This is a genomic window from Rhodopirellula sp. UBA1907 (assembly GCF_002337565.1).
GTDB lineage: Bacteria > Planctomycetota > Planctomycetia > Pirellulales > Pirellulaceae > Rhodopirellula > Rhodopirellula europaea.
This window is the reverse complement of sequence record NZ_DDGH01000089.1, coordinates 177,488-229,261: the sequence shown is the minus strand read 5'-3', so window position 1 is coordinate 229,261 and position 51,774 is coordinate 177,488. Positions and strand designations below refer to the sequence as shown.

Annotated in this window: 36 protein-coding genes; 24 read left to right on the top strand and 12 right to left on the bottom strand. The window is 55.2% G+C overall.

Annotated features, from left to right (window positions below):
* The first annotated feature begins 256 nt into the window (after positions 1–256).
* Positions 257–1,732 carry an arylsulfatase gene (locus B2R17_RS20210; protein ID WP_286765389.1) on the top strand — a complete coding sequence of 492 codons (1,476 nt, stop codon included), beginning with the start codon at positions 257–259 and terminating at the stop codon, positions 1,730–1,732.
* Between the two features lie 161 nt (positions 1,733–1,893).
* On the opposite strand, the gene B2R17_RS20205 is transcribed toward B2R17_RS20210, so the two are convergent.
* Complete coding sequence (locus tag B2R17_RS20205) at positions 1,894–2,355, bottom strand: DUF1569 domain-containing protein (RefSeq protein WP_286765388.1); 462 nt, start codon at positions 2,353–2,355, stop codon at positions 1,894–1,896.
* A gap of 295 nt (positions 2,356–2,650) precedes the next feature.
* On the opposite strand from B2R17_RS20205, the gene B2R17_RS20200 reads away from it, so the two are divergent.
* Together B2R17_RS20200 and B2R17_RS20195 are read left to right on the top strand one after the other, a co-directional pair.
* On the top strand, positions 2,651–3,841 hold the full coding sequence (locus tag B2R17_RS20200; RefSeq protein ID WP_286765387.1) for a C40 family peptidase: 1,191 nt from the start codon (positions 2,651–2,653) through the stop codon (positions 3,839–3,841).
* A complete protein-coding gene (locus B2R17_RS20195) occupies positions 3,838–4,995 on the top strand; it encodes a dipeptide epimerase (RefSeq protein WP_286765386.1) in 1,158 nt (385 codons plus the stop codon). Before B2R17_RS20200 ends, B2R17_RS20195 begins: the two co-directional genes overlap by 4 nt.
* Before the next feature lie 97 nt (positions 4,996–5,092).
* On the opposite strand, the gene B2R17_RS20190 is transcribed toward B2R17_RS20195, so the two are convergent.
* A complete protein-coding gene (locus tag B2R17_RS20190; protein ID WP_286765385.1) occupies positions 5,093–6,667 on the bottom strand; it encodes an arylsulfatase in 1,575 nt (524 codons plus the stop codon).
* Between the two features lie 598 nt (positions 6,668–7,265).
* Between B2R17_RS20190 and B2R17_RS20185 the strand changes: the two genes are divergently transcribed.
* Complete coding sequence (locus tag B2R17_RS20185) at positions 7,266–7,604, top strand: tRNA-binding protein (protein ID WP_286765384.1); 339 nt, start codon at positions 7,266–7,268, stop codon at positions 7,602–7,604.
* Positions 7,605–7,723: 119 nt separating this feature from the next.
* Here B2R17_RS20185 and B2R17_RS20180 read toward each other — a convergent pair whose 3' ends face one another.
* Complete coding sequence (locus tag B2R17_RS20180) at positions 7,724–8,401, bottom strand: DUF4142 domain-containing protein (RefSeq protein WP_286765383.1); 678 nt, start codon at positions 8,399–8,401, stop codon at positions 7,724–7,726.
* A 382-nt stretch (positions 8,402–8,783) separates the two neighbouring features.
* On the opposite strand from B2R17_RS20180, the gene B2R17_RS20175 reads away from it, so the two are divergent.
* A complete protein-coding gene (locus tag B2R17_RS20175) occupies positions 8,784–9,644 on the top strand; it encodes an endonuclease/exonuclease/phosphatase family protein (RefSeq protein ID WP_339886596.1) in 861 nt (286 codons plus the stop codon).
* Between the two features lie 26 nt (positions 9,645–9,670).
* Here the strand turns inward: B2R17_RS20175 and B2R17_RS20170 are convergent, their stop codons facing one another.
* Both B2R17_RS20170 and B2R17_RS20165 read right to left on the bottom strand, forming a co-directional pair.
* Positions 9,671–10,021 (bottom strand): hypothetical protein, encoded by a 351-nt coding sequence (locus B2R17_RS20170; protein WP_286765381.1) that lies wholly within the window; start codon positions 10,019–10,021, stop codon positions 9,671–9,673.
* On the bottom strand, positions 10,021–11,163 hold the full coding sequence (locus B2R17_RS20165; RefSeq protein ID WP_286765380.1) for a DUF1559 domain-containing protein: 1,143 nt from the start codon (positions 11,161–11,163) through the stop codon (positions 10,021–10,023). Before B2R17_RS20165 ends, B2R17_RS20170 begins: the two co-directional genes overlap by 1 nt.
* Positions 11,164–11,423: 260 nt before the next feature.
* On the opposite strand from B2R17_RS20165, the gene mntR reads away from it, so the two are divergent.
* On the top strand, positions 11,424–11,837 hold the full coding sequence (mntR, locus tag B2R17_RS20160) for a manganese-binding transcriptional regulator MntR (protein ID WP_007327586.1): 414 nt from the start codon (positions 11,424–11,426) through the stop codon (positions 11,835–11,837).
* 29 nt (positions 11,838–11,866) lie between these two features.
* Here the strand turns inward: mntR and B2R17_RS20155 are convergent, their stop codons facing one another.
* The gene (locus B2R17_RS20155; RefSeq protein WP_286765379.1) at positions 11,867–13,069 is read right to left on the bottom strand and encodes a threonine/serine exporter family protein; all 1,203 of its coding nucleotides are present in this window, start codon (positions 13,067–13,069) and stop codon (positions 11,867–11,869) included.
* A gap of 356 nt (positions 13,070–13,425) precedes the next feature.
* Between B2R17_RS20155 and B2R17_RS20150 the strand changes: the two genes are divergently transcribed.
* From B2R17_RS20150 to B2R17_RS20140, 3 genes are read left to right on the top strand one after another with little or no spacing between them, the layout of a single operon-like run.
* On the top strand, positions 13,426–14,082 hold the full coding sequence (locus B2R17_RS20150; protein WP_236616158.1) for a RedB: 657 nt from the start codon (positions 13,426–13,428) through the stop codon (positions 14,080–14,082).
* Between the two features lie 18 nt (positions 14,083–14,100).
* Complete coding sequence (locus B2R17_RS20145) at positions 14,101–16,410, top strand: PAS domain-containing sensor histidine kinase (RefSeq protein WP_286765378.1); 2,310 nt, start codon at positions 14,101–14,103, stop codon at positions 16,408–16,410.
* Between the two features lie 47 nt (positions 16,411–16,457).
* Positions 16,458–17,594, top strand: a complete 1,137-nt coding sequence (locus B2R17_RS20140; RefSeq protein WP_008671863.1) for a response regulator — start codon at positions 16,458–16,460, stop codon at positions 17,592–17,594.
* Between the two features lie 116 nt (positions 17,595–17,710).
* Here the strand turns inward: B2R17_RS20140 and B2R17_RS20135 are convergent, their stop codons facing one another.
* The 3 genes from B2R17_RS20135 to B2R17_RS20125 form a co-directional block, all read right to left on the bottom strand.
* A complete protein-coding gene (locus B2R17_RS20135; RefSeq protein ID WP_008671865.1) occupies positions 17,711–19,558 on the bottom strand; it encodes a CRTAC1 family protein in 1,848 nt (615 codons plus the stop codon).
* On the bottom strand, positions 19,548–22,442 hold the full coding sequence (locus B2R17_RS20130) for a multiheme c-type cytochrome (RefSeq protein ID WP_286765377.1): 2,895 nt from the start codon (positions 22,440–22,442) through the stop codon (positions 19,548–19,550). The genes B2R17_RS20135 and B2R17_RS20130 overlap by 11 nt, the downstream gene beginning before the upstream one ends.
* 290 nt (positions 22,443–22,732) lie before the next feature.
* Complete coding sequence (locus B2R17_RS20125) at positions 22,733–23,197, bottom strand: hypothetical protein (RefSeq protein ID WP_008671868.1); 465 nt, start codon at positions 23,195–23,197, stop codon at positions 22,733–22,735.
* A 298-nt stretch (positions 23,198–23,495) separates the two neighbouring features.
* Between B2R17_RS20125 and B2R17_RS20120 the strand changes: the two genes are divergently transcribed.
* The 11 genes from B2R17_RS20120 to ppk2 all read left to right on the top strand — a co-directional run bounded on the left by B2R17_RS20120 (position 23,496) and on the right by ppk2 (position 40,258).
* Entirely contained in the window at positions 23,496–23,921 is a 426-nt protein-coding gene (locus tag B2R17_RS20120; protein ID WP_008655396.1) for an RrF2 family transcriptional regulator, read from the top strand.
* Positions 23,922–24,128: 207 nt separating this feature from the next.
* Positions 24,129–24,602 (top strand): MarR family winged helix-turn-helix transcriptional regulator, encoded by a 474-nt coding sequence (locus tag B2R17_RS20115; RefSeq protein ID WP_286765376.1) that lies wholly within the window; start codon positions 24,129–24,131, stop codon positions 24,600–24,602.
* Positions 24,603–24,718: 116 nt separating this feature from the next.
* Positions 24,719–26,122: an efflux RND transporter periplasmic adaptor subunit gene (locus B2R17_RS20110; protein ID WP_286765375.1), complete on the top strand. Its 1,404-nt coding sequence runs from the start codon at positions 24,719–24,721 to the stop codon at positions 26,120–26,122.
* Positions 26,119–29,277 (top strand): efflux RND transporter permease subunit, encoded by a 3,159-nt coding sequence (locus B2R17_RS20105; protein ID WP_286765374.1) that lies wholly within the window; start codon positions 26,119–26,121, stop codon positions 29,275–29,277. The genes B2R17_RS20110 and B2R17_RS20105 overlap by 4 nt, the downstream gene beginning before the upstream one ends.
* A 236-nt stretch (positions 29,278–29,513) precedes the next feature.
* Entirely contained in the window at positions 29,514–31,283 is a 1,770-nt protein-coding gene (locus B2R17_RS20100; protein ID WP_286765373.1) for a potassium/proton antiporter, read from the top strand.
* 757 nt (positions 31,284–32,040) lie between these two features.
* Entirely contained in the window at positions 32,041–34,347 is a 2,307-nt protein-coding gene (locus tag B2R17_RS20095; RefSeq protein WP_286765372.1) for a SulP family inorganic anion transporter, read from the top strand.
* A 96-nt stretch (positions 34,348–34,443) separates the two neighbouring features.
* The gene (locus B2R17_RS20090; protein ID WP_286765371.1) at positions 34,444–35,088 is read left to right on the top strand and encodes a DUF3124 domain-containing protein; all 645 of its coding nucleotides are present in this window, start codon (positions 34,444–34,446) and stop codon (positions 35,086–35,088) included.
* Positions 35,089–35,352: 264 nt separating this feature from the next.
* The gene (locus tag B2R17_RS20085; RefSeq protein WP_286765370.1) at positions 35,353–37,554 is read left to right on the top strand and encodes an exo-alpha-sialidase; all 2,202 of its coding nucleotides are present in this window, start codon (positions 35,353–35,355) and stop codon (positions 37,552–37,554) included.
* A 392-nt stretch (positions 37,555–37,946) separates the two neighbouring features.
* Entirely contained in the window at positions 37,947–39,107 is a 1,161-nt protein-coding gene (locus B2R17_RS20080; RefSeq protein WP_339886620.1) for a Na/Pi symporter, read from the top strand.
* A 12-nt stretch (positions 39,108–39,119) separates the two neighbouring features.
* Positions 39,120–39,344: a hypothetical protein gene (locus tag B2R17_RS20075; RefSeq protein ID WP_008655086.1), complete on the top strand. Its 225-nt coding sequence runs from the start codon at positions 39,120–39,122 to the stop codon at positions 39,342–39,344.
* The gene (ppk2, locus tag B2R17_RS20070) at positions 39,341–40,258 is read left to right on the top strand and encodes a polyphosphate kinase 2 (protein WP_286765368.1); all 918 of its coding nucleotides are present in this window, start codon (positions 39,341–39,343) and stop codon (positions 40,256–40,258) included. The genes B2R17_RS20075 and ppk2 overlap by 4 nt, the downstream gene beginning before the upstream one ends.
* Before the next feature lie 185 nt (positions 40,259–40,443).
* Here ppk2 and B2R17_RS20065 read toward each other — a convergent pair whose 3' ends face one another.
* Together B2R17_RS20065 and B2R17_RS20060 are read right to left on the bottom strand one after the other, a co-directional pair.
* Positions 40,444–41,319 carry an EF-hand domain-containing protein gene (locus B2R17_RS20065; RefSeq protein ID WP_286765367.1) on the bottom strand — a complete coding sequence of 292 codons (876 nt, stop codon included), beginning with the start codon at positions 41,317–41,319 and terminating at the stop codon, positions 40,444–40,446.
* A 236-nt stretch (positions 41,320–41,555) separates the two neighbouring features.
* Positions 41,556–42,575: a DUF1559 domain-containing protein gene (locus B2R17_RS20060; RefSeq protein ID WP_286765366.1), complete on the bottom strand. Its 1,020-nt coding sequence runs from the start codon at positions 42,573–42,575 to the stop codon at positions 41,556–41,558.
* Between the two features lie 225 nt (positions 42,576–42,800).
* On the opposite strand from B2R17_RS20060, the gene B2R17_RS20055 reads away from it, so the two are divergent.
* Together B2R17_RS20055 and B2R17_RS20050 are read left to right on the top strand one after the other, a co-directional pair.
* Entirely contained in the window at positions 42,801–44,195 is a 1,395-nt protein-coding gene (locus tag B2R17_RS20055; protein ID WP_286765365.1) for a sensor histidine kinase, read from the top strand.
* 35 nt (positions 44,196–44,230) lie between these two features.
* Positions 44,231–45,643 carry a sigma-54-dependent transcriptional regulator gene (locus tag B2R17_RS20050; RefSeq protein WP_037254163.1) on the top strand — a complete coding sequence of 471 codons (1,413 nt, stop codon included), beginning with the start codon at positions 44,231–44,233 and terminating at the stop codon, positions 45,641–45,643.
* A gap of 44 nt (positions 45,644–45,687) precedes the next feature.
* Here the strand turns inward: B2R17_RS20050 and B2R17_RS20045 are convergent, their stop codons facing one another.
* The gene (locus tag B2R17_RS20045; protein WP_286765364.1) at positions 45,688–48,600 is read right to left on the bottom strand and encodes an ABC transporter permease; all 2,913 of its coding nucleotides are present in this window, start codon (positions 48,598–48,600) and stop codon (positions 45,688–45,690) included.
* 278 nt (positions 48,601–48,878) lie between these two features.
* On the opposite strand from B2R17_RS20045, the gene B2R17_RS20040 reads away from it, so the two are divergent.
* Positions 48,879–49,634 (top strand): ABC transporter ATP-binding protein, encoded by a 756-nt coding sequence (locus B2R17_RS20040; RefSeq protein WP_286765363.1) that lies wholly within the window; start codon positions 48,879–48,881, stop codon positions 49,632–49,634.
* Positions 49,631–51,774: ABC transporter permease (locus B2R17_RS20035; protein ID WP_286765362.1), on the top strand; the 2,144-nt coding region annotated here is incomplete at its 3' end. The genes B2R17_RS20040 and B2R17_RS20035, both read left to right, overlap by 4 nt.

The window sequence follows — 51,774 nt, the reverse complement described above, 5'->3', positions numbered from 1 at the left end:
AGGTCGAGCGACGCCGTTCAGGCGTAGGTGAGGGAGGGGGCCGAGCATGGGAAGCGGCGCGGATTGCTCTCCCCGGAAATCTTACTGAACGCTCGCTTTCCGACCCCTCCCGCTGCTCGGGCGGGGTTCTCAAGGCGTTACTTGAAAAGCACTAAAAAACTGCACGACCTCCGAGGTTGGCCGGGCGATTAAAATGCCGCCGGCCGATCTTCATGATCGCCGCTCCCACCATCCCCACCTCTCCCGAGAAACCTTCATGCGATTGGCTTCTGTCTTCCCATCTTGCTTCGCACTCCTGACGTCACTCTTCCTGATTGGATTCGCAACATCACCATCCAGTTCTGCAGCGGATGCTAAACGACCCAACATCGTGTTCATTCTGGCCGATGACCTCGGCTACGGTGACCTGGGTTGCTATGGACAAGAACTGATTCAAACGCCTCGCCTGGATCAGATGGCAGCCGAGGGCATGCGGTTCACGGACTTCTATGCCGGCAACACCGTGTGTGCTCCATCACGTAGCGTGCTGATGACCGGAATGCACATGGGACACACCCACGTTCGCGGCAACGCGGGCGGACCGGACATGTCCAAGCAATCGCTCCGCGACGAAGACGTGACCGTGGCCGAGGTGCTGCAGTCCGCAGGATACGCGACCGCTCTGTGTGGTAAGTGGGGACTGGGCGACGACGCGATGGGAGGACGGGAAGGCCTTCCCCGCAAACAAGGTTTCGATCACTTCTACGGCTACCTCAACCAGGTCCACGCACACAACTACTACCCCGAATTTCTATGGCGAAACGAAACCAAGGTCGCTTTGCGAAATGAAGTTCAACGTCGCGACAGATCTTACGGTGGATTCACCGGCGGACAGGCCACCAAACGAGTCGACTACTCTCATGATCTAATTGCAAATGAAGCGATGGGTTTCATTCGTGAAAAAGCGGCGGATTCCGAGGCCAAGCCGTTCTTTTTGTATCTCTCGCTGACCATCCCTCATGCGAACAATGAAGGAACCGGCATGTCCGGCAACGGACAAGAAGTGCCCGATCACGGCATCTACGCCGACAAAGACTGGAGCGATCAAGACAAAGGTCAAGCAGCGATGATCACGCGGATGGATTCGGACGTCGGGCGCATTCTCGACTTGCTCAAAGAATTGCAAATCGATGAACAAACCGTCGTGATGTTCTCCAGCGACAACGGCCCACACAACGAAGGCGGCCACAATCCTAAGAAGTTCGATCCAGCCGGACCGCTCCGCGGCATGAAACGAGCCCTGACTGAAGGCGGCATTCGCGTTCCATTGATTGTTCGCTGGCCCGGTACCACTCCGCCCGGAACGGTCTCCGATCATGTCGGCTACTTCGGCGACTTGATGGCAACCACCGCGGAACTCGCCGGGACAGATTTCCCCGAAGACACGGATTCAATCAGCTTCGCACCAACGATCGTTGGCAAACCGGAAGCCCAACAAACGCACGACTACCTGTACTGGGAATTCTACGAACAAGGTGGCCGACAAGCGGTTCGACGTGGCGACTGGAAAGCCATCCGCCAACCTTGGATGACTGGCCCAACTCAGTTGTATGATTTGAAAGCCGACATCGGCGAAACGACCAATTTGGCCAGCGACCATCCCGAGATTGTGAAGGAACTTGAGACGCTGATGGAAAAGGCTCACGTGCCCCATCCCAACTGGCAAGTTCGGGTCCCAGCATCCAAACGCTAAGCCACTTCGCGGAAAAACAAGTGGCATAGGCTTCCAGCCTGTGATTGCGCGGAACTCAGGCTGGAAGCCAATGCCGCATTTTCAATCCGACACTTATTCTTCGCTCGTTGCTCAGCCACATCGCGTGTCTTAGCGAAGTAACTCGAGCGATCCACGCAGGTTCACTTGGGTGCCAAAAACCCAAGGTGATGTGCCGCGTGAATCCACATGAACTGGCGCCACATCTCCGGCGTCATGTCGTCGATGAACGGATAGTCTTTCATGGACCCGTCAAAGGCTTTCGCCCGATGAATAGTCTCGATGCAGTGATCGATGACACCGGGATCGTCGGGTCCATCCGGTGACTTTGGTTTCAATCGATCCAATGTTGGCGCACTCGACATTTTTCGCTGTCGCAACATCCGAGCGATCATCCACTTCATCACCGTCGCGCGAAGAATTCGCGGCAACCGAAACCCAAACCCTTCCATGCCACCGGTCATGATGACATCGAGGTGCTCGCAGATCTGTGTCAGATTCCAATTCTTGTTTTGAACATAGCCTCCCTCCTGCAATCGCTTGATCTCGGCGATGACTTCATCGCCAGAATGAAAATCGAGGGATCGTTTGGAGATCTTGGTCATGGTGTCGCCAGCGAGAGAAAAGAGAAACGGCGAATTGGATTGACTCTCTCCAATCTATCGTTGCGTTCCATCTCGTCCGCGCCGAACCACCACAAAAACCGCTCCACGCGACACTGGGCCGCAACCATACCCTTGAGCCAGGCTGAGCGGATAATCGCGTCCCTTGCTGCCCGTCGGAATCACCACCTTTCGCTTACAATCGGTCGGTCGACCTCTGTCTTGCGAATCCACATGTTGGAATTGCAATCCAATACGACGTGAAGAACAGCGTCACTCAGCTCGCGGAAAAACCTCGATGATCCTGATTCCATCGCTCTTGCTTGCCTTTGCCGTCCTGCAAACGCCCACGCGTTCCGAATTGAATGAGCTCGTGGAATCCCTCCGCGTGACGCATGCACCCGATCAGCGAATTCAGTGGTGGGATGTTCACGTCGAGAAAGGTGAATCCGGCTGGCGTGTTCACGGGAGTCTCTCCAGCGAAGAAACATATGCCGCTGTGAAGCAAGCCTTCGAGCAGCACCCGGAGGTGGACAACCATCTCGTCCTCCTCCCGGAAGACGGAACAGGAACGCTGGTCAATGCGTTGGTCAACAATTCCGTCATCCACCTTCGCAGAGAACCCAGCAGCAAAACCGAACTGGTCACCCAAGCCCTTCTTGGAACTCCAATCCGCGTTCTCAAAACCGAGCGTGGAAAGTGTCTGATCCAAGTTCCTGACGGATACATCGGTTGGGTCAATTCGGCCGAAGTCCATCGTGTCGATCAAGAGCAACTCAAATCTTACCGGAACGCAGAAAAAGTCATCTTCACTGCCCAATCGGGGCTGGCCTACAGTGCTCCAGACGCGACGTCGATGCCGATGTCGGATCTGGTGATCGGGAACATGGTCTGCAAAATCTCCGAACAGTCCGGCTACACTCAGATTCAATGCCCCGATGGACGAATTGGCTGGGTCGATAGCGGCCAACTCTGCCCGGCCGACGCGGTCTTCTTCCAGAAAGCCCTGCAAAACAACCTTGTTGAAACCGCTCGAAAGTTCCACGGCATCCCATACCTGTGGGGAGGTATGTCGTCCAAGAACATCGACTGCAGTGGACTGATTTGCAACGTGTACTTCATGAACGGAATCCAACTGCCCAGAGACTCCAACATGCAGTCCCAAATTGGCCGAGAAGTGACAACGGAGTTTGTTTCCGACGACTTGGAACCGGGCGACCTTCTGTTCTTCGGCAGAAAAGCAACGTCCAACACGAAAGAACATGTCACACATGTCGCGATGTACATCGGGAACGATGAATTCATCCATTCAGCGGGCTACCGAGAACGGGTGAGCATCAACAGCATGGACAGCAGCCAACCCAACTTCATCGACAGCTATCCCACGATCTTCGTCAGAGCGGTCAGAATTATCGGCGAAGATCCCAATGGCTTCCGTCCCATCCCCGAGAACGACTTTTACAACGCAATCATCAGGAGCACGGAATGAATCGAGGAAGAAGAATCCTTCTCCAAGGCTTGGGAGCAGGTGCTTTGGCGACCGTACTACCAACAACCATCGGCACGGCACAAGAAGCCGCCCCGGTCCCCAACTCAACGACCGATCTGATTCGAAACGGGAAAATGAAGCTGAGCTTCCGTCCGTACGAACTGCAACTCAAACACACTTTCACCGTCGCCGGAAACTCACGCGATACCACGCCAGTCGTTTTGACTGAGATTCAGCACGAAGGGCTCACGGGTTACGGAGAAGCCTCCCTGCCGCCTTACTTGGGCGAGTCGCAACAGTCAGTGATGCAGTTTCTAAGCAAGGTCAAACTGGAGCAGTTTGACGATCCGTTTCTGCTCGATGAGATCCTCGCCTACGTCGACTCGATCGAAGAAGGCAACCGTGCTGCCAAAGCCTGCGTCGACATCGCACTGCACGATCTGATGGGGAAACTGGTCGGTCAACCACTTCACCGACTGTGGGGAATCAATCCAGCAAACACGCCAGTCACCTCGTTCACGATTGGCATCGACACACCCGAAGTGGTGAAGATGAAGACCGAGGAGGCGTCTCGCTTCAAAGTCCTAAAAGTCAAACTGGGCGGAGGCAACGATCGCGAAATGATCGAGACCGTTCGGTCGGTGACCGATGTGCCAATCTATGTCGACGTCAATCAAGGCTGGACCGACAAGCACGAGGCGTTGGACGTGACGCACTGGCTGGCCGAACAGCGCGTCGAATTCGTAGAACAACCACTGCCCAAAACAGCGGTCGATGACTTGGCTTGGCTGACCTCCAAAAGCCCGCTTCCGATCATCGCCGACGAAGCGTTTCAACGCCTCGGCGACGTAGCCGACTTTCAAGGCGTGTACTCAGGGATCAACATTAAACTGATGAAGAGCACCGGTTTGCGGGAGGCTCAAAAGATGATCACCGTGGCCCGAGCATTGGGCATGAAGGTGATGATGGGATGCATGACCGAAACCTCTTGCGCCGTCTCCGCCGCCGCCCAGCTATCGCCGCTGGTCGACTGGGCCGATCTCGATGGCAACCTCTTGATCAGCAACGATCTCTACGAAGGAGTCCAAGTCATCGACGGCAAATTGACCCTCAACAACCTCCCCGGAATCGGTATCCGAAAGCGAACGGCATGACCCATCAGACCTTCCGGTCACTAACGAAGACTGCTACCAGAACGTGGTCAACCGTCTGACGCAAGTGGCAACAACATTCGCAGGAGTGCTTGCCTGACTACTTCTTCTTTTTCTTCTTCGTCGGCTTCGGGAGCACTTGGTGACTCTTCGCCCATTGCCGCCATTGCTTTTGCAGGTCAGAAACTTCGTCAGGGTTTGCAGTGGCAAGGTTGGCTTGCTCGGTTCGATCGGCACCTAGATCGAACAACTCCCATTCTCCTCGCGCGCCTTGCCGAACCAACTTGCGGTTGCCGGCTCGGACTGCGGCATTGCCTTCGTGCTCCCAGTACAACGTTCGCTCCGCGAATTCGCCCACGCCAGTCAGCAAAGGCTGAAGACTTTGACCTTCGAGCGGGTGAATTTCGTTTCCATTGAAACGTGTCGGATACTCCGCCTTCGCCAAATCGACACACGTCGCCATCAGATCAATGACATGGGTGGGCGTTTTGATCCAAGTCTTCTGGTCAGTTGCAGGCTGAATTTTGGCTGGCCAATGCGCAATCAACGGCGTCGCGATACCACCTTCGTGGTTGTAGTGCTTGTACTTTCGAAAAGGCGTGTTGTTCAAATGAGCCCAGCACCGTCCGATGAAGACATTTGAATGCGGGTCTCCTGGTGAGTCGCCTTCGTACCGGCCGCTGACGCCACCCTCCGCGTTGCCGCCATTGTCCGACAAAAACAAAATCAACGTGTTGTCCAATTTTCCGCGACTGTCCAAAGCAGCCACCAGCTTCCCAATGTTCTTGTCGATCTCTTCGATCATCGCTGCATAGATCGCCATCATGTCGTCGTAGCGTTCTTTCTCTTCTTGCGATAACGAATCCCACGCGGGAATTTGTTCCGGCCGAGGTTCCAAGCTCCAGCTCTCGTCAACCAACCCGGATTCAATCTGACGAGCGTATCGTTCCTCTCGCAATTTATCCCAACCATGCATGTACTTGCCGCGATACTTCGCGATCGTTGCTTCCGGTGCCATGCAAGGGAAATGGGTAGCGACATGGGCGAGGTACCAGAAAAACGGTTTGTCTTCCGCGATCGCTTCGTCAATGAACTCGATTCCTTGTTCTGTCCACAGGTCGGATCCGTACCACGGTGGATCGAATTGCGGATCATCCTTGGCAACCTCTTGCCCATTGAGAAAGAGCTTGGTTCCTCCCTTGGATCCGGTTTGATTGGAAAAGTGCAATCCACCGGCAGGCAAGTTCAAACTCCGATCAAAGCCTCTCCCCCAAGGAGTCACACCCTGCTTGAAACCAACATGCCACTTTCCCGTCATCGCGGTGAAGTAGCCGGATTGTCCAAGAACTTCGCCAATCGTGACGCATTGATCATTGAGCCGACCTCGATAGCCCTCGAGCTTTTGGTCCGTTGTCATCCAACCAATTCCGGTTTGGTGAGAGTACAGCCCAGTGAGCAAAGCGGCTCGCGTCGGACAACAACGCCCGGTGTTGTAGAACTGAGAGAACTTGGCACCATTTGCGGCCAATGCATCCAAGTGCGGCGTTGGAATCTCGCTGCCATACGGACCGATGTCCGAAAAGCCCATGTCATCCACCATGATCACCACGATGTTTGGCCGATCGTCCGCAATGGACCATCCAGGCAGCCCCAACGCCACAAGCGCGAAAGCCATCCACGGTGCCGCTCTGAAACGAATTTGGCAGACCGACCGATAGAATGATGTCGAAGCGAAGAGAACGCGATGCATGATTGGCCTGAAAACGTTGCGAAGCTGGACGCGGCGGAATGACAGGCTCGCGATTCAAAGGGAGACTTCCCATCCAACCACCCGCCTCAATGGGCACAATCCTAGCGGGCGGGAGCCAAGGAACCTTGAGATACCACGTCATTCAGATAACTTATTTTGCCAACGCTCAACGATCACCGGTCATAGCACTTTGCCGCTAGGTGGTTCCGTGTCGTCGCGCATGCATCGCTTCTTCCGCTCCAACCAGCCTTCGCCACGCCAGAGCACCGTCCGCCGATGCGCATAAAGGGGACGTGCGCATAAAGGGGACGGGGGTCTTTTAGTGTTCGGCTCGGTGGGGGGACCACCGAGCTACAGGTTGGGATCGTCGGATGGTGACGGTCACTGATGGCGTTGTCGTCGAGCATTGACGTGGCTTTCTCGACTCCAGTGCACCTTGCTACAACAGAGCACTACAACAGGACCTCTCACGCGGGCATGTCAAAATCGCGTCTTCAAATATTCCCACTCAAACGAACACATCATGACGCTCATCACTTGGCAAGAATTCGAAAACGTTGACGTTCGCGTTGGTACGATCACGCTCGTGGAGGATTTTCCAGAAGCCCGCAAGCCCGCGTACAAAATCACAGTCGACTTCGGCGAAGAACTGGGCCTGAAGCGAACCAGTGCGCAGATCACGGTGCACTACACGAAAGAAGAATTGATCGGTCGTCAGATCCTCGGCGTGGTCAATTTCCCGCCCAAGCAGATCGGACCGATCATGTCTGAGTTTCTGCTCACGGGTCTATACCGTGACGATGGATCGGTGATTCTCGCGGTCCCAGACAAAGCGATGCCAAACGGCGCCAAACTCGGCTGAGCGCTCAACCCAGCACGCTCACCGAGTCCTCTGGCAAGACGAACTTCTCACCAACGCCGTGATTTCATTCGGCGTTGATGAGAACGTATCCTCGAAAGACGAGCTTTCCATCAAAACAACTATGACCGATGCTTTTCATCGTCCTCCAGTTTCTTAGCCAGTTGCTTGGCTTTTTCAAGATGCTTTTCGACTTTCGAAATGGCCTCCTGAGCAATCGGCTGCAATTCCTGCGGTCCGGTGCTTTCGATCGCCTTCAGTTCCGCCAACATCATCGTATGAGCCACGCATTGCTGGCCGAGGAAAGCCATCTGAAAGTCCTGACCCTCGTACTTGGTCAGCATGTCCTTGGTCATCTTCATCGCGTTGTCACAGGCTTGGTCCGCGATTTGGCAGAGTTGGGTGGGCACCCGCTGGCCTTGTGAATTCGCTTGATTCTGGTTGCTGAATTGCTGCAGCTTTTGATTCAGTGCTTCGTGATCGCGGACGATCGTTTGAGTCAACTGCTTCAGTTCGCTGTGATCCGTTTTCTGCATCGCCATTTTGGCCAACTCGATCTCATTCTCGTTGGCCTTTTGCAGCTTCTGCACAATCGCTTGCGTGACCGTTGGCTGCTGCTGACGACTGTCGGTGGACGTTCGTCGTGCTTCGTAGCGGCCCGAGTCGGTTTGATCCTGCGAGGTTGGAAGCTGACCATTCAAGATCAAATTGTCATTGGCTCCTTGCTGGGCGGTGGCGACGGGCAGACCAGTCAACACGGTGAGGGCAGCGGCAGCAACAGTGAATCGCAATTTCAACATTTGGATCTCCATGCAAGTTTCGTGGGAATGTCCTGGGCACAAAGGGGGCTCAGGCGATCGAAGATGTCTGCATGTCGTGTTCCAGTTCACGTCGCTGCGTCATTTCTTCTGCTCCATTTCACGTATCGTTCATGGTCAGAAATCTTTTCGTCGTTTATCACGCAGAATGATGCCTCTTTCGACTCTCGCGTCTTGCTCCAAGATCGAGGAGTGCGGTAGGAAATCGGTCAGCTAAGAGTCCATCAAATGGACGCTCAACGACCATCCTTCGTACAAAATCAGATGCCGTGGCAAGCTCGTGCAAGGATCCACCCATCGCTTATGATTGATGTCGTTCCGTCTGCTGTCCCGGACTTCCATTTCACACGACAAGACCCGCACCATGACTTTCCTTCGCCACCGCTTCGCCACATCAAGCTTTGCTTGCAATCGCGTTTCTCTCGCGCAAGCCATTCACATCATGACTTGTTCGCTCATCGCGATATCCATATCGATCGCGATGCCCGGCGAATCATCGGGCGAGGATTCAAACTCGTCGCATCGTGTGCTGTCATACAACATCAAACGTGGCTACGGAAACGACGGAAAAACGGACCTTCCGAGAACCGCGGATGTGATCTCGAAACTCAATCCGGACTTTGTTGGCTTGCAAGAAGTCGATGAACGTTGCAACCGAAGCGGCAATGTCGACCAAGCCCAATGGCTCGGTGAACACCTCGACATGCATGCCGCTTTTGCACCGTTCATGGACTACGACGGAGGCCGATACGGGATGGCCATTCTCTCGCGATACCCGATCGAAAAAACCGAAGCGGTCGAACTGGCCAGCGGTCGTGAACCTCGCGTCGCCTTGGCGGCTCACGTTACTTTGCCCGACGGCAACAAACTGACGCTGGTCAACGTGCACTTCGATTACATCCGCGATGACACGGTCCGATTTGAACAAGCGACCAAGGTTCGCGAGTTCATTCAATCGCTTCCCAATCCCGCGATCTTGCTCGGCGACTTCAACGACACACCCGAATCACGCACGGTCAAACTGTTTCAAGATGGGTTCGTGGAAGCAGACAAACCAGCCGACGATCCATACACCTTTTCCGCTGAAAAGCCGGACCGTGAAATTGACTTTCTATTCGCTTCTCCGGAATCTCAATGGACCGTCAAAACGGTGGACGTGATCGACGAACCATTGGCTTCTGATCACCGGCCTGTGATTGCGGTTCTTCAACTGAAATCGAATTAGGCCAGCATGTGACGCTCAGCGCGCCGTCACCTTTGAACCTGATCCTCCATCATTCGCCGGCATTCGCGTCCTGCTTGAGTCCAATCGCCCGCGTTGGCCAAGTCGACAACTTTTTGGAGCGACTCAGTCGATCGCTCGGAGATCGATCCCTCGCTTTCCCACTGGGCAATTTGTTCGGCAACGTTGCGAAGTGATTCGGTGTCTCTCTGGTTGCAAATCCGATAGAGCGCCACCGAAGCATCGTATCCGTGGTCGTCCAGTTCGACTTTGTCGCGAGGATAAAAGTAGAACAACAATCCGAGCACGACGATCGCCGCCCCACCCAATTTGATCCATGCGGATCGCTTCCCGTCGAGATTCGCTTTGGAATTTGCCATCACAGCTTCTCCCAATCGATCACTTCGCTTTCGTTCATGCTAGACATTTCTGCCCATAGAAACAGATCCACAAAGTCGCTGACAAAGCGAACTGATCCGTCACCAAATGCGACCATGCCTCCGCCCGGATGATCGGACACCATTTGCCCGACGTGGTAAGTCGGGAAGTTCACCGGGTGAATGATGGGAAAACCGGTGATATCCAACTCGCCGCCGGAAGGTCCGGCATGAACCAACGTCAGCGTTGCCGCAGCGTCCGGTCCGTTTTCGGGCGAATCATAGCGAGGATGAGTGAACGCCCCCGGAACGACGCCGACCCACGTTTTGTCACTCAACGAAGATGTGTGTTCGCCAAAGAAGATCGTGTTGCTGGTTCCATCCAACACATCGCGAAAACGAGTCTTTGAATTCCGGAAGAACGGACCATCAGCGACTCGTCCGGCGTCTCCGTCGATCGCAACGATCTTGGTCTCGGACTTGTAGATGTTCGTAAAGACAATCCCTGTTGCCGCGGATCCACACTCACCCCAACAACTCTCTTGCCCGTGACTGGCGACGTAGTGACTGCGCCCCAGGCGGACGCCTCGACCATTGACTTGCAACGCATTGCCCACCTCATCCCTGACATCAAATGCCGCATCTCCACCGACGGCACTTGGGCACAAATACGTCGGCACCCTCGCTGCAATTGCCGTTTCATTGGACATCGCCCAAATCGGCTCTTCCATTCGCAACTGATCATTCAAAGCCGTGGCTTCTAGGAATGGCAGCAATCCCGCTCCCCACCCCCAACCGGGACCCGCATCCCAAGTGACCGGATCCATTGCAACGGATGCGGGAGCAACTCCCGTGCTGGTGGGAAACGACACATAGCCCGCGGGAAATCGATTGTAGGCGGAGTGATAGTTCTGGGCGGCCAAACCAACCTGTCGAAGATTGTTGCTGCATGACATCCTCCGAGCGGCCTCCCGAGCAGCCTGAACCGCGGGCAACAACAGTCCCACCAGAACGCCAATGATGGCGATCACGACCAGCAGCTCCACCAGGGTAAACCCGGCTCCTGTTCGGAATCGTCGATCTTTCCCGCACGCCAAAACTTTACTGCCACCGACCGATGACACCCGCGACACATCCGAACTCATCAGGGTTCTCCAATGAAACAACTTAGCCCGTGCTAAGTTGCGAGACAAAAAAGGCAAGCCGTTTTGAAGCGGCCATCTCGTGACTTCTTCCCAAGAAACGGTGTGTTCCTCGCCCGCCCCTTTGTTAGCTCGTGCTAACTTATTTAGCAGAGACTACGTTTTCCACCACGACAAAGCAAGAGGGTTTCTGCTCGGGATTCCGCTGCTAGAATGTTCGATCGCCTTCTTGTCGCATTCGCACGGTTTCAAAGGGCCGCAATTTGCCTTCCCAATCGCATCATCGCACTCGATCCGACCACGCCAGCGAAGTGGCCGAAGATTATGTCGAGGCCATCGCCGAAGCCATCTCGGAAAATGGGATCTGCCGAGCCGTTGATTTGGTTCGACACTTTGACGTGACGCACGCGACGGTCAGCAACACGATCAGCCGCTTGCAACGCGACGGATTGGTGGTGACCGAGCCCTATCAGCCCATCACGTTGACGGCTCAGGGCAAACGGATGGCGACCAAGGCACGCAATCGCCACGAGGTCGTGCGGACGTTTTTGCTGCGAATCGGTGTCAGCGAGACAACCGCGACGGTGGACAGTGAAGGGATCGAACACCACGTCAGCGACGAAACATTGCGGGCGATGAAGCGAGTCATGAAAGACGGGATCCCGGCATCCGATTGACGCCGCCGAGCCGCGTCATCCAACGCGTCTCACGACTTGGGATTTTTCGCTTCGGTTTCAAACGATTGCTTATCTGATCGTGAAACCACGACATCCGTCAGCAACAACCCCGCGACAATTGAGACGGCCGTCAGCATCATCGTTGCCGTCAGTCGAATGCCCGAGGGCAGGTCTTCTTGGACCATGATCTGAGAGAAACCAGAGAACCCGAGGCTTCCGGGAACCAAAAGCAGCAACGCGGGAAGCAACATCACCGCTGTGGGTATGCCCAAGCGATTAGAAGCAAAGTGGCTGGTCACACTTGCCACAAAGGAAGCGATTCCAACGGAAGCGAAGGAACCGAACGTGGTGCCCGCCAAACGCAACGCTCCGTAGCCCACCAACGTCGACATCAACAACCAAGGGATGTCACGGTAACGAGTGCGAAACGTCGCGGCGACGCATAACCCAATCGGTAACAACACCAACGCAGACGCAAACAAATCAGGCGAGTCCAACGGCAACGATGCCGGGATGGGTCGAATCGCGTTGACCAAGCCGTATCCCATCGACACACCAAAAACGATGGTCAGCAATGTGGTCATTGCTCCCGCGAAGCGAGCCGAACCGGATGCCAAATTCTGAGTCGCCAATTCGTTGATGCTGATCGTCAAATGCAATCCGGGAACCAACAAAATCAACGCGGCCAAAGATGTGAGCTCAAAGTTGCCCGGCCCGATGAATGCTTGAATCCCACAAGCGATCGAACTGGCAATGAACCCCGCGACCACATTGATCAAATGAACTTGGTGCCGAAGAAGAGTCAGCCAAACGACAAAGATGCCAACGATCAAACCAATTACACCGGCCGAAAGAACCACCATTCCGCCACCGCCCACCAAAACGCTGATGCAAGCGGCGACTCCGCCGTGAGACGCGATCTGAATCGCCGGACCGTATCCGTCCTTCATCTCGTTGATCTCGGTGAGCCGTTGCCAAGCTTCGGAAACGTCCATTTGTTCGTCTTGGATGGCACGCTGCAATTCAAACAAAGCTGCGTAGCGACCCAGATTGGTGTCGCTGGGATAGACCCTCAGCAGCCGCGTCTCGTCGCCGCCAAACGTGACGAACAGAGCCGTGGGCGTCGAAAAGAAGCTCGCCTCGTGCCCGAGCGAAGCGGAAACCTGTTCCATTTCCAGGTCCAACTCATACGCCGGTGAACCGCACGCATGCAGGCTTCTGGCGAGTTCCATGATGAGTTCGACAGACGAAACCTGAGTCAATGCAGCGGGCTTTCAAGGAAAGACGGTGAAACGGCTCCACCTCGGACGGGAATGCGGTGGGTTAGAGCCCCGCATTAAAACAGGGCATCAGCGGGATGAATAGGTTCGCGCATGGCCATCGATTGACCACTCTCCTCCAATCCCGCACCGGCCTCACATCCAATTCAACCGTCAAGGTCATCGCACCCCCGACTGAGGCTACGCGTTTCTCCTCCCGGAATCCTCATATTTTAGCTTCAGGACTCGATTCCGTTGTAGCGTTTTACAGCCTCGGGGTATCGAGGTGCTATCACAACTATTCCAACATTGATCGCGGGGCACGTGACATGTTACATCGAACGACCGATGCTGGTTCCTACCAGATCGCGGACCTGCTAGAGGTCCATCCGAAGACTAGAAAAATTCCGCCATTCCTTTATCGAATTGCAGTCCTATGGGCCTGCATTCTGGCGGGCTTGTTCTTCGCATTGATCGCTTACGGCACAACGCCGGGTCCATCGAGCTTACCGCCGACACGTTCTCCTTTAAGACCTGCCGCGGACGAATTGCAAACCTCAGCAGTCGCTGACTGGGAAGTGGTGATGGCCGTTCATCCGAAGTGCCCCTGCACGGTGGCATCACTCAACGAATTGAAGCGTTTGCTGACCAAAGTTGACAACGACGTGAAGTGTCGTTTCCTGGTCTATCATCCCGCTAAAACGGAGCCAGACTGGATCGACGGAAAGATCACATCTCGTTTGTCGCAGTTCCCACGGTCCACCATCCTCGCTGACGAAGACGGCGAAGTCGCACTCAAACTAGGGATGCAAACCTCCGGTGCCGTCGTTGTTTTCGATCCCCATGGAAAGACACGTTTCCATGGTGGCATCACCGTTTCCCGCAACCACGAAGGTGACAACCTCGGGGTGCGTTCCATATCCATGTTGATTCAAGGCCAAACCCCGCCTCTTACTACCACACCTGTATTCGGCTGTCGGCTGTAATTCCCGAGACGGATTGTCATGTCAGAAAACGAAATCGAAACGAACTCGCAGCTAAAGAGCGCAGACGATCTCTTTGCAGAGCATTTGCAAACACGCCAAATCAATGCGGACCTCGCATTGTCTGTCGTTCTTGCTCTGCAATGGATATTCGCCGTTGCTTGCTCGATTTGGATTTCGCCCTACACCTGGATCGGTTCTCAAAGCCTAGTCCACATCCATGTGTGGAGTGCGATCCTCGGTGGAGGCATGCTCACCGTCTTCCCGGTGTTCTTGGCACTCTACTTCCCCGGTCAACGGATGACACGGATGATCATGGCGTTGGCTCAAATGCAGTTTTCAGCGTTGCTGATTCACCTGATGGGCGGCCGGATCGAATCACACTTTCATATTTTTGGTTCACTCGCATTCCTGACCTTCTACAAAGACCCATGGGTCTTTTTGCCTGCTGTTTCCGTCGTCTCGATCGACCATTTGATCCGCAGCCTGTTCTGGCCCGAGTCGGTCTTTGGCGTGCTTTCACCGGAACCACTTCGTGCATTGGAACACGCCGCCTGGATCATCTTTGAAACTGTCTTCCTGATTTTGGGGGTCCTGCAGAACCGCCGTTCATTGTGGGAATTGGCAAAACTTCAGTCTTCGCTCACTCAGCAACGCGACTTGCTGGAACAACGAGTTCGAAACCGCACCTCCGAAATTGAACAACAGCGTCGAATTCTCGATACGGTTCTACAACGCATTCCTGCTGCGGTTTTCTGGAGAGACAAAGACGGAAAATTCATGGGCTGCAACGAGATGTTCAGCGAATTCTTTGGACTGAAATCTCCCGAAGATATCATCGGCAAACGGATGAATGACATCATCCCACCGAACGATCAAACCACGAATCGGCTTTCCAGTTTTTGCGATTCACCCGACGAGAACGTGGAACTGGTCAACATCGAAGAAACACTTCATGACTTTGCTGGTGATTGCCGGACCGTTTTGACAGGTGCAACCTCGCTTCATGACCATGAGGGCAACTGTTTCGGAACGCTGGGTAGTTTCCTTGACATCACCACATTGAAAAACGCCGAATCTCGTGCGAAGTCCTTGGCCAATCTGATCCAAGAGTCGCCCAACGAACTCTACATTTTCGACGCAGAAACTTATCACCTGGTGGAAGCAAACACCGGGTTTGTCGAAAGCCTCGGATTGGACCCAGACAACCTCTCCAGCGTTTCGCCACAAGACTTCATCCAAGACTCTTCGAACCAGGATCTGCGCCAGCGGATCAGTGTCGCAATGTCATCGCCTCGCGGGCGTTGTGCGTTTGACACCGTTCACGTGCGAAAGGATGGGACGACCTTCCCGGTCCACGTTGACATCCACCGGTCGACATTCGAGACCCGTCCCGTATTTGTCGTCTTCTGCACGGACCTAAGCGATTCTCAAGCGATGGAACGTCAATTGGCTCAAGCTCAAAAGCTTGAATCAATGGGCCAACTCGCCGCTGGAATCGCTCACGAGATCAACACTCCCATGCAGTGCGTCAGCGGAAACGTCGAATATCTGACGATGAGCTACGAACGAATTTTCCAATTCACCGACGGATTGTTCGAGCTGCTCAACAGCCCGTCCTTCAGTACCGAAACTGCTCGGTCGGAACTCGATGCGTTGGCCCAAAAGCACAAGTACAACGTGCTGCGAGAACAAACGCCCGGTGCGGTGGAAGAAGCATCCCAAGCCGTGATGCGAGTGATCGAAATCGTCCGTGCGATGAAAGCGATGTCGCATCCAGGTCGCCAAGAGATGAACGATACCGACCTGAATATGCTGATCCACCAAGCGTCGATCATCAGTCGAAACCGATACAAGTACGTTTCCGAATTGGAGCTCGATCTGTCGCCGGATCTGCCACAGATTCCTGCCTACGGAGCAGAGCTCAGCCAGGTGTTCATCAATTTGATCGTCAACGCGGCCGACGCGATCGCGGAACGAAAAGAGAACGAACCCGAACTAGAAGGCAAAATCACGATTTCCACCATTCAAAATGGCGAGAACATTGAGATTCGCGTGAAGGACAACGGAACCGGCATGACTGAAGACGTCCGTTCCAAAGTCTTCAACCAATTCTTCACAACCAAAGACGTAGGCAAGGGCACCGGGATGGGACTCTCGCTGACCTACAACATTGTGTCATCCAAACACAATGGAACCGTCCGTGTGGAGTCTGAACCAAACGTCGGAAGCAGTTTCGTTGTGATTCTGCCAATGGACTCCCATCAGTCAGTGGCTGATGAATCTGACGTAGACAAATCGGACACGTGTCGTGTTCCGATTTTGACTTAAACCTTTCTCAAATTCCGACGAATTGAACTGTTAACTTGGGGCGTCACATGAACGAACGCATATTGCTGGTCGACGACGACTACAGCCTATTGAACACGCTGAAACGAAATCTCTCCTTTGACTTCGAGGTCACAACCTGCGAATCGGGACCTGAGGCTTTGGCGTGCATCAAGAAGTCCGAACCGTTCTCAGTCATCATGGTCGACATGCGAATGCCGGGCATGGAAGGAACCGAGGTCATCCAAAAGGCACGGCTGATCTCGCCGAACAGTGTGTACATGATGCTGACCGGAAACCAAGATTTGACCACCGCGATGGAAGCGGTCAACGAAGGTCAAGTCTTTCGGTTCCTGAACAAACCTTGCCAAATGAGCGACATCAAAGCCGCCATCAATGCGGGCATCAAACAATATGATTTAGTAACCAGCAAAGAAGAATTGCTGAAGAAAACCTTCGCCGGTGCGATCAGTGTTTTGGTCGAGATCATTGAATACGTCGACGATCCTTTGGTGAACACCGACGACATTCTCAAATCGGCCGAAGCTTTGCTGGCCGAATCCAAAATCGCGTCCGACTGGCGAATACCGCTGACCGCTCGATTGATGGTCGCCGGAATCCCCTTGCTGAACTTAGATCAACGAGAAACGCTTGCCACGGCCGCGATCACTTCTGAGGAACATCGCAGTATCGTGAAAGAAGTGTTCAGCATCTCGAGCCAACTGATCAAGCGGATCCCAAGGCTCGAACCAATCGCTGAGTTGCTCGACCGAATGGGAACCTCGGAAGTCACCAACGAAAAATGCACCAGCGATGATGACAAGATCGCACAGGTGATTTTGTTGAGCTACTACCAAAGCCTTCTACAACGACGCGGAGAAGCAGGCGACGTCGCTTTGTCGGAAATCGAAGATCGGTTCCCGGACTTGGACAATCAATTGACCGAATGCGTTCGTCAATCCAACGATGCGCAACCGCAATCCACGATCGAAAGCATCGCAACGTCCGAACTTTTGACGGGAATGACCGTTGCGGAAGACGTTCGAATGCCAAACGGACTGCTCCTGATAGCATCGGGGCGAAAGCTTTCTCCTCCCATGGTCACGCGTCTGCGTAACCTGGTGGGACTGGAATCGGTTGCCGTCGAAATCCCGGCCAAAAAATCAGACCAACTCGTCACGGCCTAAACCGCGAACGCCTGATCCACTTGTTTTTTAAAACGGTCTCACCGATTTGGTTCGCGCATGCCACCGCCGAACAAATCTAAAACGGCTTTTGTTTACCGAGGTTTGGTTGAGTCCACTCAGCGAGTGATCTCGTGGAATTGATCGATATCGATTGGCCCCATTTCGACGACCTCTCCGTCAGGCCATTGCACCGAAACGTTGTCGATTGAGTCGTGCTCGCCCAAGCCGAACGTCAATGGCAACTCCACCTGTGTCAGATAGCTTCGAGTCGGCATCACTTGTTTCGCGATCACTTCGTCATCAACGGTGACGCTCACCCACGCCCCAATGGCGTCTCGGTTGCACTTCTCACCATCGCCCACCAATTTTAAACGCAACCAGTGGTGGTCGGTTTCTTGATCGTTGCGTAACAATCGCGGCGCACGTCCGGTGGATGTGATCAACAGATCCAAATCACCATCCAAATCGATGTCCGCGTAAGACGCACCACGGCCGACCATCGGCTTGACAAAATCGTCGCCCAATTGCTCCGCGCCAACCGGCAGAAACTCGGTTTCGAACTCGGGGCCCGCATTCCAAAACATCTGAGGCGGTTGCTCGTAGTGCTGACTTGGCTGCACCCGGTTGATGTCCTCCTCCAAGTGCCCGTTTGCACAAAACAAATCCAGTCGACCGTCCAAATCGTAGTCGACATACGCCAAACCAAACGTCAGCAACAATCGCGTGCTGGGGCCGAGCCCGGTTGAAACCGCTTCATCGTAAAACTGCATTCGCCCCGCCTTTGTCACGTACAACGCGGTCATCTCGTTAGAGAAGTTTCCAATAGCAACCGCCATGCTGGATTGCTCACGAAACGAAGTCACATCGATGCCCATGGCCCCGCGAGCGTTGCCGGTGGAATCAAATGCGATCCCGCAAATCGCCCCCATCTCTGTGAATTTCCCATCGCCGCCATTGCGTAGCAAACAGTTTTGCACGGTGTCGTTGGCCACCACGACATCCATGAATCCGTTGCGATCAAAGTCACACAAAGCCAAGCCAAGTGATTTGGACTGCGGAACGTTGGTGGACACATTGCGAATCTGAATGCCGGATTCCTCCGAGACATCCGTGAACTCGCCGTCGCCGTCGTTGCGGTAAAGATACGGGAACGTCCCTTCAAAATTTTGAGGCCGTCCATACGCTCGACCTCCGCCAACAAGCTGAAACCCTTGCGACTGATCGTACTCGCGACTCCATCCAACATAGTTGCAAACGAACAGGTCCAAGTCACCATCGTTGTCGTAGTCGAACCAACCGGAACTGGTGCTCCATCGATCTCCTTCACCACCGACGCCAGCCATTTCGGTGATGTCCTCGAATTTGCCTTCACCAACATTGCGGAACAATCGATTCGTCCCAACCGCGGAGATGAATACGTCGACCAATCCGTCTTGGTCATAGTCTCCAACGGCGACTCCCATCCCGTACAGCTCGACATCCAAACCCGAATCTTTGGTCACGTCGACGAACTTACCGCCTTCGTTTTGATACAGAGCCGATGTGTTCCCTCGATCACTTGGTTCGTCCCATGACCAATCCATCGAATTAATCAACAACAAGTCCTGATCGCCATCGTTGTCGAAATCAAAAAAGGCACTGCCGCCACCCATTGTTTCCGGCAGCAGCTTGTCTCCGGTGGCACCGTTGTTGTGTACGAAAGAGATCCCCGCTTCTTCGGTGATGTCTTTAAACGGGGTCGTTGGAACCTGCACCATGGGTCGTTCACGCACCGCGACCTTGGCCAGCTTCGATTCGCGAACGGGTGGCGCCGCTTTGGGCCGCGTCAAGATGAAGGCGGCGATACCACCGATCATTGCCAGAACCACCAACATGATCAGCGAACCCCGCATCGCGCGGCCGATATCGGCTTCGTCTCGCAATTCGCTTTCGTCCACTTCGTTTGATTGCGGATCACTGGTCATTGGAATTCTCCTGCAAGTTGGCGGCCGAGGCCTGAGCGGTCTCCGTCGCCGTGCTTTGGGTTGGTAATTCGCGATGCAACGAGTACTTCACGACGGCTTCGGCGGCGTGATCCGCCGCGGGATACTTTTCGCGAGCCAATCGAATCGCACGTCCTTGAGCGTTGTCATCGGGTTTGTAAATTTCGTGCAACTTGCGATGCTTTTCGGCCAATTCTGGCTCTTCAAGTCGATCATAGAGCAGCTGCAAATTGTGGTGAGCGGAAACGTTCTCCGGATCGATCATCAGTGTCTTCTGGTATTGCATCACCGCTTCTTCGAAGTATTCCCGGCCTTCTTCGACTCGACGTTGCCGCTCGCGAATGTTGCCGAGATCAAACAGCGTGCGTCCGAGCTGGTTGATGACTTCGATGTCCAAACTGAAATCGAAACCTCGACGCTGCATGTCTTCCGTGCTGTCTTCCAACACGCTACGAAGATTCTGCTCGGCTTCTTCCAGACGTCCTTGTTGAGAGTTGATGACGCCAGACAACCATGCCCATGTCCAACGAGGAAATCCTTCCACGTCGCGGAATTCGTCCGCACGCTGAAGAGCCTCCACCGCTTCGTCCAAACGGCCTTCGGTGTTCAAGACTCGAGCCAGGTTCATCGGCCCATCGTAGCGGTCAAGTTTCTCGACTTCACGGAACGCATTTTCTGCTTGACGAAGTTCAGCCTTGCCTTTGAGCAGCAATCCAATCCCGTAGTCATTCCAACGTTGCCACGCGGGAATGCCTCGAGGTGGGTTTTCAACCGAATGATCGAGTCCCTCAACCGGAAAGACGATCGTGTCGACCGCCATGGTCGTGACGGGTAAATTATTGGTGTAGTCCTGACCGGGCACATGACCGCGAATCAGATTGCCATGCTTTTCGTTTTGCTTGGCGACAAAGTCCATGTACTCGGTATCGAATTTCCGATACTGCAGCTTCACCTCGACGTGAATTGGCTCCGACACATCATCGGGCACGTCCAATTCGTAGTGGACGGCTTGTCCCGCCCCGGGTGGAATCTGATGGTTGTAGAGAGGCGTGAAGATGTCCTCCGCGTTCCTTCGATTGATTCGATTGCCATCCTTGTCCAGCATGAACACGTTGACGAAGTGCGACCATGGATCGACTTCGTTGTGTTTGCTTTCGTCGATCCATCCGCTGTGTCCGATCACACGGTCGCCGCTGGTGACTTTGACTTCCAACCAAATTTCATTGCTGTCGACGGTCCCCTGCGAAAACAGGTGCCCCATCTTCATCGTGCGAATCACGGTCTCCAGCAAATACTTCTCACCGCGTTTCAACTCAGGCACCTCGGGACGCAGCGGGGCAATCAATTTGCCATCGATTTCGCCACCTTCGCGAACACCAAACAAATCGACCCGCATCACGTCTTTCAGATACTCCTGATGCGCAGCGATCACATCTTCGCGATCACGAAGCCATGCGATCCCTGTGTTCGCAGACGGGAACATGTGATCGTGCACACTGAGTTCTTCCGCGTCATCAAACATCTTTGCACCAAAGTCGTTTGACGCCACCAGCGGCATGTGACACTTGCTGCAATTGTCGACGGCCTTGGGCGGGTAATAGAAACTCCTCGCCCCATGCCCGGACACACCGCTAAACAGATATGGGTCGTAGTGGTTCTGCCCACGCAAGAATTCCTTGTAGCCGGTCAACGCCTCGGGCAAGTGCACCTTGTGACAAGTCGAACAGAACTCCGCCGTTTTATGAAACGGCTTCAAGAAAGTCTTCTTATGGAAAGACGGTTTCGCTTTGACCAATTGATTGTTGATCCATTGCAACGCCGCGTTTTCGCTGCTGGCAAACGGGTAATGCAGTGGTTCTTCGATCGTGTAGTCCGCGTTGCCACGAACGCTGTTGACGTTGGTGATCGCGTGACAGACCGTGCAAGTGATCCCCGCTTTCGCGGTTGGATGATCCAACATGTCAAAGTTTGGATCATCAAACGCTCCGGAGAAAAACGGCACGGGGTCGTGACATCCTGCGCACCAACGTGAAGCTTGAACCGAGCCATCACGCTCGAGTGACTTCGCGCGCGTTTCGCTGACACTTGCAAAGTACGGTGCATTGTTGAAGGAACTGAATCGGTGCACGCTGTCCTGCCAATCCTTGTGGATGTCAGCGTGGCACTTCAAGCAGTACTCATCGTTCATCAACGCGTCTGACGGAATGAAGTTTCCGCTCGACGTTCGAGCCAACGACGGTTCGAAGTACTGTGTTCCTGAATCGGGACCAATCGCGTTCCACTGGCGAGGGTCCTGCATCTGCAAGATCACCATGGCAGCGATCGACGCCGCCGCGACACCGCCAAAGCTCATTCCAATTCGCCACTTGATCCGAGGCCCAGCCAAACGGTGCAGCCAATAAAGCCAAATCGAGGCGAGCGGAAACGCGACGTGCAACCAGTAAACCGTATTGCGTGCCAACGGTTGCTTCAGGTCAAAGCCTCCGATTCGAACCAACAAGATTCCCGTCGTGAGAATGCCCAAACTGACCGCGAAAAGGGCGTAGCCGATTCGGACCGCTCGCCGGTTGCGACGATCTTTGGTGTTCCACATGTGAATGAAACCAAAGATGACGACCGGCAAGATCAACAGCAGTCCCATCACCAAATGGGCCAGGAACATGTACTGGTAAAAGTAGTCCTGGTAGGTCTGGTCACGAAACCATTCCAGGAACGTGAAGATGGCCAAGTAACCTGAATTGGCCAGCAACAAAGCGAAAAGAACGAAGATGACGTACAGCAGTTTTTTCAGCCGTGGCCCGACCGCGCGAACATACTTTTTTCGCGGTTTTGGCACGGCCGCACCAGGTTGTGCAACGGATGACATGAAACGATTCCAGTGAACGGTCAGTTTGCAGACTTAAGGTGCACCCGCGACCGATGGCGTCGGTGGAAGTGCATCAACGGGCTGAAAGCGTACCGCTCCCAACCCAGATCCTTTGTTTGCCGGCACACCAGAGAGGGCGCCGGAACTGACTACGAGCAGGACATTGTTTGCAACGCTCACCAAACGCAAGATTGCGCCAGCGGACTCGGTGCTGCATCAACATGCGCGCCATCGATACAGACAAAGTCGAACAATCAGTGATTGCCAACCAACATGCGGAAACGACCTGCTCAAGCCAGAGACAAGTTCATCTGCGGTGGACGATCGATCCCCAGCGAGAATCCTGGTTGCACATCTGCCGAACCGTCCTGCACTCCGCAAAGGAATTGTCCCGAAGACATGCTCGGCGATGCGTGTTTCCAGATCGCATCGTGATGCGGACGTTCAGCGGTTGGAACCGTTGGCAACTGAATCGGAAGCGTTGGCAACTGGCCACACAGTGGTCCGTCGCACGGTTTGACCGGCACGGATGGACCAGCTGATTCTCGGGCACCGTGACTCGTCATGCCGTTGACCGGAGTCCCCGGTTGGCCCGGGTTCAGGTCGCTGCTTCGCATCGCTGGCGGTTCAACCATGCTCATGGATGCACTGCCGGAGTGCTGCAACCAATCACCGCAACTCGCCTCGACTGAACGCGGCGTCGAAACGCCCGCCAGCAAAACAGCGACCACAATGAGGAGAAGAGCACGCGACATGTTTTTTCAGTCGATCAAACTGAGTTTTTGCCACCTCGAGAAAAGCAATGCTCGGCAAAGAGCAAGGGCGGCATTCCTACGAGCCTAGGCAGACAGAACACCCAAGTCAATTGAACAAGGGGAGTTCCCACGCCAAAGCTGAACTTCGCTCGTTCCACCGGTAGGAACCGAAGGCCGAAATCGTGGACAACACCGCTCACTTTGCACCACCGCGGAAGATTGATTTTTCAACGAAAACAGGCGAGAAAAGCGATGTTTGATACGATACGCGATCTCGCGAGGTTTACTCTGGATCGATATGAGACTGACAACCCAAACCGACTACGCACTGCGAACGTTGATGTATCTGGCCACGAGAGAAACTCGAGCCAACGTCGCTGGGGTTGCCTCTCTGTTCAATATCTCCGTCAACCACGTTGCCAAGGTCGTCAACGTTCTCGCCCGTGAAGGTTACGTGCGAAGCATCCGAGGCGTTGGCGGCGGCATCGAATTGGCCGTTCGTCCCGAAGACGTCACGGTCGGACAAATCATCGCCACGGTGGAAAGTGACATGCATCTGTTGCCGTGTGTCGCGGGTGATCACGGATGTGTGATCCATTCTTTCTGCAAACTCACCGGCGTGCTCGCCAATGCCGAACGCATTCAGATGGACTATCTGAACAGCGTCACTCTCGCGGATGTCATTCCCACGCGAAAGCAACTTGATCGCACCGAAGCCAGCTGAGAAGAGGCTTCCGGGCAGCGACGACGCCCAGAACTGAACATGTGGCCACGCTCCCTCTGAGCATTTACGGTGCCGATGCGGCCACTGCTAAGCGGCTTCAGTGGCCCTGAGCAACCTAATATTTTATCAGCGGAAACGATTCGACAAAAGTTATTTCACTAATAACCTATTCAGTAGTGAAACGATGCGCGTCCAAGAAATTTCTTCATGAATCTGCAACAGGAACTGAACCGCCCCCAACCATTTCGATGCTTGGACCAGGAAGTGTTGCTGAATTTCCTTCGCATCGGTGACCAACTCGACAACCGCTTCTCGCGTCTTTTTCGCGAACACGGTTTGACGCTATCTCGATTCAACATTCTCCGCAGTTTGGCGCTCGCTGAACGGCCGCTGACCTGCGGAGAAATCGGCCAACAAATGATTCAGGTCGTCCCCGCGGTCACGTCGCTGGTCGACCATCTCTGCTCGCAAGAATTGGTCGAGCGCAATCGATGCACCGAGGACCGTCGTGTCGTGCACGTGGCGATCACCGAGAAGGGCAAACAACTCGTCGAAGACACCATGCAACCACTTCGAGAGCTGGAAGACCGGATGCTGAAGCAGCTCAGTGAGGCGGACAAGCAAAGTCTTTTGCAATTGCTCAATCGAACTCGTGAATCGATTTCTCACTGCGACGACTGACTTCACTCGCCCCCCCTCAATTCCGAACCCCATTCACCCGGCTCCTGTCCGCCATCACGAGCAGACACCGCGTGGGTCCCACCCGAATCTCTTTCGTCTTTGGATCGAAACCGATCATGAATCCTCCTCATCAAAACCAAGCCTTCTTTGGGAAGCTCGCAATTGGGTCCTGCATCAGCGGGATGCTGTTGCTCGTCGCCTCTGGATGCAGCCAGGGCCAAAGTGGTCCGCCGGCGATGCCCAAACCCACCGTGACCGTTGCTCAGCCCGTTGTGAAGAAAATCGTCGAATGGGATGCCTTCACCGGCCGATTGGAAGCGGTCGACTTGGTGGAAGTGCGAGCTCGCGTGGGTGGCTATCTGCAGTCGGTCCACTTCGATGAGGGCCAGATCGTCGAGAAAAACGATTTGCTGTTCATCATCGACCCGCGACCATTCGAAGCTGAGTTGGCGGCCGCACAAGCACGACTGCAGCAATCCGAATCGCAATTCAAACAAGCCAAGGCGATGACGGAAGTCGCCCGCGCAAACCTGTTGCAATCAGAAGCTCAATTGAACCTCGCCGATGTTCGTTACAAGCGAACACAGAACTTGGTCGAACGCAACGCATCCTCCCAAGACGAACTGGATGACCGTGAGGCGGAGTTCCTCAAAGCCAAGGCCGACATCGAAGGTGTTCGTGCCAGCCTGAATTCATCCGAAGCCGCCATCGCAACCGCGCAAGCCGAGATTGAACTTGCCAAGGCGGGCGTCGAAACCGCCGAACTCAATTTGCAGTACACACGCATCCGTGCACCCATCACCGGTCGCATCAGTCGCAAATTCGTCACCGAAGGCAACTTGATTGCCGGCGGCAGTGCGACGTCCTCTTTGTTGACCACCATCGCTTCGGTGCAGCCTATCTACTGCGTGTTTGACGCAACCGAACAAGACGTTTTGAAATATTCTCGCTTGGCCAAATCTGGCGAACGCGAAAGTTCGCGGGTCGCAAAGAACCCCGTGTACCTTGGCTTGGTTGATGAAGACGGTTTCCCTCACCAGGGTCACATGGACTTCGTCGACAACCGCTTTGATGTCAACACGGCCAGCCTACGTGCCCGAAGCGTCTTTGCAAACGAAGACGAACTGTTGCTTCCCGGCATGTTCGCTCGCATTCGACTTCCGGGCAGTGCGTCGCATCAAGCGGTTTTGATTCCTGACTCGGCAATCGGCACCGACCAATCAACACAATACGTCTACATCGTGGTGGACGGTGTGATCCAACGTCGGCCAATCACAAGCGGTCCAATCATCGATGGCTTGCGAGTCATTCGCGAGGGGCTCGATGGGACCGAACTTTTGGTCACCGAGGGTTTGATGCAGGCTCGGCCCGATGCGGAAGTGAACACCATCGACGGAACGATTGAAGTCGTCGAAGACGGATTGCCGGACGAGTATCAGCCGGTTCCGAAAGACAAATGGATTTCGCCCGCTCCCACCGCCGTTCCAGTTGCGGATCGCATGACGGAGGTGAAACGATGAAGTTTCCCCACTTCTTTATCGAGCGTCCGATCTTCGCGTCGGTGCTGTCGTTTGTGATCGTGCTGGTGGGCGGCATCGTGTATTTCACGCTGCCGGTTTCGCAGTATCCCAGCGTCGCACCACCGACCGTTTTAGTTCGCGCCAGTTATCCCGGTGCAACGCCGGAAGTCATCGCCGACACGGTGGCGACGCCCATCGAACAGGAAATGAACGGCGTCGACGACATGCTGTACATGGAATCGTCGTCCAGTTCGGACGGCACCATGCAGCTGACCGTGACATTCAAACTGGGTACTGACCTGGACGACGCTCAGGTGTTGGTCCAAAACCGCGTTGCGATCGCCGAATCACGTTTGCCAGAACAAGTCCGCCAAATTGGTGTAACCACGACCAAGCAAATTCCCGACATGCTGATGGTGGTTCACTTGAACTCGCCGGACGGCAGTCGCGACCAACTCTACATCAGTAACTACGCATTCCTTCGAGTTCGCGATGCATTGATGCGTTTGGATGGGGTCGGTGAAATCCGTATCGCGGGCGGCAATGAATACGCCATGCGAATTTGGTTGGACATCGAGAAGATGACCCACGTCGACCTAACGGCGGGGGAAGTCGTTGATGCGATTCGAGCTCAAAACATCCAGGTCGCTGCCGGCGTGATTGGGCAACCACCGACGGATGAGACCGGTGACTTTCAGTTGAACGTCACCACCCAAGGTCGCTTGATTCGCGAAGACGAGTTCAGTGACATCATCGTCAAACGTGGCGAAGACGGAAGGATCACGCGACTTCGTGATGTGGCTCGGATTGAACTGGGAGCACAGGACTATTCCCGTTTGAGTTACCTCGACGGCAAATCCGCGATCGCGGTGTTGGTCTACCAACGTCCTGGTACAAACGCTGTTGATACGGCGGCCGAAGTCAAACGTGTCATGAGTGAGATGAGCGAGGAGTTCCCACAAGGGCTCGGCTACGAGATCGCTTACAACCCAACCGACTATGTCGAGGAATCGATCGCGGAAGTGTTCGAGACACTCTTCATCACAACGATCTTTGTGGTGCTGACGGTGTTCCTGTTCCTGCATGGTTGGCGTCCGACGATTATCCCCGTGATCGCCATTCCGATTTCGTTGATCGGCACATTCGCGGTGATGCAGTTCCTCGGAGTGACGCTGAATACGCTTTCACTGTTCGGATTGGTGCTCGCGATTGGGATCGTGGTTGATGACGCGATCGTGGTGGTCGAGAACGTCGAGCGTTTGATCGCCGAAGGCATGACCGCTCGGGAGGCCACACACAAAGCGATGGACGAGGTGGGTTCCGCTTTGATAGCGACAACCCTCGTTTTGATTGCCGTGTTTGTGCCAACCGTCTTCGTCCCCGGGATCAGTGGGCAGTTCTATCAACAATTCGCGTTGACCATTTCGATCTCCACCGCGATTTCGACGTTTGTCTCGCTGACGCTCAGCCCGGCGCTGTGTGCCTTGTTGCTGCGTCCGAAAGATGCTCCTAAGAATCGCATCGGGAAGTTCATCGACTTCCTGTTCGGCTGGTTCTTTCGATTGTTCAATCGAACGTTCGACGCCACCAGCAACATTTACGCGTCGATCATCGGACGTCTGATCAAAAAAACCGGATTCGCGATGGTGCTGTATGTCGGCTTGCTGATCCTCACCGGGTTCAGCTTCAGCATGGTGCCCACCGGGTTCATTCCCGATCAAGACCAGGGTTACGTCATTGTCGCAATCAACTTGCCCGACGGTGCGTCCCTCGCACGAACCGACCGCGTGACTCGGCGAGTCGCGGAGATCGGAAAAGAGATCGACGGTGTCGCCCACGCGGTTGGAATCGCGGGACTATCCGGAGCAACGTTCTCGATCAAACCCAACGCGGCGGTCACGTTCCTGCCGTTGGAAGATGCCAAGGAACGAGCCAAACGAGGTCGCGGGGTCGAAGCAATCGTCGCGGACATGCGACGGGAAGTGGCCGCTATCAACGAAGCCCAAATCTTGATCATTCCTCCGCCGCCAATTCGCGGGATCGGTCGAGGTGGCGGTTTCAAGATGTATGTTCAGGACCGCAGCGGTGCGGGATTGGATGCGTTGAACGAAGTCACTCAGACGATGCTCGCAAACGCCAATCAGCAACCCGGTGTCCAACAAGTGTTCTCCAACCTGCGCATGGATGTGCCTCAGGTCTACGCGGACGTGGATCGAACCAAAGCTCAAATGCTGGACGTTCCGGTCAACCGAGTCTTCGAAGCTTTGCAGGTTTATCTGGGGTCGGTGTACATCAACGACTTCAACTTCCTCGGACGCACCTACCGCGTGACGGCTCAAGCCGAACCGAAATTTCGCGATGAAGCGACCGATATCACGAAGATCCGAACTCGCAGTGACCGAGGTGCCTCGATCGCGTTGGGATCGGTCGTCAACATCGAACAAACCGCCGGTCCGGACCGTTTGGTTCGATTCAACCTGTTCCCGGCGGCCGACTTGAACGGAACCACCGTTCCTGGGTTCAGCACCGGCCAGTCGCTAACGACAATGGAGCAATTGGCCGACCAAAACTTGCCGCCTGGATTTGGCTACGAATGGACCGAAATCGCGTTCCAAGAACGCCAAGCGGGCAACACGATTGTGTTCCTGTTCCCGCTCGCGGTTCTGTTTGTGTTTTTGGCGCTCTCGGCCCAGTACGAGAGCTGGTTGCTGCCTTTGGCAATCATCTTGATCGTGCCGTTGTGCTTGCTGTTCGCTCTATCGGGCGTTTGGTTCCGCGGGATGGACAACAATGTTTTGACGCAAATCGGGTTCATCGTCTTGATTGGACTGGCCTGCAAAAACGCGATTCTGATCGTCGAATTTGCGAAGGCAGAAGAAGACGCTGGCAAGAACCGCTTCGACGCCGCCATCGCAGCGTGCCGTTTGCGTTTGCGTCCGATCCTGATGACCGCGTTCTCATTCATCCTGGGCGTGGTGCCATTGCTGGTGGCCACCGGTGCCGGGTTCGAAATGCGACGCGTGTTGGGAACCGCGGTGTTCGCCGGAATGCTGGGAGTGACCGTGTTTGGGTTGTTCCTGACGCCGGTGTTCTACGTGATGCTTCGACGTTTCGCGAAAAAGAAGGAAGCGGAAACGACAGTGGACGCCGCTTGATCGGCAATCGGGTTCGACAACTTGTGGTCGACCGTCCGGCGACTACAAAAATCGAATAGGTCTAGCTTCGAAGACTTTCATCGAAAGTCGAAAAAGAAACCGGAACGCTCACGCTGACACCGCTAAGTTCCTTGGCAGTGCCGCGAGGGCTTTCCGGTTTTTCGTTTGGTTTCTTAGACTAAGAAACCCGACCATCCCGTCACGGATCACTTCATTTCCACTTTTCAAATCCAATCATGTTCAGCATCGAAACTCTCATCCTGATCGCCGGGAGTTTGCTGTTACTAGGAATCGCGTCGAACAAGTTTTCGGCTCGAATGGGCGTTCCCGTGTTGGCGGTCTTCTTGGCCATCGGGATGCTGGCCGGGTCCGAGGGCATTGGCGGGATCGAGTTTGAGAACTACACGCTCGCACATGGTTTCGCGACCACAGCCTTGTGTTTGATTCTGTTCAACGGCGGGATCGGCACACCATACGCCGCATTTCAATCGGCATGGAAACCGGCATCGTTGTTAGCGACCGTGGGCGTCATCGTGACCGCCGTGATCACCGGGTTGGCGGCGTCTTGGATCTTGGGATTGTCTTGGATGCAAGGCTTGCTGTTAGGCAGCATCGTCGGATCCACCGATGCGTCGGTTGTCTTCTCCGTCTTGCGAGGCGGCGGCGTTCACATTCGACCTCGGCTGGCCAACACCCTGGAAGTCGAGAGTGGCTCCAACGACCCGATGGCGATTTTCCTGACCGTCGGTTTGATCGAAGTGTTGACCGGTCAAACACCGTTTGGGTTTGGGCTGGTCACATTGTTTCTCAACCAAGCCGTCGTGGGCACGGCGATGGGCATGGCGGTCGGTTGGGCGGGTGCTTGGGTTTTGCAACACATTCGGTTGGAAGCGGCGGGTTTGTATCCCGTGATGGCAACCGCTTTGGGATTGTTTTCGTTCGGGATGGCATCGGAACTGGGCGGCAGCGGGTTCTTGGCCGTCTATTTGACTGGGGTCGTGATTGGCAATCGACGCCCGGTTTTTCATCGAGGCATCGTGCTCTTCCACGACGCGCTGGCGTGGATGTGCCAGATTCTGATGTTCACCGCGCTCGGCATTCTGTCGTTCCCCAGTCGCCTTTGGGACGTCACGGTTCCTGCACTCTTGATCGCATCGGTATTGATCTTTATCGCGCGACCGATCGCGGTTTTTCTGTGTGGGATACCCTTTCGATTCACCGTTCGCGAATTGTCGTTTTTGTCTTGGGTGGGGCTGAAAGGTGCGGTGCCGATTACGTTGGCCACGTTCCCGATGATGGCGGGACTTCCTGCCGCTTCGATCATCTTCGACACGGTCTTCTTTGTCGTTTTGGTTTCGGCTCTCGTGCAGGGGTGGACACTCCCGGCGGTCGCAAGATTCTTGAAGTTGGAAGTGCCTAAGAACCAAAAGACACCGGTGACGTTGGAGATCAGCTCGCTGCAAAACGTCGATGGCGACATTGTCGACTACTACATCGACCAAGATTCCCGAGCGTCCGGATGCATGATCAAAGACCTGGCGTTGCCTGATGGCGTCGTCATCGCACTGATCGTTCGCGATGAACAAACGGTATTGCCGCAGGGACGCTCGCAATTGCTTGAGGGTGACCACGTGGTGGTGGTCCTTCGTCCAAGCATCCGAGCGATGGTGGACCGCGTTTTTGCTCCCACTCGGACTCATACAAAAGAATTGCCTCAGGAACTGGAGTTTCCCCTGCGAGGCTCGATCAAGGTTTGCGATTTAGAGCAATTTTATGAACTGAAGCTGGCCGACGACGGGGAACTGACTCTCGACGAACTGGTTCGGCAACATTTGGGTGAAAACAACATGAAGATCGGTGCAGTGGTCCAAATCGATCAAATTGCACTTCATTTACGGGAATTATCGTCCGATGGAACTGTTCTGTACGTCGGGATGTCGATCCTTGCGGAACCGGCAGAGGCGACCGACTCATCCTTGTCGGCAGCGAGCTTGCCACTAGAATAAGTTCCCGGACCGGAGCCTTCAGGCTTGCTCAGGGAACGGTCGAAAATCAAGTTTCAGTTGCCTTTTGGCAGAACAGCACCTTGGTGCTTCGCATAGAAGATACCTGACGCTTGCTCCCAACTCATCGCGAAGACTTCCATTCTCATCTTCTCAAAACCGTTGTTTTGAACACATCCCCCAGCCCATTTGATGTTGGTCGCGGCAGCCGCATGATGTCTTTCATCATGCTGTTTTTGGTCGCGTTTCCAACGCTGGGGATCTCAACCACTGTCTCCCGTTCTTTGCTGGGGAACAGCCGACAAACTGAAACGGAAGAAATCGAAGAACGCGTTCCTTGCTCTTCGCATCGACGTGTCCAGCAAACTCGCTCAGCTCAGGGCGGATTTGTGCTTCATCGCGAGATCAAGCGGGACCGCACTTTGGTCCTGCAAACTCGCCCGATTCTTGCCGCAACAAAGGGACACCGAATCACGAACGGATTGCTCGCGCCAATGCGATGCTAGGCCACCGGTCTATCCATCCGTTTTGTCTCTGAACTCCCGCGACGCATCTGCCACTGGCAGGCGAAAGCACATGTCATCGGAAAATAGGTTTTCGTGACTGACTGCATCGTGAACGCAGTTTTGATCTTCAGGATTGCGTTTCGCACCAACTGAAATGATCAGCCCTTGCGCAGATTGCTTCCCGAGAGTTCGCTCATCTTGATTCGCCTTTTTTGCTTGCACAACGACGTCTTCGTTTTGCCGAGGATCCCTCTATGTCGACTTCCGAAGCTCAGACTCCGACCAGTATTTTTTCTCCCAGTACCATCCTGCAAGATCTTATTTCGGGCTTGGTTGTCTTCCTCGTCGCGTTGCCGCTTTGTTTGGGCATCGCCTTAGCATCAGGCGCCGATCTCTTCTCCGGCTTGCTCGCTGGCATCGTCGGCGGTTTGGTGGTCGCGGCGATCAGTGGATCGCACACCAGCGTCAGTGGACCCGCGGCAGGTTTGACCGCGATCGTGGCCGCTCAAATCGCGACACTTGGTTCCTTCGAAGCATTCTTGTTGGCCGTGTTGATCGCCGGCGTTATCCAAATCATTTTTGGGATCGCCCGGGGCGGTGCTCTGTCCGCCTTCTTCCCGTCCAGCGTGATCAAAGGGCTGCTGGTCGCGATCGGAGTGATCCTGATTCTGAAACAGATCCCTCACATCTTTGGACACGACACCGACCCGGAAGGCGAGATGTCGTTTATCCAGCCCGACCAAGAAAACACCTTTTCTGAATTGCTGACGATCTTCGCCGGAGAAATCCATACCGGCGCGATGGTGATCGGTTTTCTATCGATTGGCATTCTGCTTGTTTGGGAACGCATTCCCGCGCTGAAGAAGTCCTTGGTTCCCGCACCACTGATTGTTGTTGTCGTCGGCGTGTTGCTCAACATGGGTTTCACCAACATGGGCCAAGACTGGTTGGTCAGCGGGTCGCACTTGGTTCAGATCCCGATCGCACAAAGCTTCTCTGAATTCTTTGGATTCCTACGACTGCCCGACTTCAGCCGAACGTTTGATCCAGCGATCTACATTGCCGCTGTTACGATCGCCGTGGTCGCGTCATTGGAAACGTTGCTGAACCTGGAAGCGGTCGACAAGCTCGACAAAGCCAAACGAAACTCGCCTCCCAGCCGCGAATTGATCGCGCAGGGCTGCGGCAACATGGTTTGTGGTTTGATCGGCGGACTCCCGGTGACATCGGTCGTCGTTCGTGGTTCGGTCAACGTTGCCTCCGGTTCGAAAACGAAACTGTCTGCCATCTTCCACGGGGGATTGTTGCTGGTCAGCGTTGCCTTTTTGCCGACTCTGATGAACAAAATTCCGCTGTCGGCGTTGGCGGCGATCCTGTTGGTAACCGGTTTTAAATTGGCCAGCCCAACCATCTTCAAACAAATGTGGAAGGAAGGTCGCTACCAATTCACACCGTTTATCATCACGGTCATCGCGATTGTCGTGACGGACTTGTTGATCGGTATTTTGATTGGTCTAGCAATCAGCGTTCTGTTCATTCTCAACAGCAATCTGCGTCGGCCAATTCGCCGGATCGTGGAAACTCAAGTTGACGGTGATGTCACCCACATCGAACTTTCCAACCAAGTCAGCTTCCTCAATCGCGCCGCTTTGGACCGAGTCCTCAACGAGGCTCAGCCAGGAAGCAAACTGGTGATCGACGCATCCGGTTCGGACTACATCGATCCCGACGTGTTGAGTTTGATCCGTGACTTCAAGCAAAACGTTGCTCCCGCCCGAAACATTTCCGTCAATCTCAAGGGATTCCGCCAGAAGTACCAACTCAGTGACGCCAAGCAATTTGCAGACTTCACTTCACGCGAATTACAAGAGAAGGTCACGTCGGATCAGGTCATCAAGATCTTGCACGACGGAAACCAGCGTTTCACCAGCGGCACGCGTCTGAACCGTGACTTGGGACAACAGGTCAACGCGACGGCGGCGGGACAGAATCCGTTGGCCGCGATCTTGAGCTGCATCGATTCGCGGGTGCCAACCGAGTTGGTGTTTGACCTCGGCGTCGGTGACATCTTCAGCGTTCGCGTTGCGGGCAACATTGTCGGCACCAAGTCGCTGGGCAGCCTGGAATACGCTGTCGGCGTTGCCGGTGTGAAGCTGGTCGCCGTCTTGGGACACACCCGATGCGGAGCGGTGACCTCATCGGTCAATTTGGTTGCCGCGAACAAAGGAGCAGAAGCGGCGACCGGTTGCCAACACTTGCAACCGATTGTTGACGAAATTGCACCGTGCATTCCAAGCGATGTCACTCGAGCAATTGAAAACTTGAGCGAAGAGGCGATGGAACAGTACGTCGACAAAGTGGCTGAAGACAACGTGATGCACACGGTCGATGAGATCGTCAAACGAAGCCGAATCATTCGCGAAGCCGTGGAAGCGGGTCGTGTGAAGGTGATCGGCGCGTTGTATGATGTGAAGTCTGGCCACACGAAGTTCCTCGGGGACAGCGTTTCGGGTGCCATGCCCGATTCATCATCGGGTCAAACGGCAGAAGTGGCTGGATAACGTCTCGGGCGAACGTCGTCAGATGACCGATTCGCCCGAAGATTCTGGGCGTGAACGCCAAGTTCACGCCCATTCATCCAACCCACTTGCCCACCCATGCCGACCCCCTTCAGCGAAGAACGTGCGGAACAGATTTCGCGGCATCTCAAGCTGCTGACGTTTCTGTTTGTGATTGTGCCGATCGTCTTGCTGGTGGTTTTCATCGAATTTCGATTTCGATCGATTGAAGAAAACCTGCCCAACCATACGCCCAGCGTTCGCGACGAGGCTCGGCGGGAACTGGACACGATGCCGTGGCGTCCCGTCACCGGACAACGTTTGTACGTGCCCGCCTATTCGCACGTTTATCATCAAAAGGGCGAACCGTATTTGCTGACGGTCACGTTGAACGTTCGCAACACGGATGTGAACAATGAGATCGTCGTCACCTCCGTTCGGTACTTCGACACCAGTGGCAAAGAACTGCGATCGTTGCTCCAAAAACCGCTGCAACTCGCTCCTCTCGCCGCCACTGAATTCGTGATCGAACGGGATGACAAATTTGGTGGCAGCGGAGCCAGCTTCCTCGTTGAGTGGAAAGCCGGTACCGAAGTCAATCAACCGATTGTTGAAACGGTGATGGTCGACACCAGCAATACACAAGGCATCTCGTTCACCTCCTCAGCTGTCCCGATTCGCGAAAGCGTTTCCGGTGGCGAGTCTTCAACCGACTCCGAAAACGTTGCTCCGGCAGGCGACTGAACAACCTCGCTGGATCCATTTCCGCAACGACCATGTACGTTGACGGTTGGTTCGTCCGGCGATTGTTACGCTGGTCCGACCGGCCTCAGCCATCGGCGGATCGGATTAAAATGTCGCCGCTCCTCACCTCCCACCGAAACGATTGAACGGACCGTCACTCGGTCGATGTGCCGGGTCCGAATCCGATCGCGTTTCGCCTCCCCACCGTCCCATCCATCCGCAGGCTACCCCGGTTGTCGTGACGGATCCCACCGAGATTTTCCCATGCTGTCACCGATGCCTCGTTTGCTGTTTGCGTCCCTTGTCGTGTTTGCGGTCGCTCCCGCCGTTTGCGTGTCGCAGGTCAATGAACGTTCGGCGATTCGCGAGCCTGTGAAATTGATCCTCGACACCGATATGTCGGGCGATTGCGACGACGCAGGTGCGCTGGCCCTTTTGCATGCGTTGGCCGATCGAGGTGAATGCGAAATCCTGGCGGTCGTTACCAATCGACGTGACCTCACTGATGCATCGGCCGCTGCGGTGGACGCGGTCAACACCTATTACGGTCGCGGTGACATCCCGATTGGGACCGACAAAAATGGGCCAACCGCTTTGCAACGAGCCAGTCCCTACACAATTGCTTTGAGAGACGAATTTGATCACGACGCGCCGGCAGACAAGGATGCCAAAGATGCGATCGATGTGTATCGAAGAGCCCTGATCGCGGAGGCCGATCAAAGCGTCACGATTTGCAGCATCGGAGCATTTTCGAATTTGGCTGAACTCGCTCGAGTGGCCCCCGAGCTGGTTCGAACCAAAGTCCAACGGCTGGTTGTGATGGGTGGTCACTTCCCAAAATCGAACCGACGAGAAACCAACATCGCCACCCATGTCGAAGCTGCTCAGTTTGTGGCGGATCACTGGCCCGGCGAAATCGTCTGGCACGGATTCGAGGTCGGCCAACAGTTGGTGACCGGAGCGAAACTCAAAACGACACCCAAAAACAATCCGGTCCGCCGCACATATGAGTTGCGTCCGATGCCGGGCAAAAAGATGTCCATCGACAATGGCAAACCGAGCTATGACCAAGCCGCTACGTTGTACGCCGTCCGCGGTGCAGAACCAAAGGTCTGGCAAGTGATCCGAAACGGTCGAGTCGAGGTGAAAGAACCTGGCATCACTTCTTGGTTGCAGGAACCACCACGCGAAAAATTGGCCGCGCATTCTTACGTCAAAATCGCATCCTCGCCTCAACAGCTGGCAGATGAGATCGAGGAATTGATGGTCGCTCCGCCGCGAAAATTGGCCGACGAAGATGTTCTCGACGAGCAACGTAAAATTCGCGAACTCGAAGAAATGGCAGACCTTGCTCTGGTACCACCAACGCCAAACTTGTCACCGCTACCCGAGTACAGCTATGAGAACTTGGACTACGGCATGACGATTGGAATCTCGCAAACTCCCGGCGGTCGTTTGTGGGCGTGCTGGGTGGCGGGTGGTGACAGCCCCAAAGCCTTCTTCGTGGTCGCGACCAGTGACGACGACGGAAAGAATTGGACTCAGCCGCGACTCGTTCTGGATTCACACTCGAGAGAACTGCCGCGTCCTCGCAGCATCTTGGTGGGCAATTTGTGGACTGACCCCAACGGCAAACTTTGGCTGTTCTTCGATCAATCGATGGACATGTTCGACGGACGTGGTGGCGTATGGGCGATTGTTTGCGAGAACCCTGATGCCGACAATCCGGAGTGGTCCACACCTCGTCGAATCTGGCACGGAGTGACGTTGAACAAACCAACCGTTCTTTCCAATGGAGACTGGATGCTTCCGGTTTCGCTGGACGAGCGTGGTGGACTGGGAGCGTTTCGTAACTGCTTCCGAAACCTCGATCCCCTGCGAGGTGCGAACGTCTTTGTCTCGAAAGATCAGGGCGAGACTTGGCATCGCCGAGGACGTGCAACATTCCCCAATCCAGACTGGCACGAACACATGATCGTCCAGCGGAATGATGACTCACTTTGGATGCTCGCTCGCACTCGAAAGGGGATCATGGAAAGCACATCGGTCGACGGCGGTCAGACTTGGTCCGCGGCAGTCGCATCGAAGATCAAACACCCCAACGCGAGATTCCATGTCCGGCGTTTGCAATCAGGTCGTTTGCTGCTGATCAAACATGGCGAGGCCTTTGACTCACATCGCGGACGAGTGGCCCTGAGTGCTTGGTTGTCCGACGATGAAGGGCAAACTTGGTTCGGCGGTTTGATGTTGGATGAACGCAAAGGGATCAGCTACCCCGATGGCTTTCAGTCGTCCGACGGTTCGATCTATATCTCCTACGATCGCAATCGCGCCACCGACGGCGAAGTGCTGATGGCTCGGTTCACGGAAGCCGACATCGAGGCGAGGAAGCTGGTTTCACCGAACTCAAAACTGCGGTGCCTGATCAGCAAACCATTGGCGACCAAACCATCCGCCAATCGTTGAAACGGATTCGCAGCGGATTGTGCCCGAAACCGTTTCGCCCACACGTGTAAGCCGGCCAAATCGGTCGGATGACACGGGGGGTTCAAAATTCAAAGCCTTGCACGTTCATGAAGTTTTGATGAACTTCCGATTCGCGATCGAAATGCGCCCGGCAGGTGGACTCATGATTCGTCCGCAAAAGCCGCTGGTTCGCTTGAGGAAGTGAGGAGTGTCCCATTTGACACACCAGAATGAGACGCTTGATCGATTCGAGTCGGCTTCTCATAACCTACTCAGCCTTCGGACGATACCATTCCAAACGGGTCGGTTCCGAGCCAAACGGGCCCTCCTCATTGAAAGAGCCTTCGCTCTCCCCCCACGGTTTCCCCATGAATGTAGCCAGCGAGAGCGTTATGGAAGACGCATTGGACGAAGCGGTGTCTGAAGAGATGACCACCACTCAAAGCGGCAACCCAATCCTGCAATGGATCACTGTTGCGGTGCTGGTCTACTTGCTGATCTGCGCCGTTGGGTTGATTGGCAGTGGTTTCAAAACGGCGACCGGTGACGAAGCCGAAGAGATGTTCGCGTTCGCAACCAATCCCTTTGCGGGGCTGGTTGTCGGAACGGTCGCAACCGCTTTGATTCAATCCTCATCCACGGTGACATCCATCATCGTCGGGTTGGTTGCGGGAGGCCTGCCGGTTTCCGTTGCGGTCCCGATGGTCATGGGAGCCAACATTGGCACATCGATCACCAACACGATCGTTTCGCTCGGTCACGTTCGCGAGAAAAAGGAGTTTGCTCGTGCCTTTGCCGCGGCGACGGTGCACGATTTCTTCAACCTGTTGTCGGTGGTGATTTTCCTACCACTCGAAATGATGTTTGGACTGCTAGAGAAACTCGGCAGCTCACTGGCAAGTCTCTTCGTCGTTGAGAACGCTTCGATGAAGGGAATGAACTTCGTCAAAGCCGCGACCGCACCGGTGGTGAACACCGCCAAACATATGGTTGAAAATCTGTCCGATGGAATCGGCGGAATCATCCTGATTTTGCTCGGCATCGTGATGATCTTTTTAACCATTCACTATGTCGGCAAACTGCTGAAGCAATTGATGGTCGGGCGAGCGAAAAGCATCATGCACGCTGCGATTGGCAAAGGCCCCATTTCAGGAATCGCCTCAGGAACATTCGTCACCGTTTTGGTTCAGTCCTCGTCCACGACGACGTCGTTGATGGTGCCGCTGGCGGGATCCGGTGCCTTCGGGTTGAAACAGATCTACCCGTTCACGCTGGGGGCAAATATCGGCACCTGCATCACCGCGTTGCTAGCCGCGACGGCGGTCGATGGGAACCAATCCGCCGCTCTTCAGATTGCATTCATTCACCTGACCTACAACGTGCTGGGAGTCCTGGTGATCTATGGCATCCCTTTCCTTCGATTCGTGCCGGTTCGCGCCGCCGAATGGCTGGGTGCAACCGCGTCGGAAAACAAATTGATCGCGTTGGCGTACATCGTTGGTGTGTTCTTCCTCATCCCCGGGCTGTGCCTGGGCATCTCCAGCATCCTTTAAGAGGCACCAACCATGAGCGGGTTCCAACACTACTCGACGCAAACGATTCGGAATTTAATCGAAGACACCGAATCGACGCTTGAGCAACTGAAAGCGGAGATGCAGCGGCGCGAAGAGGCCGAACAAGAGATCCAGATCGAAGGTCTTGAAAACCACATGAAGAGTGCAGAGTTCTCGTTGCGATCGATCCGAGAATTCTTGGCATTCCTTGTCGAAGAATACCGCAGAGGGAAATGACCGTGTCCGAATCCGAGCGATCCACTGACTACGACCGAATACGCGACGACATCCTGGATTCCATCGACGAAGAGATTGAGGCCGAGATCGGCGATGCGTTGATGGAACGTTCCGCGAAACGCAGCACTGATGACGGCGGTAGAATTGGCCGCAAAGAGTACTTTGCCAGTTTGCTGAAACTGCAGCTGGAACTGGTGAAGCTTCAAGAATGGGTGGTCGCGAATCGTGTCAAAGTCGCGGTGTTGTTTGAAGGTCGCGATGCCGCGGGCAAGGGCGGTGCGATCAAACGCATTACCCAGCGACTGAATCCGCGTGTTTGCCGCGTTGTCGCATTGCCGGCACCCAACGAACGCGAAAAGACGCAGTGGTATTTCCAACGCTACACACCGCACCTTCCTGCCGGCGGAGAGATCGTGCTGTTTGACCGCAGTTGGTACAACCGCGCCGGGGTCGAGCGTGTGATGGGATTTTGCACCGATCAGGAATACGAACAATTCTTTCGAACCGTCCCCGACTTTGAACGGATGATCGTTGACTCGGGAACAATCCTGCTGAAGTATTGGTTCTCCATCACGGATGAAGAACAAGAGTTTCGGTTTCAATGCCGCATCAACGACCCGTTGAAGCAATGGAAACTCAGTCCCATGGATTTGGAATCTCGTCGACGATGGGAGCAATACACCAAAGCCAAGGAAATCATGCTGGAACGTTCACACATTCCCGAGGCACCTTGGTGGGTTGTTGAAGGCAACGACAAGAAAAGAGCACGACTGAATTGCATCCATCACTTGCTGTCGCAAATCCCTTACGGCGAAGTCCCACAGGATACGGTGGAGTTGCCGGATCGTTTGCACAGCGATGAGTACAAACGCAATGAGCTCCCTCAAGAAGTCTTCGTCCCGATGGTCTACTGAATCGGGACCGCCTCGGATGTTGAACTGTTTGTAAATCGGTTTTGATGCAGTCGATTCACAAAAAAAGCTCGGATCGAATTCCGAAGAAATCGACCCGAGCAATGCGAGCTCAATGGCTGTGTCGTCTGCTTGCTTGGGCGGTCTGCTTGGTTAGCAGACCTGACCGTTCGTGAATCCTGCGACGACTAGCGTTCGGGCCGATCAGCACGTTCTGGGCGGTCACCGCGTTCTGCGCGATCTGGACGCGAGGGTCGATCAGCACCTTCCGGATGATCGCCGTGATGATGCTCGTGTCCTTCGGCCGAGTGAGGTCCCTGGCCAGGACCACGACGCATCGCTTGCAGCTGCTCTTCGCTCAAGATCTCTTTGAGCTCCGCATCCACCTTTGCCTGCAGCTTTGCGATCGCTTCGCGTTGTTCGTTGCTCAAACTCATGTGCTCTTGCACGAACGCTGGCAATACTTGGCCCACTTGTGGAGGCCCGCCGGGACCACGACGACCTTGCATGTCGCCATCGCGTGGTGGTCCACCGAAACCTGGTCCAGGGCCGCGTCCGCGGTCACCTTCGCCACGAGGTCCACGGCCTTCTTGGCCGCGAGGACCACGGTCGCCATCAGCACGGGGACCACGGTCACCATCACCATCTCGCGGGCCACGTCGAGCACCACCTTCGGGTCCGCGACCTTCACCGCGTGGGCCACGATCGCCGTCGCCACGTGGACCGCGGTCACCGTTGCCGCGAGGACCGCGTGCGCCATCGCCAAGTTCGCGGCTTCCGACCATCGCTTCGAGCTCTTCACGAGTCACGACGCCGTCTTCGTCTTTGTCCGCTCGGGTGATCAACGATTTGAGCCGGGAATCGCCCACTTCTTCTTCGGTCAGCTTGCCGTCTTCGTCCGTGTCCAAACGCATCAAACGCTCGACGGGCGAACGTTGGCCACGATCAGCTCCGGGGCGGCCGCCCCGTCCTTCGCGGTCTCCGCGTTCAGGCGGCTGAGCCACTGCGGAACACATGCCAGCAACAGTCAGTACAACGAACGAAAATTGAGTCAGTGCCTTCATCGCGGAGGCCTCCAGTGGTGTGGGAATGATTGCAAGCCCGCGATCAAACCCTTGATCACATGCTGCTAATGAGTCAGTTGCGACTCATCCCAACAACCGCCAAACAAATTTCCTTTTTTGCGACGAGAAACTTTTTCGGGTCTTCGCTCACCACCGCCGCGGGACGAGGAATCACATTCAGGGGCAACGTACTTCCCCAAAAGCCGACCTCATCCGCGGTACGTCTCAAGACAAAATCAGTATTCGCCCTGGATGACTTCGCGACCTGCTCGAGTTCCCAAGGCGTGCCAAATCGAGAGTTCGACCGATTCGGTGACAGACGAGACGCTCCCGTCCACTCTTGCGACTTGCACCAATCCGACGTGGTGACTGCGGGAGGTGATCATCGCGTAGGTCGGGTTACCGCTTTGACCGTCTTTTCCTTCTTGCCATGAACTAAAATCCATCTGTTCGTACAGTTGCCCACCCGTCTCGAATTCCACGTCACTGTTGGGAGGCAACGTCACGGTGAATCCCGTGTGGTGGCAACGACCATCCGGCCACTCGGTGTGTCCGGTGTTCTTGAACTGGGCACCGCTGGCAACGACCAATTCGGCTTGAGCTTGATTGGCGGGGATGGCCGTGTCGGATGGACCCCCGTTGCGTTGATAGGGAGTCCAAGCTTTCACCTCGCCAGTCAGCAACGTGTGGCTGCTGCCATCCAAGCAATCTCGAAAGCTGTAAAACTGGTTGGGAGCGAACATCCCGTCACCAGTTTTCTGGGTCGTGGGATCAAATACAAACCATCGGCCGAAGTTGAATCCATAGGTGGTCGGATACAACGTGGGCCGGCCATCGCTGAACGTTCGCTCTTGATCGGTTCCGGGATCGCTCGGGCAAGCGTAGGTTGGGATCTTCAGGCCATCGATGGCTTCCTGGTTGTCCCAAGCCAACGAAAGGTCGATGTTTTCATAAACATTGCCCTGTTCCAAAAACGGCAGGATCCGTCCGTGCACTCCCCAAGACCCATTGTTGCCGGTGGAGGTCACGCTCAAATCAACGAGTGCGGAGGGTGGGAACTTTTTGTAGGCACTTTGGTAGTTGTGGACGGACAACGCGATCTGCTTCAGATTGTTGCTGCACTGCATCCGACGAGCCGCTTCTCGAGCGGATTGCACGGCCGGCAGCAACAGCCCGACCAACACTCCGATGATCGCAATGACCACCAGCAGTTCGACCAACGTGAAAGCGGAGCGAGTTGCAGAACGATTCTTCATCGAGCGAGTCCTTCGTGGGGAGAGCCTCATCCCAGAGGCCCCCGAATGGGTAAAACATGGAGGTCAATCAGGTTCAGATCGAAACTCGTAGAAGCACGCGGTGTGCCACCCACACACAGTGCGTGAAAACAGCAACATGATGATCCGATTGCCTCGTTTCAGCCAATACCGCGGCGGGTCTTTCGCCACCGGCGGCGGATTTTTCGTCTCGGACATCCAAATAGAATGAGTCCCGTGACATCTCCCCCTCTTCGTTCGCTGCGACTTCGCCTCCTCACCCCCATCATCGCCACGGCGCTGATGGCGGCGGTGCTGGTGGCGATCGCTTCGTATTGGCTGGGCACCCAACGAGCGATGAAGGATCTGGAGCAACGTTTTTCCGCGATTCAATCAACGCTGTCGGATTCGAACTTCCCGCTCAACTCGATGGTCCTGGAATCTCTCGCGGATCTGACCCGGACGCAATTGATCGGGTTGAGCTCCAGCGGTCACGTCACCTCGTCCACGCTGAACTTGGACGAAGCCGCACGAACGTCTTTCAAAGAACACCTGCAGAACCAGCAACCTCTGCCCGCGGCGATCGTGCCTAACGATGACGGGACTCGGTTCCGAGTGTTCGCCTTTCAAACCGTCGGCAGCCAACTCCGCCAAGACCGAGTCACCGCGGTGGTGGTTCTGTTTGAAGACGAACAGTTCAACGCCAATCGCCGGCAAGCCGCGATCCTTCCGCTGGCAACTGGGTTGTCGACGATCGTTGCACTCAGTTCGTTAACGTTCTGGTTGACATCACGATTGATTCGCCGAATCAGCAAACTGCAACGGCGCGTCGAAGCGGTGGCCAACGGAGACTTCGATTCAGCGGTCACAGACGATGCGTCTGATGAAGAAGTGCCCGACGAAATTGGTCGACTCGGCGGAGCGGTGGATTCCATGGCCCAACAGCTCAAACAACTTTGGAATCAAATCAACCGTCAGCAAAGCGAAAAGCTCTTGCACCAAATCGCGGGCGGCATGGCTCATCAATTGCGAAACAGTTTGACCGGTGCTCGCATGGCCGTCGAACTGCACGCTCAAGAATGCCAAGCGACCGACGACGAAGGGATCCGGGTGGCGATCCATCAAATCGAGCTGTCCGAAGATTACGTTCGTCGTTTGTTGCTGGTCGCCTCCGGACGTCAAGACAAAGATCGACCGACCGAAGTGCAAACATGCTTTGACGATGTCCGCACCAGTCTGTCGCCCATCGCAAATCATTTGCGAGTGAACCTGCGATGGGAATTGGACGACGATCTGCGTCAACGCCGAATTCAAGATGGTCCAACATGGGTGGCGGCCGTGACCAACTTGATCCACAACGCGATTCAGGCGGGTGACGAAGTCGACGTTTCCCTGCAACAGTTGAGCGAGAACATGCTTCGAGTCACGGTATCCGACAATGGTGCCGGCATTCCCGATGCAGTGGCGGCAAACCTCTTCGAACCGTTTGTGACCTCCAAACCCGAAGGCATGGGACTGGGGCTTCCCGTTGTCCAACGTTCCGCAGAATACTTGGGCGGATCGGTGCAATGGCGGCGAGAAAACGAACGAACCATTTTTGAGTTGGACACGCGAATTCTTTGATCGCTGGACCAACAGAACGAACCACAGTTTTTGACATGACCACAGCACACACCATTCTCGTTGTCGATGACGAACCTTCCATCTGCTGGGCACTTGAAAAGATGCTCACCAGCGAAGGACATGAGGTCATCACGGGATCCAGCGCCGAGGAAGGTTTGCGGCTGGCAGCCCAAAACGACGTTTCGATGGTGATCCTCGACGTGCGTCTTCCGAAAGAAGATGGCATCTCGGCATTGCCAAAGTTTTTGGAAGCAACTGACAACGCTCCGGTCATCATCATCACCGCCTTTGGTGACTTGGAAACCGCTGTCGCAGCAGTCAAAAACGGAGCAACCGACTACCTGACCAAACCATTCAAACTCGAAGACGCTCTGCGCACCTGCCGAACGGCACTCCAAAAATCTTCGCGTCGAACGGCTCCCACCGCGACTCAGCCAATGGACGTCGATCCGTCGGTGCTGGTCGGCACGTCACCGGCGATGCAACAAGTCTTCCGGCAAATCGCCTTGGTCGCCGACAGCGATCTGTCAGTGCTGATCACCGGTGAAACGGGCACCGGCAAAGAATTGGTCGCCGCCGCGATTCACCGGCACAGTCGCCGCGCCGATGGACCTTACATTCCCATCGCCCCAGTCGCACTGAATCCGGATTTAATCGAAAGCGAACTGTTCGGTCATGTCAAAGGAGCGTTCACGGGTGCCAGCGACGACCGGGCCGGATTGTTTGAACGTGCCGAAGGCGGCACCGTGTTGCTCGACGAAATCGGTGACCTGCCGTTGGGCACGCAAGTCAAATTGCTGCGAGTGCTCGAACAAGGCGAGTACTGCCGCGTGGGCGATGTCAAACCACGAACCGCCAACGTTCGTATCCTCGCCGCCACAAACAGCGACCTGCACGAAGACGTCGCCACCAACGCCTTTCGCGAAGATTTGTTTCATCGTTTGACCGGCGTGCAAATTCACCTTCCACCGCTGAGAGATCGCGTGGAAGACATCGGGCCGCTCTGCCGTCACTTCCTTTCGGCGATGAAGTACGCGGACATCGAATCAGCGGTCGATGATGAATTGCTGGATGAACTTCACGCACGCCCCTGGCACGGCAACATTCGCGAATTGAAAAACGCGGTCGGGCACGCCGCCGTCGTCAGCCGCGGCCGCAAACTCACCATCGATGATTTCCCCGAACCCAAACCAGGGCGCGACGCACCAACCACATCTCCCGTTCTCGCGATGGAAAAATCCATTCGTGTCTGGTCAGAGAACGCGATCGAAGCCAACCCCGACTCGGTGACGTTGCACAGCGATTTCCTGGCTGCAACCGAACCGACGTTGCTGCGATCGGTGATAAAGCACACGGGAGGCAATCGGGCAAAGGCGGCGGAGATGCTGGGCATCCACCGTGGCACGCTTCGTGATCGCATGAAGGCCTACGGCATCGACGACCAGTGAATGAAGTCAACGACGCGAAGCAAAGACAAGACTCACCGTCTCGTTCATCCTTGGCCGCCGCGTCCGGCTTGTAGCAATCCAAGCGGTTCGGCCCGGCCGATTCGCACGACGGGCCACAATCCTGCCAACAAGCACAGCCCGATCGTCATCGCGAATCCGATTGACAGGTGGGACCACGGAATGATGAAGTTCGGCGGTCCCGCAAACCAACCGACATACTGGGCCATCCCGACGCCGCACCATCCGGCAATCAATCCAAAGATCAAACTCAGCAAACAGGCACCGACCGCGATCGAGATCGTTTCGGCGATGACCAAGCGTGCCAGTTGGCCTCGGGTCACGCCAATAGACCGCATGATGCCAAACTCCCACGTTCGTGATCGCACCGACGCGATGACCGTGTTGGCAATCGCCAGCGACATGATCGCGAGCGTGATCAACGGCAGATAGCTCATTCCCCAAATCATGTCGTCAGCTCGAAGCTTGATCGCTTTGCGGACGTTCTCCGATGCGGTCATCCGAGCGAACGGACGGTACGATTTCACGCTTCCCAAACCGCTTGCTACAAAGGTTTCTCCAGACTTTCGTTCGGCGATCGATTGCAAATCGGCTTCCATCGACGACAAGTCAGCATCATCATCGATGTCCATCCAAACAAATTCCGTTTGATGCAAATGGAAGTCTCGTTGCACCTGTTCCCGATTTGCGAACACCACGGTTGCGGTCCGAACAAAGTGTCGCCTCACTCCCGAAAACTTTGTCACCCAGTGCCACCCAGGCAACGACACGACTCCAGCGATGCGGTAGGTCACGCGTTCGTCTTCCGCAGTCGGCGGCGTGAAGCTCAACTCATCGCCGACGCTCAACCCAGTGCTCATTTGAAAGTCTTCTGAGATCAGACACGAGCCGCCGGATTGCAACGCTTCGATGGCGGACGCTCGATCGCCCTCTACAAATGCGAAGGTCAGAAACGTGTCTTCACTGGCAAATGCCATCGCTGGATCAATCCCGAACAGGACCGCATTGTCACGTTGCACACGGGAAGGCTGATCGGCATCGCCCCAATCAAACCTGGCTTGTTCGATCGCCAACGGCATCACCCGATCGGGACGCACCCCGGACACTTTTCTGACGTCGTCAATTCTCTCCTCATCCAACCCAACTGGGTGAAAGGCGACCAAGGCATCGGGAAGCCAATTCCCGGGGGTGAACGGCTTCAACATGGAATATCCCCAGGTCTGAGTCGAAGCATAAAGTCCCAAACCGATCGACAATGCCAATGTTGCTCCGACCGTCCGCCACAAATTGGCCGACAACTGCGTCTTCATCATTCGGGTATCCAGCCCCAACGCACGAGTCACCCAGGGTCCAATCGTCCGCTCGCTTCCCACGACGATAGCTGGTGCCAAACAAATCATGCCCAGCAACAAAGTCGGATACGTCAGGAATCCATACGCCCACGTTCGCCATTCGTCCGACATTGGAATCGCGAAAACGAGAAGCGGTGTCAGTGCGGAGAGCGTCAACCCGATCCCCCCCCAAACCATCCAAGACTGAATGCCGGGTGTCGACAGCTTGGATGTCATCGCGTCGAGCGGTTCAATGCGAGTGGCTCGCCAAGCGGGAACAATCGCCGCACCCAACGCACCAACCAGCACGGTCACTCCAGACAACACGATGCACCCCCAGCCCAAGACGGCATCTGCCCCAAACCATCCAGGAACGTAGTGACTGCCGACAACCAACATCAAATAGCCAGCCGCCAACCCACCTAGCCAACCGACGATCGCAAGCAAGACGCTTTCAACCGCGACGATCGTGGCAATTTGCCCTCGAGTCAGAGCAACCGCTCGTAACATCGCGAATTCGCGAGTGCGTTCGGTGACGCCCATGCTGAGTGTCGAGAAGATGATGAAGATCGCCGCCAGCGTCGCCATCCCGGTCGCAGCCCAAGCCTGGGATCGCTGGCCTGACACAGATCGATTCGACTCCATCCCCGCTCGCACGGCCTCGAAGTCGATCAACTGCATCGCGGGCCGTCCGCTGGTCAGGCGTTCTTCCCAAGCTTCACGAAATTGCTGAATGGTGACCGTGTCGCGAATCGCAACTTGCAACACCTGAGGTTTCGAAACGTAGCCGTTGATCCACTCCGCCAGTTCGGGACGGACATAAATCGCGTTGGCCGCGATGCCCTGTGAAAAATTCTTGGGCATCCCCAGCACGGTCTGATTCGTTTCGCTCTTCGGTTCACTCAAATCAGGTTTCGGCTTTCGCGGTTTGCTGGGTCGCTTTCCAGACGGCGGCCCACCGCGACCTCGCGACGACAACGATGGTGCCTGCGGAGCTTGCTCGACGATCCCCACGACGGTCAATTCCACTTCGTTTGCCAACGAAAGCAGCTTTAGGTCATCACCGACGGAAAGCCTTTTGTCTTTCGCGACCAACTCACCGATGACAACTTCTTTTGCTTCGTTGTCTTCGGTCAACCAGCGTCCTTGAAGCAACTCGTAAGGTGGTTCAATCGCAGGCGTGCTGACCAATGTCGGGTCCAACGGCGGAGCACCGTTGACGGGCGGACGTGCCCCCACCACATAGTCGAGCGATGACTTCTCGTCTTCCGTCTGATTTCCAATTGGGATCACCGTGACCCGTGATTGACCGATCGGATTGACCTCCAAAACTCCCGCGTCTCGTTTCAACTCATCCACCAAAGCGGACTGAATGAGCGGGGTTTCCGATCCCGGCGGTCCTGACTTGGGCATGATCAGCAGATCGTAACGCCCCAAATACTTTTCGCTGTTCTCATCGAACTGAGACACCAACGCGTCGTAACCGCTGACCACCCAAACCACGGCACAGGTCGAAGCGATGATCCCCAGCGTCGTGATGCATGCGCGTCCGGGATTCAGACGCATCTGTGCACCAACAAACTGGATCAAAAAACGAAGTGAATTCATGAAGGCAGCATCAACAGGGTTGGCCAATCGGTAAGGAAGGCCCGGCAATTGCAATCACCGGACCAATGCGATTTCTTTCGCGAAACTCGACCATTCTTAGATGGCAGCACGTTCTGGCCGATGAAAATTTCGCCAGCGGCGACGCATTCTCCATCGCCACCTTGAGTTCAAACGCAACGTCCATTCGCCTTGTCGATTCTCCGTCGTTGATCCCATTGCTCTGGCTCCATTTTTTGATGCAGAGCTTCTTCAATCACTTTGAATGAGCCACTCCTTCCGTGCCTTCAAACAACACACCACCGCTGCAAATCGATCAAGTTCACAAGACTTTTCGCCAAGGCAACTCATCCGTCCGCGCGCTGGATGGAGTGGACCTGACCGTTCAATCGGGTGAACTGGTCGCGATCATGGGTGCCTCTGGTTCGGGAAAAAGCACGCTGCTTCACGCGATGGCGGGGCTGATCCAGGTCGATGCGGGACAGGTGTCCATCGCCGGTCAAGATCTCTCCCAGCTGAACGACGTTGCTCTCACCAAGTTTCGTCGAAAGAACTTGGGGATCGTCTTCCAAGCCTACAACTTGATCCCTGCATTGACGGCGGAAGAGAACATTCGCCTGCCCGCGAATGAAGCGACCAATTTGGACGATCGAGTCGAACGTCTGCTCGATCGGCTTGGGATGAGTGAGCGACGTTCACATCGCCCGATGGCTCTGTCCGGGGGCGAGCAACAACGCATCGCGATTGCGAGAGCCCTGATTTGCGATCCGGCAATCCTGCTGGCCGACGAGCCCACCGGCAGCTTGGATTCGGCCACCGGTACGACCATCTGCCGGCTGCTAAGAAGCCTCGTTGATGAAGAACAGCGCAGCATCGTCGTCGTCACACATGAACCGCACGTCGCGATGTGGGCGGATCGAGTGGTGGTGATGAAGGATGGCACCGACTTGGCCGAATTCAAAACGGACGGGATTCGAGACCCTCAAACCGTCGCGAACCGTTACCAGAAAGCCCTCGGTGCGGAGGCGGTGCATTGAAGGTCCTTCGGCTCGCCCTCGCGTTTCTTCGCGAACGCTCGACACGCACCGCACTGACCACCGTCGCCATCGCAGCGGCGGTTTGCATGGTGATTTGGGTCACCAGCAGCTACGAGGCGTTGCACAAAACATACGATGAATTCAGCAATCTTGCTCTGGGTCGATACGAACTGACAATCGCACCAATCAGCGCAGACGAAAACGATTTTGCCTCGGCAGACGTCATGCAGCCATTGCTTGATGATCCTGCCGTTGCCACGGTGGATCCGATGTGGGCCAAACGTATCGCGATCCAAACTCCCAACTTGCCGCCAGCTGTTCACGCTGTTCGCCCAGGTCCCGGTGACGGTCCGCGAGGGCTGCTCCCCAGTCTAATGTTCATGGCGACGGACGCGGAACAGTCTCCATTTGATGTATCCGTAGGACACTGGTTGTCACCGGAAACCGAATCACCGCAAGCTGTCTTGCGAGCGGATGTTGCCAAACGCCGTCAATTGCATGTTGGCGATTGGTTGAATATCGAGAGACCTCGTCCTGGTGAAGACGGCCAAGACCTGGTGGCGTTTCAGATCGTTGGTTTGCTGGACGCTCCCAAGCCACCGACGATGAATGCGGGCTCGATTCCGATGTTGACGCCCAGCTTTGGCGAAGCATTCATTCACATTGCTCAAGCCGAGGAAATTCTTGGCGAAACCTTTCGAATCAGCTTGCTCGGCGTGTCGATCAACAAAGAGGCCGACATCACGAAATTCCGATTCGGTTGGGCACCGCGACTGAGCAGCTACAAGACTCCGCTTCAGTTCCAGGAAGCCTACGAAATCGAAGAAGCACTCGATCAGGCGTCGGAGGCTGAAAACGTCAAACTACAATCCTACGCCGCCACTGGGGTGGCGATGCTGGTCGCGATGTTGGTCACGTTTTGTTCGCTCAGCATGGGAGTGACCGAGCGGACACGGCAATACGCGGTGCTCAGAGCCATCGCATTCACCAAATGGCAAATCGTCTTGCTGATCGTGATTGAAGGCCTCGTGATCGGTGCGATGGGATTGATCGCGGGCATCCTCGTGGGCTGGGGCTTATTGCAAATCGTGGAACAATTGTTCGGCAGTTTGCTCCACCACGGCATCTTGCTCGGCGGCCGCAATCTGACTCTCGCGATGTTGGCCTCCCTAGGCGGAGCCTTCCTCGCATCACTTTTTCCGGCGTACAAAAGCACCTGCGTCAAACCTCTTGATGCGGTCGCACCTCTTCATCAAACGCAAATTTCACGGAGTCCCGGATGGTTTCGGTTGATGCTGGGACTCTCGCTGATCGCGGTCAACCCGCTGTTGACCTTTGTCTTCCCGCCCAACGAAAACAGTGTCGGCCTGGCGATGGCAATTGGTTTTCTTTGTTCCAGCGTCGGCTTCTTCGTGATCGCACCTTCGATCGTCGTTTGGGTCGATCGCTATGTCGGGCCGACGTTTGCTCGATGGCTGAGGATCGATCCGAAGCTGTTGACCAGCCAAATCACGAGTCATCTTTGGCGAACGGTCGGTGCCGCGATCGCGATGGCGTTTGGACTCGGACTGTTTGTTGGCATCCAGGTTTGGGGATTCACCATGTTGGAATCGTTTATTCCTGGCAGCTGGACTCCCGACGCCATCGTGGTGCTGCGTCCTGGGTTGAAACCGGAAGACGCCGAGCATTTGGCCAATCATCCCGACGTGGATCCGCAGCGGTGTTTGCCCTTGGTGGTGGAACAGCCTCGGTTGGTCGAAGACTTAACACATAGCGCCGAACGCCCATCCATCATTCGCCAAGACAATGTCGTGATCGTGGGATTGGATCCCGCCCAAGCCTTTTTGGGCGATCATCCACTGCTGACGCTGGAGTGGGTCGCGGGTGATCCTCGCGACGCGGTGAAGCAGATGCAGAACGGCGGTGCCTGCATCGTGCCCGACCATTTCATCGAAGAAACCGGTTTGAAACTGGGCGACTCGATCTCCGTTTCTCCACCGCGAAACGCGGGCAACAAGGTCAGCTACGAGATCGCTGGAGTGGTCAAGCTTCCAGGATGGCATTGGCAAACGAAGTTGACGGGCCTGCGAACTAGGACACACCGCGCCGCGGCTCTCGTGCTCGCAGACTACGATTCCGT

Coding starts and splice junctions, on each gene's coding strand:
- B2R17_RS20210 (WP_286765389.1), top strand. CDS start 257: ATGCGATTGGCTTCTGTCTTCCCATCTTGCTTCGCACTCCTGACGTCA.
- B2R17_RS20205 (WP_286765388.1), bottom strand. CDS start 2,355: ATGACCAAGATCTCCAAACGATCCCTCGATTTTCATTCTGGCGATGAA.
- B2R17_RS20200 (WP_286765387.1), top strand. CDS start 2,651: ATGATCCTGATTCCATCGCTCTTGCTTGCCTTTGCCGTCCTGCAAACG.
- B2R17_RS20195 (WP_286765386.1), top strand. CDS start 3,838: ATGAATCGAGGAAGAAGAATCCTTCTCCAAGGCTTGGGAGCAGGTGCT.
- B2R17_RS20190 (WP_286765385.1), bottom strand. CDS start 6,667: ATGGCTTTCGCGCTTGTGGCGTTGGGGCTGCCTGGATGGTCCATTGCG.
- B2R17_RS20185 (WP_286765384.1), top strand. CDS start 7,266: ATGACGCTCATCACTTGGCAAGAATTCGAAAACGTTGACGTTCGCGTT.
- B2R17_RS20180 (WP_286765383.1), bottom strand. CDS start 8,401: ATGTTGAAATTGCGATTCACTGTTGCTGCCGCTGCCCTCACCGTGTTG.
- B2R17_RS20175 (WP_339886596.1), top strand. CDS start 8,784: ATGACTTTCCTTCGCCACCGCTTCGCCACATCAAGCTTTGCTTGCAAT.
- B2R17_RS20170 (WP_286765381.1), bottom strand. CDS start 10,021: ATGGCAAATTCCAAAGCGAATCTCGACGGGAAGCGATCCGCATGGATC.
- B2R17_RS20165 (WP_286765380.1), bottom strand. CDS start 11,163: ATGAGTTCGGATGTGTCGCGGGTGTCATCGGTCGGTGGCAGTAAAGTT.
- B2R17_RS20155 (WP_286765379.1), bottom strand. CDS start 13,069: ATGGAACTCGCCAGAAGCCTGCATGCGTGCGGTTCACCGGCGTATGAG.
- B2R17_RS20150 (WP_236616158.1), top strand. CDS start 13,426: ATGTTACATCGAACGACCGATGCTGGTTCCTACCAGATCGCGGACCTG.
- B2R17_RS20145 (WP_286765378.1), top strand. CDS start 14,101: ATGTCAGAAAACGAAATCGAAACGAACTCGCAGCTAAAGAGCGCAGAC.
- B2R17_RS20140 (WP_008671863.1), top strand. CDS start 16,458: ATGAACGAACGCATATTGCTGGTCGACGACGACTACAGCCTATTGAAC.
- B2R17_RS20135 (WP_008671865.1), bottom strand. CDS start 19,558: ATGACCAGTGATCCGCAATCAAACGAAGTGGACGAAAGCGAATTGCGA.
- B2R17_RS20130 (WP_286765377.1), bottom strand. CDS start 22,442: ATGTCATCCGTTGCACAACCTGGTGCGGCCGTGCCAAAACCGCGAAAA.
- B2R17_RS20125 (WP_008671868.1), bottom strand. CDS start 23,197: ATGTCGCGTGCTCTTCTCCTCATTGTGGTCGCTGTTTTGCTGGCGGGC.
- B2R17_RS20120 (WP_008655396.1), top strand. CDS start 23,496: ATGAGACTGACAACCCAAACCGACTACGCACTGCGAACGTTGATGTAT.
- B2R17_RS20115 (WP_286765376.1), top strand. CDS start 24,129: ATGAATCTGCAACAGGAACTGAACCGCCCCCAACCATTTCGATGCTTG.
- B2R17_RS20110 (WP_286765375.1), top strand. CDS start 24,719: ATGAATCCTCCTCATCAAAACCAAGCCTTCTTTGGGAAGCTCGCAATT.
- B2R17_RS20105 (WP_286765374.1), top strand. CDS start 26,119: ATGAAGTTTCCCCACTTCTTTATCGAGCGTCCGATCTTCGCGTCGGTG.
- B2R17_RS20100 (WP_286765373.1), top strand. CDS start 29,514: ATGTTCAGCATCGAAACTCTCATCCTGATCGCCGGGAGTTTGCTGTTA.
- B2R17_RS20095 (WP_286765372.1), top strand. CDS start 32,041: ATGTCGACTTCCGAAGCTCAGACTCCGACCAGTATTTTTTCTCCCAGT.
- B2R17_RS20090 (WP_286765371.1), top strand. CDS start 34,444: ATGCCGACCCCCTTCAGCGAAGAACGTGCGGAACAGATTTCGCGGCAT.
- B2R17_RS20085 (WP_286765370.1), top strand. CDS start 35,353: ATGCTGTCACCGATGCCTCGTTTGCTGTTTGCGTCCCTTGTCGTGTTT.
- B2R17_RS20080 (WP_339886620.1), top strand. CDS start 37,947: ATGGAAGACGCATTGGACGAAGCGGTGTCTGAAGAGATGACCACCACT.
- B2R17_RS20075 (WP_008655086.1), top strand. CDS start 39,120: ATGAGCGGGTTCCAACACTACTCGACGCAAACGATTCGGAATTTAATC.
- ppk2 (WP_286765368.1), top strand. CDS start 39,341: ATGACCGTGTCCGAATCCGAGCGATCCACTGACTACGACCGAATACGC.
- B2R17_RS20065 (WP_286765367.1), bottom strand. CDS start 41,319: ATGAAGGCACTGACTCAATTTTCGTTCGTTGTACTGACTGTTGCTGGC.
- B2R17_RS20060 (WP_286765366.1), bottom strand. CDS start 42,575: ATGAAGAATCGTTCTGCAACTCGCTCCGCTTTCACGTTGGTCGAACTG.
- B2R17_RS20055 (WP_286765365.1), top strand. CDS start 42,801: ATGAGTCCCGTGACATCTCCCCCTCTTCGTTCGCTGCGACTTCGCCTC.
- B2R17_RS20050 (WP_037254163.1), top strand. CDS start 44,231: ATGACCACAGCACACACCATTCTCGTTGTCGATGACGAACCTTCCATC.
- B2R17_RS20045 (WP_286765364.1), bottom strand. CDS start 48,600: ATGAATTCACTTCGTTTTTTGATCCAGTTTGTTGGTGCACAGATGCGT.